This is a genomic window from Chlorobium phaeovibrioides (genome assembly GCF_003968655.1).
Classification (GTDB): domain Bacteria; phylum Bacteroidota; class Chlorobiia; order Chlorobiales; family Chlorobiaceae; genus Chlorobium; species Chlorobium phaeovibrioides.
This window is the reverse complement of sequence record NZ_RXYK01000004.1, coordinates 1-57,671: the sequence shown is the minus strand read 5'-3', so window position 1 is coordinate 57,671 and position 57,671 is coordinate 1. Positions and strand designations below refer to the sequence as shown.

General features: G+C 53.6%; 55 protein-coding genes. 39 read left to right on the top strand and 16 right to left on the bottom strand.

Annotated features, from left to right (window positions below; translation table 11 throughout):
- Positions 1-59: 59 nt before the first annotated feature.
- Both hisF and EKD02_RS03910 read left to right on the top strand, forming a co-directional pair.
- On the top strand, positions 60-815 hold the full coding sequence (gene hisF / locus EKD02_RS03915; protein WP_011890573.1) for an imidazole glycerol phosphate synthase subunit HisF: 756 nt from the start codon (positions 60-62) through the stop codon (positions 813-815).
- Positions 816-857: 42 nt separating this feature from the next.
- Positions 858-1,328: a YqhA family protein gene (locus tag EKD02_RS03910; RefSeq protein ID WP_011890574.1), complete on the top strand. Its 471-nt coding sequence runs from the start codon at positions 858-860 to the stop codon at positions 1,326-1,328.
- Between the two features lie 10 nt (positions 1,329-1,338).
- Here the strand turns inward: EKD02_RS03910 and corA are convergent, their stop codons facing one another.
- Positions 1,339-2,466: a magnesium/cobalt transporter CorA gene (gene corA / locus EKD02_RS03905; RefSeq protein ID WP_126342148.1), complete on the bottom strand. Its 1,128-nt coding sequence runs from the start codon at positions 2,464-2,466 to the stop codon at positions 1,339-1,341.
- A 246-nt stretch (positions 2,467-2,712) separates the two neighbouring features.
- Between corA and EKD02_RS03900 the strand changes: the two genes are divergently transcribed.
- The 14 genes from EKD02_RS03900 (at position 2,713) to moaA (ending at position 19,719) form a co-directional block, all read left to right on the top strand.
- Positions 2,713-3,867: a hydroxymethylglutaryl-CoA lyase-like TIM-barrel protein gene (locus tag EKD02_RS03900; protein WP_126342146.1), complete on the top strand. Its 1,155-nt coding sequence runs from the start codon at positions 2,713-2,715 to the stop codon at positions 3,865-3,867.
- Positions 3,868-3,891: 24 nt separating this feature from the next.
- A complete protein-coding gene (locus tag EKD02_RS03895) occupies positions 3,892-5,493 on the top strand; it encodes a sigma 54-interacting transcriptional regulator (RefSeq protein ID WP_126383876.1) in 1,602 nt (533 codons plus the stop codon).
- Positions 5,494-5,988: 495 nt separating this feature from the next.
- The gene (gene nifH / locus EKD02_RS03890; RefSeq protein ID WP_011890578.1) at positions 5,989-6,813 is read left to right on the top strand and encodes a nitrogenase iron protein; all 825 of its coding nucleotides are present in this window, start codon (positions 5,989-5,991) and stop codon (positions 6,811-6,813) included.
- 20 nt (positions 6,814-6,833) lie between these two features.
- Positions 6,834-7,190, top strand: coding sequence for a P-II family nitrogen regulator (locus EKD02_RS03885; protein WP_011890579.1), 357 nt, complete (start codon positions 6,834-6,836; stop codon positions 7,188-7,190).
- Positions 7,191-7,568, top strand: a complete 378-nt coding sequence (locus tag EKD02_RS03880) for a P-II family nitrogen regulator (protein ID WP_011890580.1) — start codon at positions 7,191-7,193, stop codon at positions 7,566-7,568. It abuts the gene before it with no gap.
- Between the two features lie 39 nt (positions 7,569-7,607).
- Positions 7,608-9,248 (top strand): nitrogenase molybdenum-iron protein alpha chain, encoded by a 1,641-nt coding sequence (nifD, locus tag EKD02_RS03875; RefSeq protein ID WP_011890581.1) that lies wholly within the window; start codon positions 7,608-7,610, stop codon positions 9,246-9,248.
- 26 nt (positions 9,249-9,274) lie between these two features.
- Positions 9,275-10,654 carry a nitrogenase molybdenum-iron protein subunit beta gene (nifK, locus tag EKD02_RS03870; RefSeq protein WP_011890582.1) on the top strand — a complete coding sequence of 460 codons (1,380 nt, stop codon included), beginning with the start codon at positions 9,275-9,277 and terminating at the stop codon, positions 10,652-10,654.
- Between the two features lie 98 nt (positions 10,655-10,752).
- Positions 10,753-12,114, top strand: coding sequence for a nitrogenase iron-molybdenum cofactor biosynthesis protein NifE (gene nifE / locus EKD02_RS03865; RefSeq protein WP_011890583.1), 1,362 nt, complete (start codon positions 10,753-10,755; stop codon positions 12,112-12,114).
- Complete coding sequence (locus tag EKD02_RS03860; protein ID WP_011890584.1) at positions 12,111-13,463, top strand: nitrogenase component 1; 1,353 nt, start codon at positions 12,111-12,113, stop codon at positions 13,461-13,463. Before nifE ends, EKD02_RS03860 begins: the two co-directional genes overlap by 4 nt.
- A 14-nt stretch (positions 13,464-13,477) precedes the next feature.
- The gene (gene nifB / locus EKD02_RS03855) at positions 13,478-14,740 is read left to right on the top strand and encodes a nitrogenase cofactor biosynthesis protein NifB (RefSeq protein WP_011890585.1); all 1,263 of its coding nucleotides are present in this window, start codon (positions 13,478-13,480) and stop codon (positions 14,738-14,740) included.
- Positions 14,741-14,805: 65 nt separating this feature from the next.
- Positions 14,806-15,114, top strand: coding sequence for a (2Fe-2S) ferredoxin domain-containing protein (locus EKD02_RS03850; protein WP_126342142.1), 309 nt, complete (start codon positions 14,806-14,808; stop codon positions 15,112-15,114).
- Positions 15,115-15,343: 229 nt separating this feature from the next.
- Positions 15,344-17,572 (top strand): TonB-dependent receptor, encoded by a 2,229-nt coding sequence (locus EKD02_RS03845; RefSeq protein ID WP_126383874.1) that lies wholly within the window; start codon positions 15,344-15,346, stop codon positions 17,570-17,572.
- A 188-nt stretch (positions 17,573-17,760) separates the two neighbouring features.
- Positions 17,761-18,573, top strand: coding sequence for a TOBE domain-containing protein (locus EKD02_RS03840; RefSeq protein WP_126383947.1), 813 nt, complete (start codon positions 17,761-17,763; stop codon positions 18,571-18,573).
- Positions 18,574-18,708: 135 nt separating this feature from the next.
- Positions 18,709-19,719 carry a GTP 3',8-cyclase MoaA gene (moaA, locus tag EKD02_RS03835; RefSeq protein ID WP_185805693.1) on the top strand — a complete coding sequence of 337 codons (1,011 nt, stop codon included), beginning with the start codon at positions 18,709-18,711 and terminating at the stop codon, positions 19,717-19,719.
- 2 nt (positions 19,720-19,721) lie between these two features.
- Here moaA and EKD02_RS03830 read toward each other — a convergent pair whose 3' ends face one another.
- Positions 19,722-20,159 (bottom strand): MOSC domain-containing protein, encoded by a 438-nt coding sequence (locus EKD02_RS03830; protein ID WP_011890591.1) that lies wholly within the window; start codon positions 20,157-20,159, stop codon positions 19,722-19,724.
- Positions 20,160-20,321: 162 nt separating this feature from the next.
- Between EKD02_RS03830 and EKD02_RS03825 the strand changes: the two genes are divergently transcribed.
- Genes EKD02_RS03825 through EKD02_RS03790 form a run of 8 tightly spaced genes read left to right on the top strand, consistent with a single transcriptional unit; the run spans position 20,322 to position 26,588 of the window.
- Positions 20,322-20,477 carry a PLP-dependent transferase gene (locus EKD02_RS03825; protein ID WP_126342134.1) on the top strand — a complete coding sequence of 52 codons (156 nt, stop codon included), beginning with the start codon at positions 20,322-20,324 and terminating at the stop codon, positions 20,475-20,477.
- Between the two features lie 56 nt (positions 20,478-20,533).
- Positions 20,534-21,679, top strand: a complete 1,146-nt coding sequence (locus tag EKD02_RS03820) for a trans-sulfuration enzyme family protein (protein WP_011890592.1) — start codon at positions 20,534-20,536, stop codon at positions 21,677-21,679.
- 38 nt (positions 21,680-21,717) lie between these two features.
- The gene (thiS, locus tag EKD02_RS03815) at positions 21,718-21,921 is read left to right on the top strand and encodes a sulfur carrier protein ThiS (protein WP_041470201.1); all 204 of its coding nucleotides are present in this window, start codon (positions 21,718-21,720) and stop codon (positions 21,919-21,921) included.
- Positions 21,922-21,948: 27 nt separating this feature from the next.
- Positions 21,949-22,728, top strand: coding sequence for a thiazole synthase (locus EKD02_RS03810; protein ID WP_011890594.1), 780 nt, complete (start codon positions 21,949-21,951; stop codon positions 22,726-22,728).
- Positions 22,725-23,795, top strand: a complete 1,071-nt coding sequence (gene thiH, locus EKD02_RS03805; RefSeq protein WP_011890595.1) for a 2-iminoacetate synthase ThiH — start codon at positions 22,725-22,727, stop codon at positions 23,793-23,795. The genes EKD02_RS03810 and thiH overlap by 4 nt, the downstream gene beginning before the upstream one ends.
- Complete coding sequence (locus tag EKD02_RS03800; RefSeq protein WP_126342126.1) at positions 23,786-24,562, top strand: HesA/MoeB/ThiF family protein; 777 nt, start codon at positions 23,786-23,788, stop codon at positions 24,560-24,562. Before thiH ends, EKD02_RS03800 begins: the two co-directional genes overlap by 10 nt.
- Positions 24,559-25,794, top strand: a complete 1,236-nt coding sequence (locus tag EKD02_RS03795) for a cytochrome c biogenesis ResB family protein (protein ID WP_126342124.1) — start codon at positions 24,559-24,561, stop codon at positions 25,792-25,794. The genes EKD02_RS03800 and EKD02_RS03795 overlap by 4 nt, the downstream gene beginning before the upstream one ends.
- On the top strand, positions 25,791-26,588 hold the full coding sequence (locus EKD02_RS03790; protein ID WP_126342122.1) for a cytochrome c biogenesis protein: 798 nt from the start codon (positions 25,791-25,793) through the stop codon (positions 26,586-26,588). The genes EKD02_RS03795 and EKD02_RS03790 overlap by 4 nt, the downstream gene beginning before the upstream one ends.
- Before the next feature lie 6 nt (positions 26,589-26,594).
- On the opposite strand, the gene ablB is transcribed toward EKD02_RS03790, so the two are convergent.
- The 6 genes from ablB to hemN all read right to left on the bottom strand — a co-directional run bounded on the left by ablB (position 26,595) and on the right by hemN (position 33,443).
- Positions 26,595-27,428 (bottom strand): putative beta-lysine N-acetyltransferase, encoded by an 834-nt coding sequence (gene ablB, locus EKD02_RS03785; protein WP_126383870.1) that lies wholly within the window; start codon positions 27,426-27,428, stop codon positions 26,595-26,597.
- Positions 27,425-28,864 (bottom strand): sodium:solute symporter family protein, encoded by a 1,440-nt coding sequence (locus tag EKD02_RS03780; protein WP_126342118.1) that lies wholly within the window; start codon positions 28,862-28,864, stop codon positions 27,425-27,427. Before EKD02_RS03780 ends, ablB begins: the two co-directional genes overlap by 4 nt.
- Positions 28,861-30,186: a lysine 2,3-aminomutase gene (gene kamA / locus EKD02_RS03775; protein ID WP_126383868.1), complete on the bottom strand. Its 1,326-nt coding sequence runs from the start codon at positions 30,184-30,186 to the stop codon at positions 28,861-28,863. The genes EKD02_RS03780 and kamA overlap by 4 nt, the downstream gene beginning before the upstream one ends.
- A gap of 9 nt (positions 30,187-30,195) precedes the next feature.
- Positions 30,196-30,678, bottom strand: coding sequence for a MarR family winged helix-turn-helix transcriptional regulator (locus EKD02_RS03770; RefSeq protein WP_011890602.1), 483 nt, complete (start codon positions 30,676-30,678; stop codon positions 30,196-30,198).
- Between the two features lie 149 nt (positions 30,679-30,827).
- Entirely contained in the window at positions 30,828-31,964 is a 1,137-nt protein-coding gene (locus EKD02_RS03765) for a Gfo/Idh/MocA family protein (RefSeq protein ID WP_011890603.1), read from the bottom strand.
- A 60-nt stretch (positions 31,965-32,024) separates the two neighbouring features.
- Positions 32,025-33,443 (bottom strand): oxygen-independent coproporphyrinogen III oxidase, encoded by a 1,419-nt coding sequence (gene hemN, locus EKD02_RS03760; RefSeq protein WP_011890604.1) that lies wholly within the window; start codon positions 33,441-33,443, stop codon positions 32,025-32,027.
- A gap of 131 nt (positions 33,444-33,574) precedes the next feature.
- Here hemN and purE point away from each other — a divergent pair, with 131 nt between their 5' ends.
- The 6 genes from purE to EKD02_RS03730 all read left to right on the top strand — a co-directional run bounded on the left by purE (position 33,575) and on the right by EKD02_RS03730 (position 37,649).
- Positions 33,575-34,102 carry a 5-(carboxyamino)imidazole ribonucleotide mutase gene (gene purE / locus EKD02_RS03755; RefSeq protein ID WP_011890605.1) on the top strand — a complete coding sequence of 176 codons (528 nt, stop codon included), beginning with the start codon at positions 33,575-33,577 and terminating at the stop codon, positions 34,100-34,102.
- Positions 34,089-34,592, top strand: coding sequence for a cupin domain-containing protein (locus EKD02_RS03750; RefSeq protein ID WP_011890606.1), 504 nt, complete (start codon positions 34,089-34,091; stop codon positions 34,590-34,592). The genes purE and EKD02_RS03750 overlap by 14 nt, the downstream gene beginning before the upstream one ends.
- An 80-nt stretch (positions 34,593-34,672) precedes the next feature.
- Positions 34,673-35,989 carry an NAD(P)/FAD-dependent oxidoreductase gene (locus EKD02_RS03745; RefSeq protein WP_011890607.1) on the top strand — a complete coding sequence of 439 codons (1,317 nt, stop codon included), beginning with the start codon at positions 34,673-34,675 and terminating at the stop codon, positions 35,987-35,989.
- Entirely contained in the window at positions 35,986-36,198 is a 213-nt protein-coding gene (locus tag EKD02_RS03740; RefSeq protein ID WP_126383866.1) for a hypothetical protein, read from the top strand. Before EKD02_RS03745 ends, EKD02_RS03740 begins: the two co-directional genes overlap by 4 nt.
- A 31-nt stretch (positions 36,199-36,229) precedes the next feature.
- Entirely contained in the window at positions 36,230-37,435 is a 1,206-nt protein-coding gene (locus tag EKD02_RS03735; RefSeq protein WP_126342110.1) for an aspartate aminotransferase family protein, read from the top strand.
- 22 nt (positions 37,436-37,457) lie between these two features.
- The gene (locus EKD02_RS03730) at positions 37,458-37,649 is read left to right on the top strand and encodes a hypothetical protein (protein WP_049752479.1); all 192 of its coding nucleotides are present in this window, start codon (positions 37,458-37,460) and stop codon (positions 37,647-37,649) included.
- On the opposite strand, the gene EKD02_RS03725 is transcribed toward EKD02_RS03730, so the two are convergent.
- From EKD02_RS03725 to EKD02_RS03710, 4 genes are read right to left on the bottom strand one after another with little or no spacing between them, the layout of a single operon-like run.
- Positions 37,636-38,424: an energy transducer TonB gene (locus EKD02_RS03725; protein WP_011890610.1), complete on the bottom strand. Its 789-nt coding sequence runs from the start codon at positions 38,422-38,424 to the stop codon at positions 37,636-37,638. The genes EKD02_RS03730 and EKD02_RS03725 overlap by 14 nt on opposite strands.
- Positions 38,425-38,451: 27 nt before the next feature.
- Positions 38,452-38,976 carry an ExbD/TolR family protein gene (locus EKD02_RS03720; protein WP_126342106.1) on the bottom strand — a complete coding sequence of 175 codons (525 nt, stop codon included), beginning with the start codon at positions 38,974-38,976 and terminating at the stop codon, positions 38,452-38,454.
- A 1-nt stretch (position 38,977) separates the two neighbouring features.
- A complete protein-coding gene (locus EKD02_RS03715) occupies positions 38,978-39,511 on the bottom strand; it encodes an ExbD/TolR family protein (RefSeq protein ID WP_011890612.1) in 534 nt (177 codons plus the stop codon).
- Positions 39,512-39,516: 5 nt separating this feature from the next.
- On the bottom strand, positions 39,517-40,263 hold the full coding sequence (locus tag EKD02_RS03710; RefSeq protein ID WP_011890613.1) for a MotA/TolQ/ExbB proton channel family protein: 747 nt from the start codon (positions 40,261-40,263) through the stop codon (positions 39,517-39,519).
- Positions 40,264-40,474: 211 nt separating this feature from the next.
- Between EKD02_RS03710 and dnaG the strand changes: the two genes are divergently transcribed.
- On the top strand, positions 40,475-42,376 hold the full coding sequence (gene dnaG, locus EKD02_RS03705) for a DNA primase (protein ID WP_011890614.1): 1,902 nt from the start codon (positions 40,475-40,477) through the stop codon (positions 42,374-42,376).
- A 117-nt stretch (positions 42,377-42,493) separates the two neighbouring features.
- Here dnaG and glyA read toward each other — a convergent pair whose 3' ends face one another.
- Both glyA and EKD02_RS03695 read right to left on the bottom strand, forming a co-directional pair.
- Positions 42,494-43,819, bottom strand: a complete 1,326-nt coding sequence (gene glyA, locus EKD02_RS03700) for a serine hydroxymethyltransferase (RefSeq protein WP_011890615.1) — start codon at positions 43,817-43,819, stop codon at positions 42,494-42,496.
- A 95-nt stretch (positions 43,820-43,914) separates the two neighbouring features.
- Complete coding sequence (locus EKD02_RS03695; RefSeq protein WP_011890616.1) at positions 43,915-45,147, bottom strand: bifunctional 3,4-dihydroxy-2-butanone-4-phosphate synthase/GTP cyclohydrolase II; 1,233 nt, start codon at positions 45,145-45,147, stop codon at positions 43,915-43,917.
- A gap of 225 nt (positions 45,148-45,372) precedes the next feature.
- Between EKD02_RS03695 and carB the strand changes: the two genes are divergently transcribed.
- On the top strand, positions 45,373-47,232 hold the full coding sequence (gene carB / locus EKD02_RS03690; protein WP_011890617.1) for a carbamoyl-phosphate synthase large subunit: 1,860 nt from the start codon (positions 45,373-45,375) through the stop codon (positions 47,230-47,232).
- Positions 47,233-47,247: 15 nt separating this feature from the next.
- Positions 47,248-47,715 carry a hypothetical protein gene (locus EKD02_RS03685; protein WP_011890618.1) on the top strand — a complete coding sequence of 156 codons (468 nt, stop codon included), beginning with the start codon at positions 47,248-47,250 and terminating at the stop codon, positions 47,713-47,715.
- Positions 47,716-47,722: 7 nt separating this feature from the next.
- Here EKD02_RS03685 and EKD02_RS03680 read toward each other — a convergent pair whose 3' ends face one another.
- Positions 47,723-48,589, bottom strand: coding sequence for a metallophosphoesterase family protein (locus EKD02_RS03680; protein ID WP_126383864.1), 867 nt, complete (start codon positions 48,587-48,589; stop codon positions 47,723-47,725).
- A gap of 179 nt (positions 48,590-48,768) precedes the next feature.
- On the opposite strand from EKD02_RS03680, the gene glgP reads away from it, so the two are divergent.
- The 3 genes from glgP to ispF all read left to right on the top strand — a co-directional run bounded on the left by glgP (position 48,769) and on the right by ispF (position 52,659).
- Positions 48,769-50,889, top strand: a complete 2,121-nt coding sequence (gene glgP, locus EKD02_RS03675; protein WP_126342098.1) for an alpha-glucan family phosphorylase — start codon at positions 48,769-48,771, stop codon at positions 50,887-50,889.
- Between the two features lie 98 nt (positions 50,890-50,987).
- Positions 50,988-51,920 (top strand): dihydroorotate dehydrogenase, encoded by a 933-nt coding sequence (locus EKD02_RS03670; RefSeq protein ID WP_011890621.1) that lies wholly within the window; start codon positions 50,988-50,990, stop codon positions 51,918-51,920.
- Between the two features lie 265 nt (positions 51,921-52,185).
- Positions 52,186-52,659, top strand: a complete 474-nt coding sequence (ispF, locus tag EKD02_RS03665; protein ID WP_011890622.1) for a 2-C-methyl-D-erythritol 2,4-cyclodiphosphate synthase — start codon at positions 52,186-52,188, stop codon at positions 52,657-52,659.
- Positions 52,660-52,666: 7 nt separating this feature from the next.
- On the opposite strand, the gene EKD02_RS03660 is transcribed toward ispF, so the two are convergent.
- Positions 52,667-53,935 carry an ABC transporter permease gene (locus tag EKD02_RS03660; protein WP_126383862.1) on the bottom strand — a complete coding sequence of 423 codons (1,269 nt, stop codon included), beginning with the start codon at positions 53,933-53,935 and terminating at the stop codon, positions 52,667-52,669.
- Positions 53,936-54,089: 154 nt separating this feature from the next.
- Here EKD02_RS03660 and EKD02_RS03655 point away from each other — a divergent pair, with 154 nt between their 5' ends.
- From EKD02_RS03655 to holB, 3 genes are all read left to right on the top strand, one after another.
- Positions 54,090-55,295 (top strand): 6-phosphofructokinase, encoded by a 1,206-nt coding sequence (locus tag EKD02_RS03655; RefSeq protein WP_126383860.1) that lies wholly within the window; start codon positions 54,090-54,092, stop codon positions 55,293-55,295.
- A gap of 148 nt (positions 55,296-55,443) precedes the next feature.
- On the top strand, positions 55,444-56,355 hold the full coding sequence (locus tag EKD02_RS03650; RefSeq protein ID WP_011890625.1) for a branched-chain amino acid transaminase: 912 nt from the start codon (positions 55,444-55,446) through the stop codon (positions 56,353-56,355).
- A 20-nt stretch (positions 56,356-56,375) separates the two neighbouring features.
- Entirely contained in the window at positions 56,376-57,539 is a 1,164-nt protein-coding gene (holB, locus tag EKD02_RS03645) for a DNA polymerase III subunit delta' (RefSeq protein ID WP_126342096.1), read from the top strand.
- Positions 57,540-57,671: the final 132 nt, after the last annotated feature.

The following is a 57,671-nucleotide window of genomic DNA, read 5'->3' as shown; positions in this document are numbered from 1 at the left end:
AACTCCGAGGTTTTCCTGTAGACAGCTTTCTTCCACTGAAGTGAATTGGAATTCGACGGATGCTGGCAAAACGAATCATCCCCTGTCTCGATGTTCGCGACGGCAGGGTCGTCAAGGGAATCAACTTTGAAGGACTTCGCGACGCAGGTTCCATTCTTGAACAGGCACGATTTTACAACAACGAGCTGGCCGATGAACTTGTTTTTCTTGATATTTCCGCCTCACTGGAATCCCGAAAAACAACCCTTGAAGAGGTCCTGAAAGTTTCAGGGGAGGTCTTCATCCCCCTTACAGTCGGCGGGGGAATCAACTCTGTTGAACGGGCAAAAGAGGTTTTCCTGCACGGAGCCGATAAGGTTTCCGTTAACACCGCTGCCGTGAACAATCCTGAACTCATTTCCCGTATTGCTGAAAAATACGGTTCACAGGCTGTTGTGGTGGCAGTTGACATCAAGAAAATCGGTGACCGCTACATCGTCCACACCCACTCGGGGAAACAGCCGACAGAGTACGAAGCGCTTGAATGGGCGCTGAAGGTACAGGAACTCGGAGCAGGAGAAATCCTCCTGACCAGCATGGACCGGGACGGAACGAAAGAAGGCTACGACAACGAAAGTCTCGCCCTGATTTCAACATCAGTCCACATTCCTGTGATAGCCTCCGGCGGAGCGGGTTCCCTTGAGCACCTGTATGACGGTTTCACGAAAGGCCGTGCCGATGCTGCCCTTGCCGCTTCGATATTCCATTTCCGTCAGCACTCAATACGCGAAGCCAAGCAGTATCTGCATGACAGAGGTATCACCGTAAGGCTCTGAAGGGCTTTTTTCTATACCATCAAGCAAAACCCCATCCTGACAATGCACCGACTCCTTGCCGCAAGCCGTTACCTTGTCCTTCTCGCCGTGCTGGCGCTGTTCGCAGCAACAATCACCCTCCTCCTTTACGGAACCATCTCGGTCGGGTGGCTCATCTTCGATGCGGCAACTTCGGGCGCCTTGTCCTCAAAAGGGGCAAAAAGTCTTGTGCTTGGTTTTATTGAAAATGCCGATCTCTTTCTGGTCGCAACCGCACTCCATATCATGGCGCTGGGACTCTACGAACTCTTTATAGACGACACCATCCCCATGCCCCCCTGGCTGCAGATACATACGCTCGACGATCTCAAAACCAAGCTGATCGGAGTCATCGTTGTGGTACTGGCGGTCGTCTTCCTCGGCCATGCCGTAACATGGCATGGCGACCACAGCATCATTTATTTTGGTGGCGCAATCGGTGCAGTGATCGCAAGTCTGGCCATATTCACCGGTCCAAAAAAGAAAAAGGATTGAGGGCTTCCCCCTAAAACCACTTCCTCGTTCTGAAAAAAAGAATCATCCCTACAAAAATCGAGCCCATTACACCGAGCACCGCATAGTAGCCAAAAGGAGATTCCAGCTCCGGCATATAATGGAAGTTCATCCCGTAGACACCGGCAATGAATGAGAGAGGCATGAAGACGGTGGCAATGATGGTCAGCACCTTCATGATATCATTCATCCGGTTGTTTGCCAGTGCAAGCCAGGTGTCGTACATCCCGATGACAATGTCGCGATAGGTTTCAACTGTCTCAATGACCAGCACAATGTTGTCGTAAATATCCCGGAAAAACGGCCTCGTCTCCTCATCATCAATCACCTGGTATCTCGAACGGCCAATGCTGTTGATGATCTCCCTGAGCGGCCATACCGACTTTCGCAACATGATCAACTCTTTCTTCAGCAGATACATTGCCGGAAGCGCATCCCGGGCCACCGAGTCGGTCAGCTCTTCGTCAAGAGCCTCGATGCGACTCTCGAACTGCTCCAGAATGGTGAAATAACTGTCAACCACCGAGTCGGTCAGCACATAGGAAAGATAATCTGCTCCTCTCTGGCGGACATTGGTGCCGGGGTTGTCAAGCCTCGCAATAACCGGATTGAAGAGGGGTCCGGGTTTTTCCCGGAAACTCAGCACAAAGCCTTTCCCGATCACAAGGCTGAGCTGCTCTTCACCCACCTCACCTGATTCGGGATCCAGCTCCAGCGTTTTTACCACCACAAAGAGATAGGAGCCGAAATCCTCGATTTTGGGCCGTAGTCCGGTATGGAGAATATCCTCCAGTGTCAGCGGGTGCAGATTGAACATGACACCAGCCGCTTCAATAAGCTTCAGCTTATGCAGGCCGTCTATATTAAGCCAGAGTACCCTCTCCCCGCCCATAAAAGGACGGCATTCTTCAAGAGTCTTGAGGGTACGGTGTTCTACAGAGGCCGCGTCATAGCTGAACAATGTGATGACCGGGCTCACGGTTTTCTGCCCGCCGGTGTGGAACAGTGTTCCCGGAGCCTTCCCGACGGTACCCGCCATATCCTTCATCGACTTTTTCATCGGCCGCTTCACGGCGCCGCCCGACCGGATTTCACGAATGCTCTTTTTGCTTTTTTTCATGAACAGACTGGTTGTCAGAGAAAAGAATGTCCCACTATCTCAACCTACGGAAAGATTTTCTTAAACCACATAACCGCGAAGCCACGCACAGGTTACAGCAGAGAAAATATTTCACTGCAGGGGGCCTCACCACAAAGAGAAACAAAAATACATTATTGTCTGAATATTTATCTTATATTCAACGGTAGTCCTTATTTATTAAGGCTATTCGTTTCAAACAAATAAATATCAGAACAAAACACCGCCATGCCTATCACGCCAGCGCATCACGCCGGAAACCCGTCAGGACGGCCCTGGATTATCGACACCACCCTCCGGGATGGCGAACAGGCGCCCGGAGTGGTGTTCAGTGCCGCTGAGAAAAAACATATTGCGATGCTGCTGGCAGAATGCGGCGTTGATGAACTTGAAATCGGATACCCCGCCATCAGCCCTGAAGAGGAAAGCGCCATCCGCAGCATTGCATCCCTCCATCTCCCTGTTGCCCTCACTGGCTGGGCTCGGGCGAAATGGGAGGACATTGAAGCGGTTCTGCGCAGCGGCACGGAAGGAGTCCACATCAGCTTCCCCCTCTCGCCCCTCTACCTGAAACTTATGGGCAAAGAGTACAGCTGGGTCCAGGACCAGATGATGGAGTTGGTGGGCAGAGCAAAGCGCTATTTCCGTTTAGTCAGCGTCGGAGCACAGGATGCTACCAGAACCGGCACAGACTCCCTGCGCCAGTTCATTGCTGACGCAGCCTCATGTGGAGCAGAGCGGATTCGCATCGCCGACACGGTTGGCATTGCCACACCACCGATGCTCACAGAACTCTTCAGGGAGCTGCTCCCGACAGGAGGGCCGTTTCTTGAGTTTCATGCCCATAACGACCTCGGCATGGCCACAGCGAATGCGTTCACCGCCATAGCTGCCGGATGCGACGCCGTCAGTGTCTCAGTCACCGGCCTCGGAGAACGGGCAGGCAATGCCGCTCTAGAGGAACTCGCCATCGCGCTCACGCTTTCAGGCGTCTATGAAACCCTCATCGACACCACTGCCCTCACCAACCTCTCCCTTGCGGTGAGCAAGGCTTCGGGCAGAAGCATACAGCCGCAGAAAGCTGTCGTCGGAGACGCGGCATTTCAGCATGAATCGGGCATTCACTGCGCAGCCCTTCTGAAGGATCCGCTCTCCTACCAGCCTTTTCTGCCTGCCCTTGCAGGAGGAGCCGACCACGCACTGATCATAGGGAAACACTCTGGCAGTGCATCCCTTCAGGACTACTTCTCAAGAAAAGGGATAGAATTGAGGCGCCCTGAAGCCATGAAGCTTCTTATGGAGGTACGGATAAAGGCAGGAGAAAAAAAACGGGCACTCACCCCCGGGGAACTTGAAACCCTCTATAGCCACCTTCAGTCTTAGAGCTGAGGGGGAAAAGGAACCGCTATGCTAATACCACAGGAACAAGCCAACAGGAGCATCAGCCTGCTTGCAGAAGTGAGCAGAACCGTCACCGCAGAAAACGACATCAGTAAAGTGCTGACCCTTGTGCTCTTCATCATGTCGGAGCATATGGACATGTTGCGCGGGATGATCACCATCCTGAACCGCGACACTGGTGAGATTGTCATAAAAGAGTCGTTCGGGCTGTCGGAAGAGGAAAAAGAGCGGGGAAGGTACCGGATCGGAGAGGGGGTCATCGGGCAGGTGGTCAAAACCGGTCGAAGCGTCATCGTCCCCAACATCAATGACGAACCGCTCTTTCTCAACCGGACCCGATCAAGAAAACATGAAACCAAAGAGGGGCTCTGCTTCATCTGCATCCCCATACGGGCAGGTTCCGAAATCATTGGCACCATCAGCGCCGACCGTCGTCTTTCCGACCCGGCCGGAGAAGAAGACAGGAAAGGACCGAACGAAAACGATGCCCTCCAGCACCATGTGGACCAGCTCTCCATCATTGCCGCAATGATCTCCCAGGCCGTCCGCCTCAGGCAACTTGCCCACGAGAGCGACCGACGCACCCAGATTCCGCAACCTCCAGCGGTAAAACACACAGAACAGGAGGATGAAGAAGGCATTCCCGAAGAAAGGCGGCCAAAAAACATCATCGGCAATACCAAACCGATGATCAACCTCTTCAAGCTGATCGAAAAAATAGCAGGCACGAGTGCCACTGCCCTGGTGCTTGGTGAAAGCGGCGTCGGTAAAGAACTGGTGGCAAGCGCAATCCACTTCAAAAGCCGGAGGTCCGGGAAACCCTTCATCAAATTCAACTGCGCAGCGCTGCCCGAAAGCATTGTTGAGAGTGAACTGTTCGGCCATGAAAAAGGATCCTTCACCGGTGCCGTTGCAACCCGTCAGGGACGGTTCGAGCTTGCAGCCGGCGGGACCATTTTTCTTGATGAAATCGGCGAGCTCAGCCTTCCCATTCAAGCAAAGCTGCTGAGAATCCTCCAGGAAAAAGAGTTTGAACGGGTAGGCGGATCCAAAACCATCAAGGTTGATGTCCGTATCATTGCCGCCACAAACCGCAGTCTTGAAAATCTTATTCTTGACGGCCAGTTCCGCGAAGACCTTTACTACCGGCTGAACATTTTCCCCATTACCGTTCCCCCGCTCCGCGAGCGCAAAACCGACATTCTGCTGCTTGCCGATTACTTTGTGGAAAAATTCAACCAGCAGAACCAGAAAGGAGTGAGGCGCATATCAACAACATCCATCGACATGCTGATGCGCTACCACTGGCCGGGCAATGTGCGGGAACTTGAAAACTGCATGGAGCGCGCCGTCATTCTCAGCGAAGACAATGTCATCCACGGATACCATCTCCCGCCCAGCCTGCAAACGGCTGAATCCAGCGGCACGCCCTATACAGGCTCGCTTCAGCAGAAACTTGAATCCATTGAAAAAGAGATGATCATTGAAGCTCTCAAACGCACACGAGGCAACATGTCGCGAGCAGCTGCAGAACTTGGTCTGTCGGAACGCATCATGGGGTTGCGCGTCAAGAAATTCGGCATCAACTACCGTAAATTCAGACCATAACCCCCGACCTCATCCTCTCACCGCCAAATATGCCGACACAACCGGGGAACTACAAAAATGTAGTTTTCCGCGCAGCACACGATAATCCGCCGCCCTGCCAACCGCGCCAGCCGTCTCCCCCCCCACTTTTCCTCCTCCAGACTTTAGCAGTAACAGCCGGAGGAACAACCTCACCCATATATAACCGCCAGAATGCCTACCGTTTCGTAGGGAAAAGCGCCTTCCTACGAAACGGTAGGAGAAAAAACCAGCAAACTGGAACGCGAAGAGCACGGAAATGAGCAGTCCCGAAAAAAACAATTTTCGTCAGATCACCAAGGGCCCTTCCAGATAGGCATCACCACTGTTTTTGCATCCGCTCAACCCTTTCAGACACGCAACCCACAAAGTCTGGCACGCATATTGCAGTTAAATGGCATAACTATTAAGGAAAACAGAAATAGCATCCTTAATAGTTAAGAGAAAAAGCAATATTAACCTCAAAGACAAGACAACATGAGAAAAGTAGCGATTTACGGAAAGGGTGGTATCGGCAAGTCAACCACTACTCAGAACACAGTTGCCGCTCTTGCTGAAATGGGAAAGAAAGTCATGGTTGTCGGCTGTGACCCGAAAGCTGACTCCACCCGTCTCCTCCTCGGCGGACTGCAGCAGAAAACCGTGCTTGACACGCTCCGTGAAGAGGGTGAAGAAGTTGAACTGGAAGATATCATCAAAGGGGGATACAAAAACACCCGCTGCACCGAGTCCGGTGGTCCTGAACCTGGTGTAGGATGCGCAGGCCGTGGCATCATCACCTCGGTAAACCTGCTTGAGCAGCTTGGCGCTTACGACGATGAATGGGAGCTCGACTATGTATTCTACGATGTGCTTGGTGATGTGGTATGCGGCGGGTTCGCCATGCCTATCCGTGATGGAAAGGCCGAGGAAATCTACATCGTCTGTTCTGGAGAAATGATGGCCATGTATGCAGCCAACAACATCTGCAAAGGTATCCTGAAATACGCAGATGCCGGCGGCGTCCGCCTTGGTGGCCTAATCTGCAACAGCCGCCAGGTAGAGAACGAGAAGGCAATGATTGAGGAGCTGGCAAGAAAAATCGGCACACAGATGATCCACTTTGTGCCTCGCGACAACTTTGTGCAGCGGGCTGAAATCAACCGTAAAACAGTCATCGATTACGATCCGACCCACAAACAGGCTGACGAGTACAGGGCCCTTGCACAGAAAATCAACGACAACAAAATGTTCGTCATCCCCAAGCCTCTTGAAATTGAAGAGCTTGAGTCGCTTCTCATTGAATTCGGTATCGCCAACTAATAACAAGGGAGTATACAGATATGTTAATGATCAGAACAATCGTCAGGCCCGAAAAAGTACATGAGGTCATGCAGGGGCTGCTCGATGCAGGTTACCCGGCAGTCACGAAAATCTCGGTTGTAGGACGGGGCAAACAGCGCGGACTGAGGGTAGGCGATGTCGTCTACGATGAACTCCCCAAAGAGATGCTCTTCACCGTTGTGCCCGACGCAGACAAGGACTTTGTAATCCAGTCAATTCTCGACAATGCAAAAAGCACAGGCGAGGGCAAGTTCGGTGACGGTAAGATCTTCGTTTCAGCTGTTGAAGAGGTCTACACCATCAGCACCGGCATGCAGGAAAGCGAACCGACGCTGGCAGCAGCAAAGGAGGCTTGAATGAAAGAAATCATTTCAGTCATACGGATCAACAAGGTGAACGAGACCAAAAAGGCGCTCGTCGATGCCGGCATACCGGGCTTCACAGCAACCGGACGGGTCATGGGCCGGGGCAAGGGGCAGGTACATTTCGACATTCTTCATGGAGCCGAAGAGGGACATCCCGAAGCCATCGCCCAGCTTGGCAATGCGCCAAGGCTTGTCGCAAAGCGGATACTGACCGTTGTCGTGCCCGATGAACAGTGCCAGACGGCAATTGACACCATCATAAAGACAAATCAGACAGGCAAGCCCGGAGACGGAAAAATCTTCGTCACCCCGATTACTGAAACCATCAGGGTACGAACCGGCGAAGCTGGAGACCTTGCACTGAACTGAAGAACTATCATCAACACAGGTGTAAACGGAGAAATTTACATGGAGTCGAAAACCCAATTCCCGGATCCTTCCCAGGTCAGGGAGGAACTGATTGAGAAATACCCGGCCAAGGTTGCAAAAAAGCGCAACAAGTCCATCATCATCAATGACCCGGAAACCGTCCCTGAGGTTCAGGCCAATGTGCGCACCGTACCGGGCATCATCACCCAGCGGGGATGCTCCTATGCAGGCTGCAAGGGTGTTGTGCTCGGACCGACCCGCGATGTTGTCAACATCACACACGGTCCCATCGGCTGCGGTTTCTACAGCTGGCTGACACGGAGGAACCAGACAAAGCCGGAAACCGATGCAGATGCAAACTTCATCACCTACTGCTTCTCGACCGACATGCAGGAGGAGAACATTGTGTTCGGTGGCGAAAAGAAGCTGAAGGTGGCAATTCAGGAGGCCTATGACCTCTTCCACCCCAAAGCCATAGCAATCTTCTCAACCTGCCCCGTGGGGCTGATTGGTGATGATGTGCACGCCGCCTCACGGGAAATGAAGGAGAAGTTCGGCGACTGCAATGTATTCGGATTCAGCTGCGAAGGCTACCGCGGGGTCAGCCAGTCAGCAGGCCATCACATAGCCAACAATGGCATCTTCAAGCACATGGTCGGCAGGAACAACGAGATAAAAGAGGGCAAGTTCAAGCTCAATCTGCTCGGTGAGTACAACATCGGCGGCGATGCATTTGAAATTGAGCGCATTTTCAACAAGTGCGGCCTCACAATCAACTCCTCGTTCAGCGGCAACTCAACAGTCGGTCAGCTTGAGAACGCCCATATGGCCGATTTGAATGCGATCATGTGCCATCGCTCCATCAACTACATGGGTGATATGCTCGAGACCAAATACGGCATACCCTGGATGAAAATCAACTTTATCGGGGCTGAGTCGAGCGCCAAGTCGCTGCGCAAAATTGCCGAATACTTCGGTGATGCTGAACTGAAAGCGAGAGTTGAAGAGGTCATCAAGGAGGAGATGCCGAAGGTCAAAGAGGTGATTGATGAAATCCTTCCAAGAACCAGCGGCAAAACTGCCATGCTGTTTGTTGGCGGATCGCGCGCTCACCACTATCAGGATCTCTTCAGTGAGCTCGGCATGACAACAGTTGCAGCAGGATATGAGTTTGCCCACCGAGACGATTACGAAGGCCGTGAAGTACTGCCCAACATCAAGGTTGACGCCGACAGCAAAAACATTGAGGAACTGAAGATTGAGGCAGATCCGGAACTCTACAAGCCACGCAAAACCGAAGCGGAACTTGAAGAGCTGAAGGCAAAAGGGCTTGAAATCAACAGCTACGAGGGGATGATGAAGCAGATGATGAAAAAGTCGCTGGTCGTTGACGATATCAGCCACTATGAATCAGAAAAGCTCATTGAGATCTACAAGCCCGACATCTTCTGCGCAGGCGTCAAAGAAAAATATGTTGTGCAGAAAATGGGTGTCCCTCTCAAGCAGCTTCACAGCTACGATTACGGCGGTCCCTACACAGGATTTGAAGGTGCGGTCAACTTCTATCGCGACATCGACCGCATGGTGAACAATCCTGTATGGAAACTCATCAAGGCCCCATGGCAGAAAACCGCAGACAGTGAAAAAGAGTCGCTCAGCGCCTCGTATGTCACCCAGTAACCCAGGAAAACGGAGACTATTCCATTATGCTATTACGACACACCACAAAAGAGGTTAAAGTGCGCGAGGGGCTGACGATCAACCCGGCAAAAACATGCCAGCCGGTCGGAGCCCTCTATGCAGCACTCGGCATTCATGGCTGCCTGCCTCACAGCCATGGCTCACAGGGCTGCTGCGCGTACCACCGCAGCATGCTCACCCGTCACTACAAAGAGCCGGTGATGGCAGCAACCAGCTCGTTTACCGAAGGAGCCTCGGTGTTCGGAGGACAGGCCAACCTGCTGGCCTCCATAGACACCATCTTTTCGGTGTACGACCCCGATATCATTGCAGTGCACTCCACCTGCCTGTCGGAAACCATCGGCGATGATCTTCAGCAGATCACAAAGAAGGCGAAAGACGATGGCAAAATACCCGAGGGCAAGCATGTCATCTATGCCAGCACCCCGAGCTTTGTCGGCTCGCATGTCACCGGCTACGCCAACATGGTTGTCGGCATGGCCGAGCAGTTCGCTGAATCGACAGGAGAGAAAAAAGAGCAGGTCAACCTGATTGCCGGATGGATGGAACCTTCCGACATGCGCGAAATCAAAAAGATATCTAAAGAGCTCGGAGCCAGGATCGTTCTCTTCCCCGACACTTCAGATGTACTCGATGCACCGCAGACAGGAAAACACGAGTTCTATCCGAAAGGCGGCGTCACCATTCCGGAGCTCAAAAGCACCGGCGACAGCCTCTCCTCAATTGCTCTTGGCTGCATCAGTGCTGAACCCGCAGCAGTTGCGCTCGACAAGAAATTCGGCGTGCCGTTTGAAACGGTCGACATGCCCATCGGCATCTCAGCAACTGACCGCTTCATCATGGCGCTGTCAAAAGCTGCCGGTGTTTCGGTGCCCGATGAAATCACCAGCGAGCGAGGCCGCCTGCTTGACGCCATGACTGATATGGACCAGTACTTTTATGGCAAAAAGGTTGCACTGTTCGGCGACCCCGACCAGCTCATACCGCTCACCGAGTTCCTGCTCGACCTCGGCATGCTGCCTATTCACATCGTCAGCGGTACCCCCGGCAAACGATTTGAAAAGCGGATGGCGGAAATCCTCGAGCGTTCACCCGGAGCAAACTTCAAGAACGGACCTGGTGCCGACACATTCCTGCTCCACCAGTGGATGAAGAATGAGCCGGTTGATCTGCTGATCGGAAACAGCTACGGCAAATACATTGCCCGCGATGAAAACATCCCCTTCATCCGCTTCGGGTTTCCGATTGTCGACCGAATCGGTCACAGCTACTTCCCCTCTGTGGGGTACAGTGGCGGCCTCAGGCTGGTTGAAAAAATCCTCAGCGTCTTCATGGACCGCCAGGACCGTGAAGCACCTGAAGAGAAGTTCGAACTGGTCATGTAACACCTTCGCCCGAAAAAGCGTGCCTCCGAAACCCGGAGGCACCTTGAAGGAAACGAAGGGAGTTGAACGGAAACATCTTTAAACAAAGAACGCCTGCCATGGAACAGATTCAGATTCTCAAAGATAGGGAGAAACAGATCTTTGAAAAAAAGGATGGCGGCGCGGCGTTTGACCTCTCCTGTGAAACCACCAGTCTTTCAGGATCCGTCAGCCAGAGAGCCTGTGTCTTCTGCGGTTCACGGGTCGTCCTCTATCCGGTGGCCGATGCCCTGCATCTGGTTCACGGCCCTATCGGCTGTGCAGCCTACACATGGGACATCCGCGGCTCGGTTTCATCGGGCCCCGAACTCCATCGCCTCAGCTTTTCCACTGACCTCCAGGAAACCGATGTCATTTTCGGAGGCGAAAAAAAACTCTACGCATCACTTATTGAACTTATAGAGCAGTACCAGCCAAAAGCGGCATTCATCTACTCAACCTGCATCATCGGCATCATCGGCGACGACATTGATGCTGTCTGCCGAAAAGTTGCAAAAGAGACCGGCATACCCGTTCTTCCCGTCCACTCAGAAGGGTTCAAGGGAACCAAGAAAGATGGTTACCGGGCAGCCTGCATTTCCCTGATGAAACTGGTCGGTACGGGTGAAACGGATGACATCAGCCCATACAGCCTCAACATTCTCGGTGAGTTCAACCTTGCCGGTGAAGCCTGGATCATCCGCGAATACTATGAAAGAATGGGGCTCCAGGTCGTCTCCACCATGACCGGTGACGGTCGGGTAGACGCTGTACGCAAAGCTCATGGCGCCGCGCTCAATGTCGTACAGTGCTCTGGCTCCATGACCTCTCTTGCTCAGGATATGGAGAAAAAATATGGCATACCCTTCATGCGGGTCTCCTACTTCGGCATTGAAGACATGGCAAGTGCCCTGTATGATGTAGCAAAACATTTTCCCGACAGGCCCGACATCATGGAAAAGGCAAGGGAGATTGTCAAAAGCGAAGTGGAAACACTCTATCCACAGCTGCAGAAATTCAAGGCTGCACTGTCCGGGAAAAAAGCGGCCATCTATGTAGGCGGTGCATTCAAAACCTTCTCACTCATCAAGGCGCTTCGTTCACTGGGCATGTCGGTGGTACTGGCCGGTTCACAGACAGGAAACAGTGAGGACTACCGCAACCTCAAAGAGATGAGCGACGAGGGAACCGTCATTGTTGACGATTCAAACCCGGTGGAACTGTCAAAATTCATTCTTGAAAAAGAGGCCGACCTTCTGATAGGCGGCGTCAAGGAGCGCCCCATTGCCTTCAAGCTCGGGGTAGCATTCTGCGACCACAACCACGAACGGAAAATTCCGCTTGCCGGCTTTATCGGCATGTACAACTTCGCCCTTGAAGTGTACCAGTCGGTCATGAGCCCGGTATGGCAGTTCGCTCCGAGAAAAGGAGGACAGAAATGAAACACGCAAAAACCGCAACCCAGAACGCCTGCAAACTCTGCAACCCCCTTGGCGCATGCCTGGCATTCAGGGGCATTGAAAACTGCGTCCCCTTCCTGCATGGTTCCCAGGGGTGTGCAACCTATATCCGCCGTTACCTGATCAGCCACTACAAAGAGCCTATCGACATAGCCTCGTCAAACTTCAATGAAGACACCGCAGTGTTCGGTGGAAGCCACAATCTGAAGCTCGGACTGCAGAATGTGACCCAGCAGTACCGGCCGGAAGTTATAGGGCTGGCAACAACCTGCCTGTCGGAAACCATCGGCGACGATGTCAAGGGCATCCTGCGGGAATACAAAAAAGAGCAGATGAACGCCGCCCCGATGCCGGTGATGATTCACGCCTCAACCCCGAGCTATCAGGGCACTCACATCGACGGCTTCCATGGAGCAGTACACGCCGCAGTTCAAACCCTCGCCGAGCAGGGAACCCCGCAGCAGCTGGTCAACCTCTTTCCCAACATGGTTTCGCCGGCCGACCTGCGCCACCTCAGGGAGATTTTCAGCGACTTCAGCCTTCCCTGCATGATGCTGCCCGACTACTCCAAAACCCTGGACGGCGGACCCTGGGCAGAGTACCACCGCATTCCACCCGGCGGCACCCCTGCAAGCGCCATCTCGCTATCCGGCAGCGCCATCGGCAGCATTGAATTCACATCAATACTCGCCGATGCAAAGTCACCCGCAGCATGGCTTGAGGAGAAGTTCGGTGTCACCCGCTACCAGCTGCCCATGCCCATCGGCATCCGCGAAACAGACCGTTTTTTCAGCCTGCTCGAAACCATCAGCCAGAAGGCGCAGCCTGAAAAATACGATGACGAACGCCGCCGTCTGGTAGACGCCTACGCTGATGGACATAAATATGTGTTCGACAAAAAGGTCATCGTCTACGGCGAGGAAGATCTGGTCATCTCCATGACTGCCTTCCTCCGTGAAATCGGCATGGTTCCCGTTCTGGTGGCCTCAGGAGGCAAAAGCGGGCTGCTGAAGAAAAAGCTGCAGGAGCTGGTACCAGATCTTGAGGAAACAGGCATCAAGGTACGAGACGGCGTTGACTTCGTCGACATTGAAGACGAAGCCAAACTCCTTGCCCCCGACTTCCTCATCGGCAACAGCAAAGGCTATACAATGTCACGAAAAAACGATATCCCGCTCCTGCGGATCGGATTCCCGATTCACGACCGGTTCGGCGGACAGCGGCTGCACCATCTTGGATACCGCGGCACGCTTGAACTCTTCGACCGCATCGTCAACATGGTTCTTCAGCAGCGACAGGATGATTCTGAAATCGGCTACACTTATCTGTAAACGGGAGCAAGACAATGGCACTTAAACTGGAAAATCACCCCTGCTTCAACGATGCATCGCGCCACACCTTCGGCCGCATCCACCTCCCTGTTGCCCCGAAGTGCAACATACAGTGCAACTACTGCAACAGGAAGTTCGACTGCATGAACGAAAACCGCCCCGGGGTATCAAGCAAACTGCTCTCCCCCGGCCAGGCGCTCCACTATCTGAAAGCAGCCGTGGAACTCTCGCCCAACATTTCCGTCGTAGGCATTGCCGGCCCCGGCGATCCCTTTGCCAACCCCGACGAGACCATGGAAACCCTGCGCCTTGTGCGCAAGGAGTACCCCGAAATGCTTCTCTGCGTAGCAACAAACGGACTGAACCTGCTGCCCTATATCGATGAACTCGCAGAGCTTGAGGTCAGCCATGTCACCATTACCATCAACGCCATCGACCCCGCAGTTGGAGCCGAAATCTACGCCTGGGTCCGCCATGAGAAAAAGATGCACCGCGACATTGAAGCTGCCGAACTGCTCATCGGCAAACAGCTTGAAGGGCTCAAAGAGCTCAAGGCTCGTGGTATTACAGCAAAGGTCAACACCATCATCATTCCCGGCGTCAACGACCACCATGTTGAAACCGTTGCCCGCACCGTAGCCTCCCTCGGTGCCGACATTCTCAACTGTCTCCCCTACTACAACACAAAGGAGACCGTGTTTGAAAACATTGACGAGCCAACCCCCGCAATGGTGACTGAAATCCAGAAAACCACCTCGGAGTACCTGCCACAGATGAAGCACTGCGCCCGCTGCCGTGCCGATGCGGTCGGCATCATTGGAGAAATGAACAGCGACGACATGATGGAGAAGCTCAGCGAAGCCTCCAGGTTGCCGAAAAACCCCGATGACAACCGTCCCTATCTCGCCGTTGCAAGTATGGAGGGGGTTCTCGTCAACCAGCACCTCGGCGAAGCAGACCGTTTTCTCATCTACGGTTTTGATTCCAAAAGCAACACCTGCCGGTTCATTGAAACGCGTCCTGCCCCGCCTACGGGTGGAGGCAATGAGCGCTGGGAGGCACTTGCCGAGCTCTTCAGTGACTGCAGAGGAGTTCTCTCCAGCGGAGCCGGAGGCTCACCCACAAAAGTACTCAACGCCTCAGGAATTGAAGTCATGGTACTCGAAGGGGTCATTGAAGACGCCATCGGAGGGATCTTCCGGGGAGAAGACATACGCCACATGACCAAAAACACCAGCCGCCACGCATGCAGCGGAACAGGCGGAGGATGCGGATAGAGGCTCTCCCCTCATGAAACAGAAATGACATCGTCTTGAACAACCATTAAACAACCAAAGCCGCCATGGATAAGCCAAAACACCACATTTTCGTCTGCGCCAGTTTCCGCGCACAGGGAGCCCCTCAGGGAATCTGCCACAAAAAAGAGTCGCTCAGCCTGATTCCCTACTTTGAAAGCGAACTTGCCGACCGCGGCATGAGCGATGTCGCCGTTTCGGCCACCGCCTGCCTCAACCTCTGCGAAAAAGGACCGATTGTTGTCATCTACCCTGAAAACTTCTGGTACGGAGAGGTCGACAGCGAAGAGAAAGTTGATGAAATCCTTGATGCACTTGAAGAAGGTGAAGCCTGCGAAGCGCACATCATCCACTGAATGTTTTATCTGTGCTGTCTTTTCATATCGGAAAGGCAGCACTCTTTTTTCCTGAATATATTTCTACAGAAAAGGAACGACATCAACAGGTTCTTTTTTTTACACTTATCGTTATGTCGTAGATTATATAACGACTGACACCGGGGCACTGGAGCTCTGAGCAACTCACACCAGTCGCTATAACCACAGATACATAACGATTTCGACACACAAACCATACCACACAACCATGAAAAAAACAGCAGCCCCCGCCCTCCTTGGACTCATGGCACTCCTGCTCTCAACAGCGGCCCGGGGAACCGAAATAATGCCTGACAGCACTCTCCATTACTACACTTCTGAGGAAATCACCGTTTCAGGCCAGAAGGGAGACATCCTGCAGCAGGTCACCGGCAGCGAATCGGCCGTACTGAACCCCTCGCAGATGTCGGTCTATAAGGTCATCAACATGATGCCCTCACTCAGCCAGCAGAGCGTCGACCCATACGGGCTTGCCGACATATCCAACTACCATGAATCATTCAAGTTCCGTGGAGTTGAGGCAACGGCAGGCGGCGTTCCATCCACAACCGCCAATGTGGAAGGGCTTCCCCTCACCGGCAGGCCTGGAGGCGGAGCAACCATCTACGATCTTGAGAACATGCAGAACATCACCATCTACAGCGGAGTCATGCCGGCCAGCAAGGGGCTTGGCCTTGCCAATGTAGGAGGCAAAATCGACATGGAAATCAAGCGTCCGGCTGACGAGTTCGGCGTTGATGTAAAGCAGAGCGTGGGCAGCAACAATTTCGGGCGCACCTATCTGAGAATCGATACGGGTGAGCTCGGCGGCGGATTCAAGGCTTTTGGATCAGCTTCAACGAGTTACGCTGAAAAATGGAAAGGGGATGGGGCAAGCAACCGCAACAACATGATGCTGGGCTTCAGCGAAACCTTCAGCGACCGGGTGAAGCTTGAAGCGTTCCTTACCTACAGCAAAGGGTTGATCCATCCCTACCGCTCACTCAGCTATGCCGAAATCTCGGACCTCGACACGGCCTACAGCAAAGACTTCAGCACCAATCCTGCAGACCCTTTTTATTACGACTACAACAAGAACGAGTTTGAGGACTGGATGGTGATGGCCAACCTGGAAATCAAAACCGGGGACAGCTCGAAGCTGAACATCAAACCCTACTACTGGAGCGACAAAGGGTATTACATGGAAACCATAACCCCAACACCGGGAACGAACCTCGTCCGGGAGTGGGACATCGAGCATGACCTTAAAGGGGTACTGGCTGAATACTCAACAAAACTCGGGGATATCGATCTTGATTTTGGATACCTTTACCACACCCAGGAACGGCCGGGACCTCCCTCCTCATGGAAGAACTACACCGTATCCACTGCAGGGGACCTTGTATTCAAAAACTGGTCCATCCTCTCGAACACCTCCAGCCACGAACTGCACGAACCCTTCATTGAAGCAAAGTACAGCACGGGGAACTATCGTATTGAGGGCGGCCTGAAGTATGTCAACTACACCCTCCCCTCAATCATCACCTACACAACAACCGGCATCGGAGATGTCAGCTACGACGAGGCTCTCGCCTCGAACCCGTTAATAGACGCGTCAAGAAGCGCAACAGCAGCAAAAACCTTCAGCCGCGTCTTTCCAAACCTGACGCTGACGAGGTTCATCAATGATGATACATCGATTCACCTCGCCTACGGAGAAAACTATGTCACCCATGTCGACATCTATCCCTACTTCATCTCCAACGCCACAAGTTTCATAAACAACGGCATCACCTTCCAGGAGCTCTGGGATGCCCGCGAAATGGAGACAGCACAGAACTTCGAGCTTGGCATGAAGATGAAGGGCACCAACTGGAGCCTCGCCCCGACCATCTATTATGCCATCCACAACCACAAGCAGGCGGTGCTCTACGACCCGGCGCTTAATGCAACATACCCGATGAATAACGCCGACGCCAAGGGATACGGCATTGAACTTGAAGCGGACTACAAGCCCTCCCGCGACCTGAAATGTTACGGTTCATTCTCATGGAACCGGTTCTACTTCGACCAGGAGATCTACTCCGATGTAGACAAAACTCCAATTGATGTCAAGGGTGACCAGGTACCCGATGCGCCGGAGTTCATGGCGAAGGGAATGCTCAGCTACAGGATTGGAGACTTCACCATTTCTCCAATCGTCCGATACAGCTCAACCCGTTACGGGGATGTGCTGCACAACGAAAAAATTGATGGCGCTACGGTCTGCGACCTGGACCTCACCTGGTCGCGACCGATGCTCGGGTTCAACAATGTTGACTGTTCACTTTCACTCATCAATGTGTTCGACAAGAACTATGTCAGCATGATCAGCACCTCCGACTATAAAACCCTGAAAACATCGTACCAGCCCGGAGTCCCGTTCACCCTTGTCGCCACGCTGGCATTCCATTACTGAAATTTTCCGTATCCCGGCGCATCTGCGTGCGCCGGTTTTTTTTTCATAACCCCGTCCATCTGCTGCCTCATACCTTAAAAAAAACAGGAGGAACGGCGTAACGCTAGTGAATGATGCTCTGATTGACATATATTGCATTGAAGTATAAAGGAGCAAAAAAACCTGGCGACGCAGAACTCTGCAACCCTATGGCACAATGCATGAATGAAGACATCGGGCTTGAAGGAACCATCTGGTTCCAGAAAGACCAGAACCGGTTTCTCGGCGGCGACAGGATTGTGCTGCTTGAGCAGATTGAGGCGCTTGGATCCATCAACAGCGCAGCCAAAGCGGTCGGCATCAGCTACAAAACCGCATGGCACCTCGTCAACATGATGAACAACCTTTCCGACAAACCACTCGTTGAGCGCACGGCCGGAGGCAAAGGGGGAGGAGGAACCATACTCACCCGTGAAGGGAAAAAAGTGCTTGAACAGTTCCGGGTGGTTCAGGAAGAACACCGGAAATATCTCCACAATCTTGAAGAACGGCTTGGCAACACCAGGAAACTCCACCAATTCCTTAAAATGATTTCCATGAAAATCAGTGCACGCAATGTCTTTTCCGGTACCGTTGAACAGATTACGCCTGGCGCTGTCAATGCTGAAGTTCTCCTGCTGCTTTCCGGGGGAGCCCGCATCACCTCCATCATCACAAACGGAGCGGTTAAAAACCTCGGACTGAAAGAGGGCATGAGCGCCTACGCAATCATCAAGTCAAGCTCCATCATCATCGGCAAGGATCTGCACGATGCACACCTGAGCACCCGCAACCTCATGTGCGGCACCATATCAAAACTGATTGAGGGGCCTGTCAGCACCGAAGTCGATGTGGAAATAGGTGGCGGCAATGTCATCTCGGCCATCATCACCCGCGGAAGTTCAGAAAAGCTTGGCCTCAAAGAGGGCGGACACGCCTGTACGGCCTTCAAGGCATCAAGCGTCATCCTTGGCGTCAACTGAACCACCCTGCCGCCGGCGAAGCCTCACCACAAGCCCCCATCTCAGGGGGCCTGGCAGTTCCTGTTGGCAACCACCCAAAGAAGGGATATCTTGCATGGTTCCGTTTTGAAGACAAGAACCCTGAAACACCGGCCCTTGAGCAGCAGTACCCCGAACACCTCACCCCCTCTGTCCGACACCTTTCACCGGCAGGTGAGCTATGCGCGCATTGCCGTCACAGGCGCATGCAACCTTCGCTGCGCCTATTGCATGCGCGAAGAGCATGAGAGCGATAGTTCCGGTCGAACAAAAATGAGCTTCACCGAACTCACCACCCTCATAAGCGTCCTCGCAGAAGCAGGCATCACCAAAATTCGCCTCACCGGAGGAGAGCCCCTGCTGCGTGGCGACATTGCCGATCTGGTTGCCACCGCTAAAAACACCCCCGGGATAAAAACCGTCAGCATCACCACCAACGGCCTTTTGCTCGACCGCCATCTGGACGCGCTCCTTTCTGCCGGCATTGACGCAGTCAACATGAGCATAGACAGCCTTCGCGCTGACCGGTTCCTCGCCATTACCCGGCGCAATGAATTTGAACGCGCCAAAGCCAACCTTGACAGGCTTCTTTCACTCGAAAGCGTTCCGCTGAAAATCAATGTGGTGATGCTCCGGGGAATCAATGACGATGAAATCAAGGACTTCACCAACCTAACGAGAGAACACCCAATCAGCGTCCGTTTCATGGAGCTTCAGCCGTTTGACGACCACCAGATATGGAGAACGGGCAAATTTCTCGGAATGGACAAGATTCGCGGACTGCTTCAGTCCGCTCATCCCGGAATGGAGGAGCTGCAGGGGTCGGGCACCGAATATTTCAGCTTCACCCTTCCCGGCTACCGAGGCTCATGGGCAATCATACCCGCCTACACGAGAAATTTCTGCAGCCGATGCAACCGGCTCCGCATAAGGGCAGACGGTCATCTCGTCAGCTGTCTGTATGAAAAGGAGGGGATTGACATGCTCTCCGCCATCCGCAATGGCGAAAGCCGGGAAAACCTGCTTGAGCTTGTCAGGCAGTCAGTACGCCTGAAACCAGAAGACGGCAAAACAACGGACCGGGGCGAAAGCTCAATGGGCAGAAGCATGTCTGAGATCGGCGGTTAACCTCACGCCATAAGCCCTACAGCCATCCCCGGACGAACTGTTCCGCCCCGTTTTACTATGCAGAAAAGCCCCTCGGTAGGCATGATGCACTCCCCCGTCGCTACCTGGATGGGGCAAGCTCCATTATGGCACTCCTTGCCGATCTGCGTTATTTCCAGCACCGCATTGCCCGCAATCTCCAGCCGGTCACCAACCTTGAGAGCAGAAAGGTCGATCCCCCGGGTCACCATGTTTTCTGCGAACATGCCATGGGCAAGCTCGGGCATTTTCAAGCGCATTCTGTCCACGCTCTCGCCCGCAAGCAATGACACCTGACGGTGCCAGTCGCCCGCATGAGCATCGCCCTCAATCCCCCAATCAGCTTTCAGTGCAATTTCCTGCACCGCCATTTTCAATTCACCCTTCTCCCTGCTGATGCAGACCGCCTCGATATATCCCATAATCCAACCTCTCCTGCTAAAAAGATGTTTCCATTCAGCCACCAAAAGAACAATAAACAGAATGTTTATTTGGAAAACACACGGAATTATAGGAACAATCGTTACTACCACAAACCACAAGCAGCATCTATACCCGCTTGATAAACCCGACCGCCGAAGCTCTTGAAGGGAGCATCACGCAACCGCTACGGCGCCAAGACAACAGAGGAACAACTGCGGGCAAGCGGCCTTTCAGAGGACCTCATCCGCCTCTCTATAGGTATTGAACATCCACTTGACCTTATCGATGCCCTTGACCGGGCATTGGAAAACAGCTGAAGGCGGGGCGGTTTTTCCGGGGGATCTTTCTACCTTGTAGAAAACAAAGACCGCCCATGCATTTTGAAACCCTCGCCATTCACGACGGACAGGCGCCCGACCCACAAACAGGGTCGGTAACGGTACCCATCTACCAGACCTCAACCTTTGCACGCGAACAGCTGGAGTACAAAGGGGGTTTTGTCTATTCCAGAATAGGCAACCCCACCCGCCAGGCGCTTGAAGAGGCGCTCGCCCTTCTTGAAAACGGCCGCTACGGTCTGGCCTTCGCTTCCGGAGCGGCGGCAACCATGGCCGCACTGCATCTTCTCCGACCCGGCGACCATATTGTCTCCGGCATTGACATCTATGGTGGTACCTACAGAATCTTTGAAGAGCTTCTCCGTCCTATGGGCATCACCACATCATACGCGGAAGGCTCCACAACACAAAGCTATCTGGATGCCTGCACGCCTGAAACCAGAGTGATATGGGTGGAAAGCCCGAGCAACCCGCTGATGCGCCTTGCAGACATCAGGGCACTGGCACAGGCGGCCCATGAAAGGGGAATGCTTCTGGCTGTCGACAACACCTTTCTCTCCCCCTATTTCCAGCGCCCTCTTGAGTGCGGCGCCGACATTGTCATACACAGCACCACCAAATACCTCGCCGGCCACAGCGATGTGCTGGGTGGAGCGGTCATTACGAATGAGGAAAAGCTGCACGCAACAGTCAAAACATACCAGGCTGCAGCCGGAGCAGTTCCTGCCCCTTGGGACTGCTGGCTTGTCATGCGGGGGCTGAAAACCCTCAAGGTCCGCATGAAAGAGCATGAAGCCAACGCCATGCAGCTCGCCCGTTTTCTTGAAAGTCATCCGGCAGTCAAACGGGTGCTCTACCCCGGGCTCTCCTCACATCCGCAGCACATTCTGGCAAAAAGCCAGATGAGCGGCTTCGGTGGCATGCTCACAATTGAAATGAAAGGAGGAATGGAGGCCGTCAGGAAACTTATTTCAGGGGTAAAGCTGTTTCTCCTTGCTGACAGCCTCGGAGGCGTGGAATCGCTTATCGCCTCACCGGCAAGAATGACACTCTGGGCACTCTCGCCAGAGGAGCGAATGAAAAGGGGGTGCAGTGAGGGCCTCGTCAGAATCTCCGTCGGTCTTGAACACCCCGACGACCTTCAGGCCGACCTGGAACAGGCTATTGAAGGGTGCGGGTGAAAAAGAGACCCAAAGAAATCGTGCAGAAACCACTCAAAATGATTACAATTCAACTCAATGGAGAATCCGAATCCCTTCCGGAAGACTCAACCATTATTGATCTTCTGACTCGTATCGGCTCCGATGGAAAAACCGTAGCAACCCTTGTCAACGATCAGGTTGTCCGCCCCCCGGAACGCACGGCACATGCTCTCTGTGAAGGTGACCGGGTTGAAATCCTTGTGTTTGCCGGCGGGGGATGAGCAACAAAAGAGAATGATACCCTACTTATGGACCACTTGCAGTTAGCAGCACATACCTTTTCTTCCCGCCTGATTCTCGGAACCGGAAAATTCAGCAGCGCAGCCGTCATGCTGGAAGCCGTGAAAGCCTCTGGCGCGCAGCTTGTCACCGTAGCACTGCGGCGCTTCAACCGTGAACAGCTGGAGGACGACCTTTTCGGTCCCCTTTCCGAGCTGCCGGGCATTACCCTCATGCCAAACACTTCCGGTGCTTCAACAGCTGCGGAAGCCATCAAGGCTGCCAATATCAGCCGTGAACTCTCCGGAAGTCCCTTCATCAAAGTGGAAATCCACCCGAACCCGCAGCACCTGATGCCCGATCCGATTGAAACAATGGAAGCCGCACGGGTCCTTGCATCGGAAGGGTTTCTGGTCATGCCATACATCTCCCCCGATCCCGTCCTTGCCAAACGGCTTGAAGAGGTAGGATGCGCTTCAGTCATGCCTCTCGGTTCAGCCATCGGCAGCGGTCAGGGGCTGGCATCGGCTGCAATGCTCAGCATCATCATCCGTGAAAGCTCCATTCCAGTCATTGTGGATGCCGGCCTGCGCGCCCCATCTGAAGCTGCACGGGCAATGGAAATGGGATGCAGCGCCGTGCTCGTCAACAGCGCAATAGCCGCCTCCGATAACCCCGCAGAAATGGCCGCCGCTTTCAGGGATTCAACAGATGCGGGCCGTCGGGCGTTCAAAGCAGGACTGATGAGAGAAAGCCGGGAAGCGGTAGCGACCAGCCCTCTCACCTCCTTTCTTGGAGAGCAGTCATGACCATCCTGCCCGACTGGCTGACGGACAACAATGACTGCCGGGAGCTCGAAGCCATGCTTCGCAACCGGTCGCCCGAAAGCCTTGAAACCATGGCGGCCCGTTCCCGCGCAATGACTCTCAGGCGGTTCGGCCGCACCATGCCCCTTTACGCGCCGCTCTATCTCTCGAACTACTGCTCCAGCGGCTGCGCATACTGCGGCTTCGCTTCAGACAGAACCACCCCCCGCCGCAAGCTTGATGAGGAGGAAATCCGTCGTGAAATTGCCGCCATGAAGCAGCTCGGCATACAGGATATCCTGCTCCTCACCGGAGAGAGAACCGCGGCCGTCGGCTTTGAATACCTGAAGCGCGCAGTGGACATTGCCGCTGAATCAATGCAGCGGGTCACTGTCGAGGCCTTCCCGATGAGTGTTGAAGAGTACCGTGAGCTTGCCGGCAGCGGATGCACCGGCATTACCATCTATCAGGAAACCTACGACCTCCTGCAATACGAAGCTCTCCACCGCTGGGGTCCAAAAAAGGATTACCTCTACCGGCTTGCAACACCCGAACGGGCTCTTGAAGGGGGAATAAAAACCATCGGCCTCGGCGTCCTGTTCGGCCTCTCCGATCCGGTAACGGACGCTCTCATGCTCTACCGCCACGCCCGCCATCTTGAAAAAACATACTGGCGCGGAGGCATATCCATCTCATTTCCGCGCCTGCGCCCGCAAACGGGAGGATATGAGCCAACCCACCCCGTTGACGACCACCTTCTGGCACGCATCATCCTGGCTTTCCGCATAGCCATGCCGGATGTTGAACTGGTGCTCTCCACCCGCGAAAAACCTTCGTTCAGAGACGGCATGGCCGGGCTTGCCATCACGCGCATGAGCATTGCAAGCCGTACCACAGTTGGCGGATACCTTGAAGGAGAAAACTCCGGGGAGGGGCAGTTTGAAATTTCAGACAGCCGCACGGCTGAAGAGTTCTGCCAGGCGCTCAGAAGCCGCCGGATTGAACCGGTCTTCAAAAACTGGGAACCGGCCTATAACGGACCCTCACGCAATACACTCCCTTGCAGCTGACGGCAGAAGAGAGAGCGCGTTACAGCCGCCATCTTGCTCTTTCGGAAATCGGCGAATCAGGACAGGAAAAACTTCTTTCCTCCAAAGTTCTCATTGTCGGTGCAGGTGGCCTCGGCTCCCCGGCAGCGTTCTACCTTGCTGCAGCCGGAGTCGGCACCATCGGCATCATGGACGACGACCAGGTAGAATGCAGCAACCTGCAACGGCAGATTCTGCATACCACCGCCGCCATAGGCACAAAAAAGGTTGACTCAGCACAAGAACGATTACAGGCACTTCGCCCCTCACTCATCATTCATTCCTACCCGTTCCGGCTCACCACCGGGAATTCTTTGGAAATTATTGCTTCGTACGACTTCGTGGTAGACGCAACGGATTCATTCAGTTCAAAATTCCTCATTTCAAGAGCCTGCCATGCGGCAGGAAAACCATATTCCCACGGTGGCATTCAGCAGTTCTCCGGTCAGGCAATGACCGTCATTCCCGGCAGAACCGCCTGCTGCCACTGTCTTTTCCATGAAGACGACGAACCCCCCACTGCTTCCGGCGAAGGCCCAATCGGAGCCATTGCAGGAGTAATCGGATCCATACAAGCCGCTGAAGCGCTCAAGGTACTGCTCGCTCTTGGCGACCCTCTCTACGACACGCTCCTCACCTGCAACACACTCACAATGGAATTCAGAAAAGTGCCTGTCCGGTGCGATCCACGCTGCCCAGTCTGCGGCTCTCCAAACATTCAGCCATTCACATCCAATCATGAAGCATGAAAGCTGACAGACGAAAACTCTTTCAGAGCCCCTGGGAATTCAGGGAAGCCGCACTGATCGTCATCCTGCTGAACGCCGCAGGCTTTGCCATACAATTTGCTCTGGGCGGTTCAGGCATCACCATGCCCGTGTGGCCGATGAATGCCATAACGCTCACCATTCTTGGAGGGCTCATACTGACAACAGGCCTCAGCTACCGCAACAACCGCCTGGTTGCCTGGCTGGGAGGCATCCCCCTCGGCCTGTCGCTGATTCTCACGCTTGCCGCTCTCTCCTTCATTGGCGGCATGGTACCCCAGGAGAGCGGCAGCAACCCCACAGCAATCCGACTCGGGCTGCACAGCATTTTTTCCAGCTGGCCGTTCGCTCTCGTCGTCGCCCTGTTTCTCATCAATCTCGGCCTCTCCCTTTCATGGAAACTGGTTCCTTTCCGCCTTAAAAACCTGCAGTTCATCCTCTTCCATGCCGGTTTCTGGATAGCCCTTTCATGCGGAATTTTCGGCAGCTCCGATCTCCAGCGCCTTGTTGTTCCCGTTGAGGAGGGCCAGGCCAACAGCCGGGGATACATCATGAAAAGCAGAACTGCACAGGAGCTCCCGTTTTCCGTCTATCTGCACGATTTCTCCATTGAGGAGTACCCTCCCCAGCTCATGCTGTACGACCCGAAGAACGACCGGCTCGTCATGAACAGCTCGCAGGCAATTCCGGAAGTCCGCACAGGCGCAACTGCCGAATGGAAAGGCATCGGCGTCAAGGTCATTGAATTCATCCCCTCCGGACTGCCCGGCAAAGATGGCATTCCCGTACCGGTAGAACCGGCGACAGGGATTCCTTTTGCCAAAGTCAGCATAAGCGGTGCTGCCGGTGAGGGCGAAACATGGCTCAGCACCGGTGGTCCAATGCTCAAACCGGGAGCTGTAGATCTTGACGGGCTCTTTCTCTTCATGGTGCCGGGATCACCCAAATCATTCCGTTCGGCAGTCACCCTCTCTGACGAAAACGGGAATGAAACCATTGCCGATCTTGAGGTCAACAAGCCGGTCAATTTCAAAGGATGGAAAATCTATCAAATGGGCTATGACGAGCAGTCTGGAAAGTTTTCGACACTGAGCCTGCTTGAAGTCATCCGCGACCCATGGCTTCCGGCGGTCTATCTTGGATTTTTCATGATGCTTGCGGCAAACACGCTGTTTTTCTGGAATGGCATCAAAAAATCGGGAGCTTCATCATGATCATTGATTTTACTACAGCGGCATATCTCTCGATAGCCTTCTGGCTATCGGGCTCCATGCTCGGCATTGCCGCAAAAAGCAGCCCTGCCATCAGAAAAACCGCAACCGCATTGAACCTTGGCGGTTCTTTGATCATGATAGCCTTCATTGCCATCTATTGGCAAGCCCTTGAGCGCCCGCCACTCAGAACACTGGGAGAAACAAGAATCTGGTACGCCGCGCTTATCCCGCTCGTAGGACTGCTGGTTGAATACCGGTGGAAAATCTCATGGCTGAAGTACTACTGCATGGGGCTGGCCGCTTTTTTCCTCACCATCAACCTGCTCCACCCCGAGGTGTTTGACAAAGCCCTGATGCCTGCACTCCAGAGCCCCTGGTTCATCCCTCATGTTGTCGTCTATCTGGTTGGCTATGTGCTGCTTGCAGCCTCATCGGTGGCCGCATGGCACAACATTTTCCTCTCATGGCGACTCAAGGAGGAGAAAAGCTATGACGCGCTTTCGCACTATCTGGCACTTCTGGGATTCGTCTTTCTGACCTTCGGGCTGATATTCGGTGCCCTGTGGGCAAAGGACGCATGGGGAAACTACTGGTCATGGGATCCGAAAGAGACCTGGGCGTTCATTGCCTGGCTCATCTATCTCGGATATCTGCATGCCATCAGCCATACAGTCAATCGACTGAAGCTGCAGTGGTATCTCGCCCTGGCTTTTTTTGTGTTGCTGGTCAGCTGGTTCGGCGTCAACTACCTGCCAACAGCGGCAAACAGTGTCCACACCTATCAGCAGAGCTGATAACTCTTAGAGCGGCTTGAACCACACATTCATGCTTTCAATCCCGCCGGAAATATTGGTATTGTTGACCAAGGTGCCACTGAACTGATACCCTCTGCGTGCAAAAGTGATATTCATACCTCCCGACAGCGCACGGGCAATGGTGTAGGCAGTCTTCATTCCCTTACGACGCATTCCCTCCTCCATCTCCTGAAGCAGATGAAGGGCAAGAGCATTGCCCCGCCAGTCGGGAAGTGTTGCAAAATCAGTCATTTCCACACTTCCTCCCTCCAGATCCATTTCAGAAGAGGCAAGGGCCACAAGCCGACCCTTGTAGCTTACACCGTAATAATCAACATGGGTACGCATGGTCTCAAGCAGCCAGGCCGGATCCTCAATAGGAAAGGGATAGGTAGGAAACACCTCCCGATAGATGCTGCTCATGGCGGGAATGTCATCGGGGGTGCAGATGCGGAGCATACAGCCATCGGGAAGCGGACCGGGAGAGCGGACCTCCGCATTCACAGCGAGGGTGACAATGCGTTCAATCTCTCCTTCGTCAACGCTCCGGGCTCGCCGGGTATCAATAAAGAGGGCAAGGAAAAGGGCGGTCTCTTCACCGGCAAAAAATCCGGGGATGCGAGCCTCTTCGTGGAATCCCGCCCGAAGGAATGCAGCGGAAGCGGGTTCAGGAACCTTCGCAAATATTTTTCCGTATCCGCGCTCAGCTCCGAGCAGAAGAAGCTCCTGGACAAGGGTTTCGGGATTGGCACCGGCACACTCCATCACATAAATTCTCGCACTTTTCGGCCCGTGCTGGATGAGGGCACCGTGTCGGCGCTCTATGATATCATTCTTCATTGGTTTGCCTCTTTATCGGGAAGGGTAAGCGAAACGGGAACAAAAAGCAGCGCTGAAAAGAGGATGCCATAAAGCGCAGGGTCCAGCCCGAGAACCTGTAAGCCATCGGGAAGATGAAGCACTCCCGCAATCAAAAGCAGCGTCAGGGATCCTCCGCCGACCATTCCGGCAAGCGCACCCGCAGATGACCCCCTTTTCCAGAAATAGGCCCCGAGAGTCGGAATGAAAAGTCCGGAAACCATGAACGCATATGCCTGCAGAATGGCACCCAGAACAGTCGTAAACCGGACAGCAAGCAGAAAGGCGAGCAGGCCCACCACGAGGGTGACAACCATGGAAATCCTCACAAGACGACGGTCGCTGGTGGCTGAAGAGGGAATGAAGCGGCTGATGATATCATTGGTGAAATTCCCCGATGAGGCCATCATGCAGCTGTCGGCCGTTGACATGATTGCCGAAAAATAGGAAGCAATCACGATACCTGTCACCCCTACGGGAAGAATATCGCGGATAAGCATGGGCATGGCCATTTCGGCTTCCGCCTCAGGGAAAACAACTCGTGCGCACATACCGAGAAACACGCCGGTAAAAGCCATCACCGGATACTCGAAAAAACCGGCAATGTACCATGCCTTGCGGGCATCGGCTTCATCACGGCAGGCATACATCCGCTGATAGAGCGTCATCCCCACGAACCATATAGGAATGATGGTGACCATCCAGTTGATGAAAAGAACGGGAGATATGGCCGTCAGGGAGAAAAAATGCTCAGGCAGCGCAGCTCTGAGTGCGCCGAATCCACCGATACGGGCAAGAGTGAAGGGAACAGTGACCAGCAGGAGTCCGCTGAGCAGAATGATCCACTGCACCGTATCGGTATAGATGACCGCTTTCAGCCCGCCGATGACAGTATAGAGCACGGTTGCGCATGCTATCACCACCAGCGCAAAAAACAGCGGTTCCATGCCGAAGGGATTGTGCGTCATGATTGTGGCTGAAGCCAGCTTGGCGCCGGCAAGGAGCTGTGCCGCTGTAAAGCCCAGATAGCCCAGCCCCGAAATAATGGCAGCAAAAAGGGCAACCCGGCCGTCATAGCGGTCCCTGAGAAAATCCGGGTAGGTCATGAACCCTTTTCGTGCATCAATGCGCTTGATTTTCGGTATCACAAAAACCGCCGTCAGCCATGCTCCAGCAAGACCGGTAAAAAGCAGCCAGCTGCCCGAGAGCCCCATCATGAAGCCAACGCCACCGAGACCTATGGAAAAGCCACCCCCAACATCGGTTGCCACAATCGACAGTCCGACATGGCCGGGGCTGATGCTCCGCCCTCCCACATAGTAATCCTCAGCGTCGCCATTGCGCCGGAAATGGTAGACGCCGATGCCCAGCACCGCCGCCATATATGCCCCGAATATCAGATAATCAATCCAGCTCATTCGCCCGGCTGCTCTTCATCCTTGCGTCGGGAAAAGCGCTCATTGGAGGCAGGCACAAGCGAAATGGTTTCATCATAGTCAGACAGCAGCTGCTGAATGCCGATCGACTCACCCTCGTCCGCATCGCTCAGGTTAAGCTGAAGATCGCAGCGGTCGCAGTTCCGGTCGCAGAATGTTGGCTCATACGAATCCGGCTCTTTGTAGGTGGTAATGACCCCCTCGTAATTTCTCAGCACCACCTTATTGGTCGACCATGAAATCAGATAGTTCGGCATTACCGGAATCTTTCCTCCTCCACCGGGAGCGTCAATCACATAGGTTGGCACCGAGAACCCGCTGGTATGGCCAATCAGGCTTTCAAGAATTTCAATTCCCTTGCCCACCGGAGTCCTGAAGTGAGAGAGCCCCTCAGACAGATCGCACTGGTAGAGGTAATAAGGGCGTACACGATTGCGAACCAGCTTGTGCACCAGCGCCTTCATGATTCGGGGGCAGTCGTTGATGCCCGAAAGCAGCACCGTCTGGTTGCCCAGCGGAAGACCGCCGTCAGCCAGCATTGCAAGAGCGTTTTTCGAGGACTGTGTCAGCTCCCGCGGGTGGTTGAAATGGGTGTTCACCCAAACCGGCTGATGCTTTTTCAGCATTGCAACCAGTTCCGGCGTAATGCGCTGTGGAAGCACAACCGGGGTTCGGGTCCCGATTCTGATGATCTCCACATGTGGAATGGCGCGAAGCTCGGCGAGAATCCAGTCAAGATACTCATCCGAAAGAAGAAACGGATCACCTCCGCTCAGCAGAACATCGCGCACACGGGGCGTCTGGCGGATATACTCAATCCCCGCTGAAATAGCCTCACGGGATGGAATGGTGTCCTGATCGCCAACCTTCCGTTTCCGGGTACAGTGCCGGCAGTACATAGGGCAGGTGTTGCTGACAAGCAGGAGCACCCGATCCGGATAGCGGTGGGTCACACAGGGTGCAGGGCTGTCGCGGTCCTCGTGAAGCGGATCGGCCATGTCTCCCGGCAGAATGTGAAGTTCGTGCGGCGAAGGCACACTCTGCAGAAACACCGGATCATTCTCCATGTCGGCGGTATTGATAAGCGAGAGATAATACGGGGTGATCGACATCGGAAATTTCGCCGCAGTCTGGGTGAACGCCTCTCGCTGCTCATGGGAAAGCTCAATTCCAAGAAGGGACTCATAGGTTTTAAGGTCACGGATGCTGTTGCGCATCTGCCATTTCCAGTCGGTCCACTGCGCTACTCCTGCATGGGGATCAATGGTAGTAAGAATCTTTTTCTGTACTTGTGATAAAGTCATAAACAGGGGTTATATGATTTCCGGAGAACCGCCAGTACTTCTCTGCACGGGGTCAAAGCGGTCTGCCAGCTTGACCAGCAGCCCGGTAAGAAGCTCCTGCTCGCCCACTGAAAGAGAGCCGAATGCGCGGGAATAAGAGTCACGCATCAGCTCGGGAACAGAAGAGAGCAGCAGCGTCCCTTCAGCGGTAATGGTGAGATGCACCTTCCGGTGATCCTTCTCTGAGCGCGACCGGAGCACCAGCCCACGGGCTTCAAGACGATCAACAATGCCATTCATCGTGCTGACGCTCAAATTGAGCTCCACCGCCATTCTGGACAGCGTCTGGTCTCTCTGTTTCTCCAGACTGTGCAGACAGAGCAGCTGAGGGGAAGTAATGTTGCACTCCCGATAGAGTTTTCGGGAATGGACATCAAGGGCGCGCACTATCCGGCGCAAGGCCTGAAACCCGCGCACCCCCACACCAACATCTGAAAACCCTTCCTGCTCCATACTTCAATGGAAATCCGATTGAAAAAAAATATTCTTTCGTACACAAATATTCGTACACGAAACAATTCTGCATTAACATACAAAACCCTGACCCAATCACCAAATCAGGCAGTTTTACCTCTTTGAGGTTTTGAGCGGAAGCTACTGTTTCAGAATGGTTTAATCCAGCTTCCGGTATCGCTGGAGTCACGGGCAGCGCGGATGATTTTCTGGATGACGAGGCCATCAGCAAATCCCGCGGCGTCGGGTATCCGGGTCTCACCATTACGGATGGCTTTGACCATGCGGTGGGCGAGAAAAGCAAATCCGACGGCAAAAATGCCATGGACCGCGAGTGAGGAGTGACGGATTTTTTCCTGCAGGACAAGTTCGTCCCATGGCAGGATGGGCTCGATCTGCTTCCAACGGGGGGTGTCAATCAGACTTCGTCCCCCTTTGGCTTTATCGGGGGTGATTTCCCAGAGCCGGCCGGCACCGTCAAGCCGGATGGTTTTCAGACTGCCCGAAACCTCAAAGGAAAACCATGTGTATGCGCCGACAGTTGTCACATGCATCAGAGAGGGAGCGGCAAGAGCCATGCTTGAGGGGCCGAAACGCATCATCATGGCAAAGCTGTCGTCGGAGGTTACCGGGCGCTGCCTCCCCTCGCCGTCGGGCCGCCTGGGAATGCTGGTAGTCAGGCTGCAGGAAACCTCCTTTATCTCCCCAACGAGAAAACGATTGAGGTCTATCAGATGTGAACCGATTGCGCCAAGGGCTCCTCCGCCCCGCGCGCTGTCGCTCCACCACGACCATGGCTGATCCGGACGGTTACGACTGGAAAGGTTGACAATGCTGCGTACATCATGAAGCCGGCCGATCTCCCCGCTCTCGATCATCTGCTTCATGGTCCGCACGGCAGGGTGGAAGCGGAGCTGATGGTCGAGCACTGCAAGACCGGGAGAAGAAAGTGATGCATTGAACATCGCTTCCGCTTCTCCAACATTGAGGGCAAAGGGCTTTTCGCAGATGACGCTTTTGCCGCTCCCGAGAAGTGCCGTCACCATGTCGCGATGCAGAAATGGCGGAGTTGTCACGCAGACAAGATCAAGGTCCTCTGCAAGAAGTGCCTGCCAGTCAGCATAGCCTTTCGGGATGCCGAACCGATCCATGAATTTCGTGCGGTGCATGTCGGTGGGGCTTGCCACGGCGGCAAGGCTCACATCGTCCATCAAGGAAAATGCCGGAGCCTGTGCAATACGGGCCCATCCACTTCCGAGAAATCCGATTCTTACATTTTTTTTCATTGGCTGGGCATAAAAAAAGGGTGACCGGCGTCACCCTTTTTCAGTTGCAGAACACCACATTCAACCGGCCTGCTGTTCTTTTGCGAGACGGGCCTTTTCAATATAACCCTTCTGGATGTCACGCGAGACATTGTAGGCCCTGGAAAGGCTGTCGGAACGCCAGAGCAGGGCGTCAAAGGCCATGCAGATGTTGCGGAGATAGGGAATCCCCTCATCGGTAACCCTGACGCATTTATCGCCAAGAACCACCAGCCCGTCATTCTCCATGTCCTCAAGACGGTAACGCGCCACATCGAGTTCTTCAGTGTAAAGCTTCGGATCAGCCCATGAGGTCTCCTGACGGCACATGAGGTTAAGAATGTGACGACGCAGCACAAGATCCTCGTCTGTCAGCAGATGACCGCGGTGAAGCGGGAAACGCCCTTCGTTGACAGCCTTGATGTATGCGCCGTCAGTCCGCTCGTTCTGGGCGAATGCATACCAGGTATCGCTGATGGAAGAAGAACCAAGTGCCAGCATCATCTGGGTGGTGTTCTCCGTATAGCCCATAAAGTTGCGGTGCAGGGAGCTGTTTTTGGCTGCAGTGTAGAGCGAGTCGCCCTCGATTGCAAAATGGTCCATACCGATTTCATGGTAGCCGATGGACTCAAGCATGGCACTGCCCTTATCGTAGAGCTCCTGCTTGGCGTCACCGACCGGAAGATCCTCCTCCTTGAACCTGCGCTGCCCTTCGTACATATGGGGGTTATGGCCATAGGCATAAAAGGCCAGGCGGTCGGGGCGCAGCTGCATCACCTTATCTATGGTATCGGTAATGGTTGCAAGCGTCTGTTTCGGAAGGCCATAGACAAGATCAAAATTGACTGAGGTGAACCCGATTTCACGGGCAAGATCAACTTTTTCCTTCACCAGCTCAAATGACTGGATACGGTTGATCTCTTTCTGCACAATGGGGTCGAAATCCTGGATTCCGAAGCTCAGCCGGCGGAACCCCGCGTTGTAGAGCGCAACAAGATGCTCTTTCGTTGTGGAACGGGGATTGGTCTCGAAACTGAATACATAGCCCTCCATCCGGTTGACATGGCTGTACAGGCCTTCAATGAGAAGAGTAAGGTTTTCAGGACTGAAAAAGGTCGGTGTGCCTCCGCCGATATGCATCTCCTTGACATTGAGCGTTCCGGGGAACACATCAAGGTACATCTGCCACTCCTTGAGCAGAGCTTCAAGATAGGGCTTCTCGAAAGAGTGGTCCTGGGTGCGGTGTGCGTTGCATCCACAGAAATAGCAGTGGTTCTCACAGTAGGGAATATGTATGTACATACTGATGCCGCTGGTTTCATTGCTATCATTGAAACCCTTGATCATGGCCTCTTTCCACTGTTCCACTGAAACGCCATCAGTACTCCATGAGGGAATGGTGGGGTAACTGGTGTAACGGGGTCCGGGATTGCTGTACTTTTCGGCGAGATTTGTTGCCATTGTGCTCTTCCTCTACAGGTAATTATTTTATAAATTCACACTGGGGAAAATACATAAAATCAGGGCCATTTCATAAACCGGGAGCCCCCTGAACCTTCTGCCTGCCCGGATGCAGAACTACTTTTTTTTCTATGAATACATCAGCAACTTCACTACCAATACCGGCAATAGGAATCATCATGGGCTCGGATTCCGACTTTGAAATCATGAAGGAGGCGTTAACGGTGCTTGACGAATTCTCGATAGCGTCGGAAATTTCCGTCATTTCAGCACACCGGACACCGCGAGATCTGGAGGCATATGCATCCTCAGCCAGAGAGAGGGGACTTAAGGCCATCATCGCTGGAGCGGGTGGGGCGGCACACCTTCCGGGAGTCACGGCTGCCATGACCGAACTGCCGGTCATCGGCGTACCGATTTTCAACAAAAAACTCAGCGGACAGGATGCACTCTACGCCATTGTGCAGATGCCGGCCGGCATTCCGGTAGCAACCGTGGGCATAGACAATGCCCGCAACGCAGCCCTCCTCGCCGTTCAGATCATGGCTCTTTCAGACGAAAAACTGATGGATGCGCTGGTTGCCTTCCGCGGAAAACTGGCCGATGCGTCCCGCCAGAAAACAGCAAAAATCCGCCAGCGGCTGCATGCAGAAAGCTGAATTCTGGCAAGAACGCCTGGAGCTTCTTCGCCACCCCGAAGGGGGATGGTTCCGAGAAACATGGAGGACGGCAGAATCCTTACCGTTCAGTGATGGAGCCCCCTGTACGAGCCCCCGATCATGTGCCACTGCCATTTATTACCTGCTTGAGGCCGGTGACCGTTCTACGCTGCACCGGATTCGTTCAGATGAGCTATGGCTCTGGCACGCGGGAGACCCTTTGAGGATATCGGTATTCCCGGGCGGCGAGGGAACGCCATCCTCATTCACTCTTGGTCCCGACCCTCTCAGTGGCAACGAACTGCAGGGGGTTGTTGCGGCAGGCGACTGGTTCGGAGCTGCGCCCCCTTCTCCGGGCCTATCAGGCTACACCCTTGTCAGCTGTGTGGTGGCACCGGGGTTTGAGTTCAGGGACTTTGCATTTGCAAAAAGAGAAGAACTCATAGCCCGGTTTCCGCTCCATCGCGGGATCATTGAAAATCTCACTTGAACGAAACATTCGCATAGAGTGATATTCTTATATATTATTATCAACAAGAAAACCTCAAACAAAAACGCACCCCGAACGACATGTCTGATCAATACAGGGAAGGAACTGCAAAAAAACGCGTCGTCATTGTCGGCGGCGGATTCACCGGCCTGAGGGCAGCAAGGATACTGGGGAACAGGGATGACCTCGATATCGTCCTCATCGACCGCCGGAACTACCACCTTTTTCAGCCACTCCTCTATCAGGTTGCCATGTCGGCGCTTGATGAGGGAGATATTGCCGCGCCACTCAGAAACATGCTCGCCAACTACAACAACATCACCGTCTACAAGGGCATTGTGGAGAGGGTCAATGCTGAATCAAAAACCGTCACTACCGATTTTGGTGAGGTCGCCTATGACTATCTGATTCTTGCCTGTGGCGTCCGTCACCACTATTTCGGCAACAACGGGTGGGAGCAATATGCACCTGGACTGAAAACCATATCACAGGCCAAGGAAATCCGCCGGCGGGTGCTGGAGGCATACGAAGCAGCTGAACGGACCAACGACCCTGTAGAGCGCAAGAAGCTGCTCACTTTTGTCATTGTTGGCGGGGGGCCAACCGGCGTTGAACTTGCAGGCTCAATCGGCGAAATGAGCCGCTACACCCTCTCAAAACTCTACCGCCAGATCGACCCGAAACTGACCCGGATTTTCATTGTCGAAGCCGCCCCGAGAATTCTCGGGACTTTTGACCGGAACCTCGCAAGTAAAGCAACCCGTTCGCTTGAACAGCTCGGCGTTCAGATATGGACGAACAGCATGGTAAGCGATGTTGATGAAAACGGTGTGCAGATTGGCAACGAACGCATAGAGGCGGCAACAGTCCTCTGGGCTGCCGGCGTGACGGCCATAGCAATCCCCAACGACATGGGAGCCGAAACCGACCGCATCGGCAGATTTGTTGTGGAGGGCGATCTCAGTATCCCCGGCCACCCGGAAATCTTTGTGGGAGGAGATCAGGCCTGCCTCCTCAATGAAGCAGGCAAGCCGCTCCCCGGCATGGCTCCTGTAGCAATTCAGGAGGGGCACTTCATCGGAAAAACCATCCTCCGTGACCTGAAAGGAAAGGAAAGAAAGCCATTCAAATACACCGACAAGGGGCAGATGGCCACCATCGGCAAAAACCGCGCCATTGTTGAAATCGGCAACATTCAATTTGACGGCGCACCGGCCTGGTTCACCTGGCTGCTGGTCCATATCTATTACCTCACCAGCTTCAAGCACCGGGTCTTCGTCTTGATGCAGTGGGGCTGGTCATACTTCACCTTCGGTTTCGGCGCCCGGCTCATCGTCAATCGGGAATGGCGTTTCTATCCGGACAGCAATACCTGCCCGAAAGATCCTCCATTGTGAGGGCTTCCTCCACGCTGCCAGCAGCTGTTGGAGTCCTCGTTGGGACTTCATTCATCGCCATTTCCCTCTGGCTTTTTTTTACCGTTGGCAGTGGCACCACTTCCACGGCGGGAGACATCAGAATCTTCAGCGCGCTGACGGGTGCATACGGCCTCTGGAGGATAATCAAGTCGGTGATGCTCCTGAAAAAAGGTGAAGAAAATTCTTGAATCAACAATACAATTGAACGAAGTAAAAAGCATGAAACAGCTGTCTGTCAACCCTGAGAGTGAACAAAATCTTTTCTTCCACAATTATTCCCGTCTCCCCATTGCCCCGACCCATGGCAAAGGCGTCTGGATTGTCGGTGATGACGGCACCCGGTATCTCGATATGATTGCCGGCATCGGCGTCAATGCCCTCGGCTATGGCGACAGCAGACTGGAGGAGGCTATTGCTGAACAGGCAAAAAAGCTCATCCACACATCAAACCTTTTCATGCTCCGTCCCCAGTTTGAACTGGCGGCAAAACTGATTGAACTCTCCGGACTCTCCAAGGTCTTTTTTGCCAACAGTGGCACAGAAGCAATTGAAGCCGCCATCAAAATGGCCAGAAAATGGGCCGCAGGAAACGACAGTGCGGCGAAAAACGAAGTCCTCTCGCTCAGCAACTGCTTCCATGGAAGAACATACGGTGCAATGTCACTGACCGCAAAGCCCCAGTATGTAGGCGGATTTGAGCCACTGCTCCCCTCCACCGGCATGATAGCCTTCAACGACATTGAGGATCTGGAGAAAAGAGTTTCCAAAAGAACTGCCGCTGTCTTTATCGAAGCGGTTCAGGGCGAAGGAGGTATCCACAGGGTATCGTCGGGATTCATCAGCCGTCTGATGGAGTTACGGGAGGAGTATGGCTTCCTTATTGTGGCCGATGAAATCCAGGCTGGCTGCGGACGGACAGGAAAGTTTTTCAGCTATGACCACACCCCGCTTCAGCCTGACATGGTCTGCCTTGCAAAACCGCTCGGAGGCGGTCTCCCTCTTGCAGCCGTCATCGGAAGCGAGAAAGTTGCCGATGTGCTCACCTACGGCAGCCATGGGACCACATTTGGAGGCAACCCGGTTGCCTGTGCTGCAGGTTTGGCCATGATAGAGGCCATCATGGATGACCGGCTGATGGAGAACGCCCTCAATACGGGAGACCACATGCGCCGGCAGTTTGAACTGCTCGCTGAAAAACACCCGCAGATCCGCGAAATCCGGCAGTACGGCTTGATGATAGGGGTAACGGTGGAAAGGGAGGCGAAATATTATGTAGAGTCTGCTCTCAAGCGCCATATTCTCATCAATGCGACAAGCCAGAATGTCATAAGGCTTTTGCCCCCGCTCATCTTAACGCCCGAAGAGGCGCAACAATGCATCAACGCACTCGATGAAATCTTCACGGAAGAAACCGCCGGCACATAAAGCTGAAGATAAAGCACACGGCATGCCTCTCGGCAAGACGAACTATCTCATTATCGGGACAGGAGCGCTGGTGATTGCAGGCAGTTTCTGGGGAATGTCCATCGAGAGGCAGGTCGATGGATTCTTTGCGCTCAATGTGGCTCCGTTCCTCATCATCGGCGCATTCGTGGCCATAGGGTTTGGGATACTCCTTCGCCCCATCAGTCGATTCTAAATCGGATCGGAACGGTAAACCATACCCTGATAGGCCGGCTTGCCTGCACAGCGGGATAATAACGCGACTCCATGACTGAACGGATGGCAACCTCATCAAAAACCGTGCAGTCGGCCGGGATTCGTTTCATCACCTTTGCTTTCAGCGGGCGGCCATCCTCGCATACAAGAACGCTGACAAACACCTTCCCTTCAATACCGGCTATTCTCGCCATTTCAGGATAACGAGGCTTTTTCTGATCAAGAAAGCCCGGCATTTTATCGCACGCCACGAACGACGGCACATCATCACCCGCGCCGTCCCCCGCCTGAAAAGCCTGGCGGAGCTCTTTTTGAGTGGCCATGGTCTGATCGGCAGGCACCTCGCTCTCTTTAACTTTTTTGATCTTTCCGACATTGGGAACTGCCGGAGAGGGCGCCACCACTTTCGATGGTGCAGGAGGGGGCATATGCAGAGGCGGAGGAGGTGGCAGCTGGGTCACACAACTGACTACCTCGTACAACTCAAGAGCCTGCCCTGAATCAGGGGAACCTCCGCCAAAAAGCATTGAAATGCGTTGCCAGTTGGCAGCTCCTGCCCAGAACAGCAAAAGAATCAAGACAGCGGCAATAACTCCATGGCTCAAAAAAATATGGGCCTGACGCCGAAGAGCAAGATTGCCGTAACTGAAACCACGAAGACGATCGGTATCGAGAAACTCCTCCCCCATAGACCAGCGACCAGCCCTGTCAGCGGCATTGATGCCGGCATGTATTTTATCAAGCTTTGACTGCATATCTCTGTTGTTCTGAAACCCTCCGGCCTAAGCAGCTTTCTTTATGAACAAGTCGTCCTCAAGTGTGTAATCATCAAGACTGAAGCGGTCTATCTTCATCAGGTTGAGCTCGTCTATGATGTCGACAAGGTTCCGGTATCGTGCCCTGTTGCTGATTTTCACCACAATCACCAGCTTGCTGTTGACAGCGGTTTCACGACGCAAGAGGCTACGGAGGTCAGCGGAAAGAGAGAGCCTTCGCAGCTCACCCCCGTCATAGAGCGGAATACGGAGCGGTCGCTCATCACCCAGTGAGCAGTATGCAACACCCTCTTCGGTAATGCGGAGCGTCATCACATTGGAACCCGCCACCTTGACCTCTCCGGTTGCGGGAGGAATGTTTATCTCCATTGTATTGGCTTTTGAAAAGGTCGTCGTCAGCATGAAAAAAGTGAGGAGCAGAAACGCAACATCAACCATCGGCGTCATGTCGAGACTGAAGCCGATACGGCGGTGGCGTCTCTGTTTTTTTTTCGTACCGCGGCGTTCACCGGGCCCTTCTACCATACCCATATCAGCGAATCCCCTTTTCCATAACAGTCACAAGATTGAATGTCAGAAGATTGGCATCCTTGTAAACGGAAATAACATGGTTGACCGCCTCAAACCCGGCATTGGCGTCAGCCCGTATAACGGGGCGCAACCCATGATCGGCATAGCGGGCCATCGTCACAAAACGGCTGAGCTCATTGCGCTGAACGGGAAATGTTTCAGCAAGTCTGAAGTGGGCCAGCGAATCAGTCACAGCCTTCCCGGAATAACCGGCAACCTCCAGTTTTGGACGGATTGCTGCATTGAAGAGTACCTCGCGTGACGACTGGGAGGAAATTCCCATAAACAGGTCGTCAGTGCTGCTCACCATGACTGTCAGCACCGCCGATTCAGGGAGCTTCTGCTCTGAATGGGATGAGGGCAGATCAATCGCCACCGGTTCGGGCGGACGGAACTTTGTAGTGAGCATAAAAAAGGTGAGCAGCAGAAATGCCACATCAACCATCGGCGTCATATCCAGCCGGAATCCGACCCGTTTTGACTTGATCCTTGCCATCGGGCTTAACGGGTCCTGCCCGTTCCAAGAGTCTGGATGATGTAAAACGCCGCCTCATCAATCAGGTAGCTGAACCGGTCTACCCTGCTGGTAAAGATATTGTAGGTCACAATACCAAGAATGCCGCCCACAATGCCAAGTGCGGTATTGAAAAGCGCCTCTGAAATACCAAGGGAAAGTTGCACCGCATCGGGCGCCCCGCTGGTAGCCATGGCTTGAAATGCACGGATCATGCCAAGGGTGGTGCCGAGAAGACCGACCATGGTGGAAATGGAAGCAATGGTGGAAATGGCGACAAGGTTTTTTTCAAGAAGCGGCATCTCCATGGTCGTTGCCTCTTCAACAGCCTTCTCCATCTCACTGATCATCTTGTCACGGTCGGTCACCTGAAGGGCCGCCATGCTGTTGTATCGATCGAGAACGGAACGGATCACCGCACCCAGTGAACTCTGGTGCTCGTCGCAGCGGGCTATGGCACGATTCACATCTCCTCCGTCAATATCCTGCTTGATCGCCTGGACGAACTCGGGAATGTTTCCCTGACCGGCAGCCTTGTTGAGCGCAATGACCCGCTCAACAGCGTAAGCGATGACCATCAGAATCAGCGCCATCAGAACTGAGACAACAGGGCCGCCCTGAGATACCGCATGAAACATTGAGTCCGGAGGGGTGGTTCCCATCCAGAGATAAAAGACAAGTGAGACCAGATAGGCCGCAAGAATGAGCAGACCGGTAAAGAGACCCTGTTTCATGGTTTGTTAATCTTTGTTGGATCGACCTGATCGCATTTGTGTGGTTATGAACAACCGGGTAATTTACTATACTTGAATCAAGCTGACTGCCCACATACAACATCATTCGTCTTTCGGGCCGCACGGCAAAACATTTTATCAAGGTAATAAATATGACCGTGATTTTTCAATACTCCACTTTTTCTGAATGTAAACTGCCATACGCGGCCTGATGATTCCTGACGCCACCATAGATGAAGTCCGCCAGTCGGCCGACATTGTCGACATCATATCCGATTACCTCACCCTCCAGCCTTCAGGCAGGAACTTCAAGGCACTCTCTCCATTTACCCGGGAGAAAACGCCCTCGTTCATTGTTTCCACAGACAAACAGATCTACAAATGCTTCTCAACGGGAAAAGGAGGAAATGTTTTCTCTTTTGTTATGGAGATGGAAAAGATCCCGTTCCCCGAAGCGGTTGAACTGGTAGCAAAACGCGCAGGTCTGGACATGAAACGCCTCTTTGGCGACAGCAGGAAAAAAAACGAAGAAGAGGACTCCAAAACAAGAACACTTCGCTGGGCCGCACGCCTTTTCCACAGCTCGCTCAATGCCGACAAAGGAAACGAAGGATACGCCTATCTCGCAGCCAGGCGTGGCCTGACGGCAGCCACCATCAACAGCTTCGGACTCGGCTACGCCCCCCCGGGCTGGGACACGCTTCTTAAAGCAGCAAAAAAAGAGGGCATTGCGCACAACCATCTTCAATTTCTCGGCCTCATCACGGAAAACCGCCAGAAAAATTCATGGTATGACACCTTCCGCAACAGAGTGATGTTCCCGATTTTCTCCATCGGAGGTCAGGTTGTAGGGTTTGGTGGCCGAACGCTGGAAACACGCGACGACACCCCGAAATATCTGAACTCTCCGGAAAGCCCGCTCTTTGAAAAGTCAAAGCTGCTTTACGGCCTGCATGCAGCGAAGCAGGAAATAAGGCAGAGTGAAACCGCCATTCTGGTGGAAGGTTATATGGATGTGATTGCCCTTCATCAGGCAGGCCTCCAGAACGCCGTTGCATCGTGCGGCACCTCGCTGACCCGCCATCAGGCAAAAATACTGAAGCGATACACGAAACGGGTGCTCTTCGTCTATGATGCCGACCCGGCCGGCCGAAAGTCCATGATGAGCGGTGTTGAGATTCTTCTTGCTGAAAACATCGCTCCTGTGATTCTTCTTCTCCCCCCGGGAGACGACCCCGACAGTTTTGTACAGCGGGAAGGGCGTGAAAAATTTCTTGAACTGGCAGACACCGCAGGCCTCGGTGTTGTTGATTTCCAGATTCTTTTCCACACTGAAGCAGGCAATTTCGGAAACCACGAACAGAAAGCAGACGCAATCCGCTCCATTGTCCACACCATTCTCCTCGTCCCTGATCCCGTCCGGAGGGAACTCTATCTTGGTGAGCTGAGTGAAAAAACCGGTATCAGCCTGCAGGCTCTGCACGAACTCCGCAACATCGAACAGAAAACCACACAGCGCGATTCCCGGCCGGAAAGGGAAGAAAAGCCTGATCCGGCAGCAGTCATTCCTCCTGCCGAGGTGTCGATCCTTGAAAAAACTTTTCTTAAAGCCCTGCTTGACAGCGCCGCTTATGGCAATACAGTTCTTGAATTCGCCGCCTCACACGAAACAATGCTGGTGCTCCAAAGTCCTGCCGCACGGGAAATTTTTGCACACCTCGTCGCCCGATACCATACGCTATCGGAAGACCCTGATGCCCGCATTGATGTTGCCTCGGCAATCAGCCTCCTGGAAAGCACCGATGCACGGAACCTTGCCATCGGACTCCTCATTGAACAGCCAGTCAGCAACCGGTGGCTGGAAAAAGGCGACCAGCATGAGGAAAACGCCAGACGATGTCTTGCAATGTTTCTTGATGCCTTCAGAAACCTGATTCTCGCCCCCCTCCTCCTCGAAAAGGAGCAGGTAACCGAAAGCATCCGGACCGAAACGGAAACTGAACGCGAAATCGAGCTGTCGAAAGCGAAAATTGCACTGGACAGGAAAATCCGTAAAACGGCAACCGAGCTTAATACTATGATTGCCTCCATCCTCGACCGACGCCAGCCATAAAAAAGCGTCCCATCCAACTGTTCAGCATTTCCCCCCCTGACAAGACACAGCCGCCCCATTCGAAATGACATGGGGCGGCTGAAGTGGCTTTTGGGTACAAAGAGGAAAGTGTGCCGTTCAGGAGGGCGTCACACCATATCCCTCAAGCGGATTTCTGAGACAGAGCGAACGAATCTCCTCCTTGACGCTGCGGCATACAGAGGAGGACTCCGGTGAAGCCGCTGACAGAATGACCCTGTCAATCAGCTCGGCAATCAGCCGGCTGTCGTCTTCATTCATTCCGCGGGTTGTCATGGCTGCAGTACCGATACGGATGCCACTGGTCACGAATGGCGACTTGTCATCAAAAGGAACCATGTTCTTGTTGACGGTTATGCCGGCTTCGTGCAATGTGTTCTCTACAACCTTGCCGGTAATATCCTTGTTCCGGAGATCAAGCAGCATCAGATGGTTCTTCGTTCCGCCGCTCACAATGTTGTAACCGAGGCTCAGGAACCGCTCCGACATAGCTGCAGCATTACTGCGCACCTGCATTGCATACTGACGGAACTCCGGACGAAGAGCCTCGCCGAAAGCAACAGCCTTGCCGGCAATAATGTGCATGAGAGGACCGCCCTGAATGCCGGGCATCACCTCTGCGTCCATCACTTCCGACATCATCTTCACCCGTTGCCCGTTTTTGGTTTTGATGGTAATCCCCATCGGGTTTTCAAAGTCTTTGCCCATCATGATCATGCCACCGCGAGGACCACGAAGGGTCTTGTGTGTGGTGGTGGTCACAAAATGGCAATGCGGCATCGGATCGCTGAGCAGGCCACTGACAATAAGTCCTGCAGGATGGGCGATATCGGCCATCAGGAATGCCCCGACTTTGTCGGCAATTTCACGGAAGGCCTTGAAGTCAAACCCCTGGGAATAAGCACTTGCGCCACAGATAATAAGGCGGGGACGAACCTCAAGGGCCATTTTCTCCACCTGGTTCATATCAATTATACCGGTTTCGCCATCAACTCCGTAAGCATGGGCCTTGTACATCTGCCCGGAAAAATTGACCGAACTGCCGTGCGTGAGGTGGCCGCCATGGGAAAGGTCGAGACCCATGATGCAGTCACCGGGTTTGAGCACAGAAAAAAGCACCGCCATGTTTGCGCTTGAACCTGAGTGCGGCTGAACATTGACATACTCGCAGCCGAAAAGTTTTTTTGCACGGTCGCGCGCAAGATTCTCGGCTATATCAACAAACTCACAGCCACCATAGTAGCGCTTGCCGGGATAACCCTCGGCATATTTATTGGTCATCACCGAACCGCAGGCCTGCATGACTGCGCGACTGGTGAAATTCTCCGAGGCAATGAGCTCAAGGGTTTCCATCTGACGGCCAGTCTCAAGGGCTATCGCCTCAAAAACCTCTCTGTCCTGCATCTTCAGAATATCGGTGTCCATCGTCTCTCGTTCCTTTTCCCTCTGTAGGGAAGTTTAAGGGTTTATGCTTTCGCTTTTTGTCAATAAGGAAATTCAATCCCGTGCCGGGCAAGCCTTCAATGATTCCCGCTGCCGCACGAGCAACTGATCATGTGGCCCATCTTGTCCCGTTTGGTTTCAAGGTATGTTTTATTGACGGCATTAGGCTCAATTTCAAGGGGCACCCGCTCCACGATTTCAAGCCCGTAGCCCTCAAGGCCGACAACCTTTTTCGGGTTGTTTGTCATCAGGCGCATCTTTCTGACACCGAGGTCCTGAAGAATCTGTGCGCCGATGCCATAGTCGCGCAGATCAGCCTTGAATCCCAGTTCTTCATTGGCCTCAACGGTATCAAACCCATCGTCCTGAAGATTGTAAGCCTTGAGTTTATTGATAAGGCCAATCCCCCGCCCCTCCTGCATCAGGTAGACAAGAACGCCACGCCCCTCTTTCTCTATCATTCTGAGCGCAGAGGCGAGCTGGTTGCCGCAGTCGCAGCGGAGCGAAGCAAAGGTGTCGCCTGTGGCACACTGCGAATGCACCCGAACGAGCACCGGTTCATCGGTTGAAACATCCCCCTTCACAAAGGCCATATGGTTTTGCTGGTCGGTAAACGACTCATACGCCATCAGGCGGAACTCTCCGTATGCAGTTGGAATATTTGACTCAACAGCCCTCTGCACCAGCTTGCTGCGGCGCATCTGAAAAGCAACAAGATCCTTGATGGTGATGAGCTTCAGACCAAACTTCTCCTTTATGGTCATGAGGTCCGCCAGGCGGGCCATGCTTCCGTCCTCATGGAGAATTTCACAGAGCAGCCCCACCGGACTGCACCCGGCAAGCCGTGCCAGGTCAACAGCCGCCTCAGTATGGCCGACCCGGCGAAGCACACCGCCGTCCATCGCCCGCAGGGGGAAAATATGTCCCGGGCGTGAAAAACTGTCGGCATGGGAAGTTTCGTCGCCAAGCATTTTTATGGTCATTGCCCGATCATATACGGAAATGCCGGTTGTCACGCCCTCGGCAATTGCATCAACAGATACGGTAAAATTGGTTTCGTGCTGCGAGGTGTTGCGCTGCACCATCGGTTCAAGCTGCAGTTCTTTGGCCCGATCCATTGTTACGGCAACGCAGAGAAGGCCACGCGCCTCTTTGGTGATAAAATTGATCATCTCGGTCGTCACCTTGTCGGCAGCGGCAATAAAATCACCCTCGTTCTCCCTCTCTTCATCATCAATGACGATGACCAGCTTCCCCTGCCCGATATCCTCAAGAGCAGATTCTATAGTATCAATACGCTTGTTTTCCATAGTCGGTAGTACCTTTATTGCAGAACTTCGTAACCGCGAATTCAAATGTAATCAAAAAAAAATCTCCACCCATTTTCCAGAAAGCTTTTCATCCCCTGCTGCAGCGATCCCTCTTTGTATAGAGATGGACATTTTCGTATACTCTTCGGGCTTATGATATCATGAGGTGAATCATTACCTTTATGGAGCCACGACACTCAATTGATTTAAACCCGTCAAGACTGCATGAGCACACAAGTTTCCGAACCGGCCGAAGAGGTTTTGGCCCTTTCCCGCCGCCTCCCCGCAGACCGTCTCATCACAGCCAAGGAGCACGGTTTTTCCGATCTCCAGATTGCTCATATTTTCAGCACAACCGAGAGCACCGTCCAGGGCCTCAGGAAGCATTACGGCATCAACTCGGTCTTCAAGACCGTTGACACCTGCGCTGCTGAATTTGATGCAAAAACCCCCTACCACTACTCCACCTACGACGAGGAAAACGAATCGGTATCGTCCGACAGGAAAAAGGTCATCATCCTCGGCGGAGGGCCCAACCGCATCGGACAGGGAATAGAGTTTGACTACTGCTGCGTCCAGGCCGTTTTCGCTCTCCGTGAAGCGGGCTATGAAACCATCATGGTCAACTGCAACCCGGAAACAGTCTCAACCGACTACGACATTGCCGACAAACTCTATTTCGAGCCACTGACCTTTGAAGACACCATTCGAATCATAGAGCACGAAAAGCCTCTCGGCGTGATTGTCAGCTTCGGCGGCCAGACCCCGCTGAAACTCTCCGGCAGACTTCACGAAGCCGGAGTCACCATACTCGGAACCTCATCAGAAGGAATTGATCTTGCTGAAGACCGGAAAAAATTCGGAGCGCTGCTCGACCGTCTCAACATCCCCCACCCCGATTACGGAACGGCGGTCAGCCTGGAAGAGGCCCGTGACATCACCACAAGAATCGGCTATCCGGTGCTGGTACGACCCAGCTATGTCCTTGGTGGACGGGCAATGAAAATTATTTACAGTGATGATTCCCTGAAAGAGTATGTCGACCAGGCGCTCTTCATCACTGAAAAGTACCCGCTTCTCATCGACCGCTTTCTGGAAACCGCCGTCGAGTTCGACATCGACGCACTGGCAGACACCACAGACTGTGTCATCAGCGGCATCATGCAGCATGTGGAGGCAGCAGGCATTCACAGCGGCGATTCAACATCGATTCTCCCCTACCACAACATCAGCCCTGAAGTCATTGCCACAATGAAGGAGTACACCCGCATCATGGCGGAGAACCTCAAGGTGGTCGGCCTGATGAATGTGCAGTATGCCGTTCAGAACAACAGCGTCTATGTGATTGAGGTAAACCCGAGAGCCAGCCGCACCGTCCCGTTCGTCGGCAAGGCAACGGCAATTCCCGTCGTCAAGATAGCCACACGCATCATGCTCGGAGAAAAACTCAGCGACCTGCGACGCGAATTCGACCTGAAAGACTGCGATGAGCTTGGCCTGAAACACATGGCCATAAAAGAACCGGTCTTCCCCTTCTCAAAATTCGTCAAATCAGGCGTCTACCTGGGCCCGGAAATGCGCTCAACCGGAGAGGCAATGAGCCTTGCCGAAAAGTTCCCTGAAGCTTTCGCAAAAGCCTATCAGGCCGCCAACATGCATCTCCCCCTGTCAGGATCGGTGTTCATCAGCGTCAACAACCAGGACAAGAACAACAGGATTCTTGATATTGCCCGTTCGCTCTACCGCATGGACTTTGATCTTGTGGCAACCGAAGGAACACACCGGTTCCTCTGTGAAAACGGGATTGAGTGCAAAAAAGTATTCAAGGTTGGCGAAGAGGGGAGGCCGAACATTTTCGACATCATCAAACACGGAAAAATCGACTTCGTCATCAACACCCCCCGGGGGGAGCAGGCACTGCATGACGAAGAGGCAATCGGTGCGGCCTCTGTCCTTTCGAATGTCCCTTTTGTAACCACAATAGAGGCCGCAGAAGCATCAGTTCAGGCAATCGACTGCATCCGCCACGAGGAGTTCGGTGTCAAAAGCCTTCAGGAATATGCCGCCTACAGGAACAAACCATAACCGGAACGCAGCACAATGACGGCATCACTTGACCAGCTCCTTGACGCATCGATACAGCTCGAATTGAATCTGGCTAAACTCTACACCCTCTTCAACGACCTGTTTGAAGAGGACGAGGAATTCTGGTGGCAGCTGTCTATGGAAGAACGGGGGCATGCCGCTCTTCTGCAGCAGGAAAAAAAGGATCCTTCGGTCGTTTTCCCCGAAAACCTTCTCGCCAAAGACCTGCTGGCCCTCAATGAGTCGAATGGACGAATCACCGCTCTTGTCACTCAGTTCAGGCAAAACCCTCCCACTCGCAGAGAGGCTTTTGATATAGCTCTCGAGCTTGAACTCTCAGCAGGAGAATCTCACTACCAGGAATTTCTGGACAGCCCTTCGGAATCAGCAACCGCAAACATTTTCAAGCAGCTGAACCAGGAAGACAGGGACCATGCTGAAAGAATCCGCAGCTATATGACGGAATCAGGCATCAGGAACTGAGCCCCCCTCACAATGGGATATCGGAAAACTCCTGAGTGAATGAACCATCTTCAGCTATCCAGAGAGCACTGAAGCGCTTTGACGCATACCGGAAACTGCCCCCGTTGATAAACTCTATGCCTCCGCTTGTATAGGTCTGGAAGCGATGGAAATGACCATGCAGCACAACTCTGGCATCTATTTCCCGCATCACTTGAAGAAAATCATCCCTGTTTTTCAGCTCCATTGTCCAGTCGAACGCCTGGTCAAGCAGACGGTCGGTTCCATACACCTTCAATGCATGATGGCACAGCCCTATGACAAACGACCCTGAAAGAGCCTTCCTCACCGCCGGGGAAGCGATGGCGCGAAGCTCTGAAGGGTCAATGACCCCGCGTGCCCCCAGCGGGTTATCGGTCGGTGACCAGGCATGAACGGAGTTGCACGCTACAATGGAAAGGGTGGCAGCCGGAAAACGCATCACCTTGATGAAGGGAAAAGCCGGTTCAGTATCATCCCCGCCAGTAACCAGCTCACGGAAAAACCTGCAGAATGATTCCGCCCGCTGGCGGCACGCCCTCTCCCGAAGACCCTGCAGAGGGTTCATGGCATTGTAGAAACGCATCTCCTCCTCCAGCCTTATCAGGTCATGATTTCCAGCAACAACAGTTGTCCGCTCCCAATGATACCAGCCATGACGGACAAGTTTATCCTTCACAATCGCCCAATCCTCCGTGCGTCCACGATCCGAAAGATCCCCGGAAATAACCAGATGATCATAGCCCGAAACATTCAGATACTCAAGCATCCGGTCAAGATCCTGAAGCTGCCGTCCCTCACCTGAACCTGCAATATGCAGATCGGAAATATGGGCAATGTGTACATCGTGTTTCATCTTGGAGAGAATTTTGCGGTTTTGAGCTCTAAAAGAGTAAATTGTGCAAACGCAATTCACCGGCGATAAAAAAGCCGTAATAAATCAGGGGCACAGGAAGACTTCAGCAAGATACCTTCTTTCTCCCATTTATTTCAATCCGCTGCCCTATGGGCATGCCCAAGAGACCTCTTCTTATCATGCAGAAAACAATAAGCGCCCTTAAAGATCTTTCCAACAACCTCTGGTGGTCATGGGACACCGAAGCCAAGCAGATATTCGAAGATCTTTCTCCCCTCCTCTGGGAACGAAACAACCATAATCCGGTAGAACTGCTCCGCCACATATCCAATGAAGAACTTGCGGCCCGTTGCCAGTGCGAACTGGGTGAGAGAATCCTCAATGTCCACAGCCGTTTTCAGGACTACCTGAACAGCAAAGAAACCTGGGCACTGAAGGATGCGCCGGAGCTCACCAAAAATCCTGTTGCATACTTCAGCGCCGAGTTCGGCATTCATGAAAGTGTAAGAATCTATTCAGGAGGCCTCGGCGTCCTTGCCGGTGACCACATCAAATCGGCCAGTGACCTCGGCATCAACTTCATCGGCATCACGCTGTTCTACAAAGAGGGCTACTTCCGCCAGTACCTCAACGAGGATGGATGGCAGATGGAGGACTATCCTCTGCAGTATGCAGAAAGCCTTCCCATTGAAAAAGTGACCGGCCCCGACGGCAAGGACCTTGTCATTTCCGTCAATATTGCCCAGAGCGAAGTGTTCGCACAGGCATGGAAGCTCAAAGTCGGCCGTGCAACCCTCTATCTGCTCGACACAAACATTCCTGCAAACGAGTCGCACTACCGCGACATCTGCTGCAGGGTCTACGGCGGCGACCAGAACATGCGCATCAACCAGGAGATCGTGCTCGGTATAGGAGGCGCGAAGCTGCTCGACAGCCTTGGTGTGAAACCGGCCGTCTACCATATGAATGAAGGCCACTCGGCATTCCTCACCCTTGAGCTCCTCGCCGGCGAACTCGCAGCAGGAAAAAAGAAGGAAGAGGCCATGGAAGCGGTGAAAAAGCGCTGCGTCTTTACCACACACACCCCGGTGCCGGCAGGACACGACCGCTTCTCGCGCGACATGATGCATTACACCTTCGACAAATACCTCTCCAAAACGGGGATGGATTTTGAGGATCTGATGCTGCTTGGCTCCGAAGACCCGAAAAACACCCAGGGGCTCTTCACCATGACCGTGCTCTCTCTCAACCTCTCACGCGCGGCCAACGGTGTTTCAAAACTGCACGGCGAAGTGTCACGGGAAATGTGGCAGCACCTCTTCCCCGGCAAAAAAATTGAAGAGGTACCCATCGGCCACATCACCAACGGCGTCCACGCACCCAGCTGGGGCTGCGGCTACACAGACTCGTTCTGGAAGAAATTCACCGAAGATCTTGAAGCAATGACCCTCTCGCGCGAAGCTGCGGAGGAGGCGCTTGCAAAAGTTTCTGACGAAGAGCTCTGGTCACTGCGTTACACACTCAAACGCAACCTGATGGACTTCATCCATCGCTATATCGACAACCAGCTCTTCCATCAGCACAGCCCATCGCGTTCAAACGAATATGACGCCATGCGCTCGGAAAAAAACACCCTTTCACCTGACATCCTGACCATAGGCTTTGCCCGCCGCTTTGCAACCTACAAGCGGGCACCGATGATTTTCAGCGACCTTGAGCGGCTCAACCGGATCATCAATAATCCGAAAATGCCGATGCAGATCATTTTTGCCGGCAAAGCCCATCCGCATGATGATGCAGGCAAGGACTTCATCCGCCAGATTGTACAGCACTCCCGCCGTCCCGAGTTCACCGGACGGGTCATTTTCCTGGAGAACTACAACCTCGGTGTTGCAAAACGCATGGTATCGGGCGTTGACATCTGGCTCAACAACCCTGTCCGTCCCATGGAGGCCAGCGGAACTTCCGGAGAAAAAACTGTCCTGCACGGTGGCCTGAACTTCAGCGTTCTTGACGGATGGTGGCCTGAAGCCTACAATGGCGAAAACGGCTGGTCCATCGGCAACGGAGAAATCTTCGACAACCACGAAGAGCAGGACCGCTTTGACGCTGAACAGATCTACTCCGTACTGGAAAACCAGATTCTGCCCACATTCTACGAACGCAACGAACACAACATCCCCACACGGTGGATCAAAAAAATCCGGAATGCAATTGCAACCATTGCACCCGAATACAACACCCACAGGATGGTTCGCGACTACGCAACCAAATACTACCTCACCGGCGGAGGGAAGTAAGCGAACGCTGAACAGGCAGTGAACAAAAAAGAGCACAAGGGGCTGCCGGCAGAAATTCCGGCAGCCCCTTTCTGCATTGAAACCGCAAATCGACCAGCATGAAGAACAGCAGCACACAAGCCCCGGCAATCAATCTCGGAAGGGGTCTCACACTGAAGTCACCAGTTCTTCTGGCCTCAGGCACCGTATCCTACGGAGAAGAACTCAGCCGCCTTACCGACCTTTCAGCCATCGGTGGCCTGGTCACCAAGGCAATTTCGCTTGAACCCCGAACCGGCAACCCGCCCCGGCGAATTGCCGAAACCCCTTGCGGAATGGTCAATGCAATCGGCCTCGCCAATGTGGGAATTGAGAGGTTCATTGCTGACAAAGTCCCCTTCCTCCGTACTCTCGACACATCAATCATCGTCAATATTGCCGGACGCTCGATTGACGACTACCTGGAAGTGGTCTCACGCCTTGACGCAGTTCCCGGTCTTGATGCCTATGAAATCAACCTCTCCTGCCCCAATGTGAAAGGCGAGTGCATGATTATGGGGGTGAGCCCCGATGCAACCCGTGAGATCGTGACGGAACTGAGGGCCATTACCTCCCGCCACCTGATGATCAAGCTTACACCCAATGTGACCTCCATCAGCTCAATAGCCCTTGCCGCCGAAGCAGCAGGAGCTGACTCCCTGTCGCTCATCAACACAGTAGTCGGAATGGCTGTTGACTGGAAAAAACGCCGTCCACTCCTGACCAATGTAACAGGAGGCCTTTCAGGGCCGGCAATCAAGCCGATAGCCCTGGCAAAAGTGTGGGAAGTATATAACGCCGTCTCCATACCGGTTGTAGGCATGGGCGGCATCGCCTCATTTGACGACGCCATGGAGTTTCTTGTGACAGGCGCAAGCGCCATTCAGATCGGTACCATGAACTTCGTGCAGCCGGATATCGGCGAAAAAGTAGCGGCGGCAATCGAGAAATTCTTCTCAACGCCCGGTGCCCCGACTCCTCAAGAGTTCAAGGGAAGCCTCGTCACCGGATGACACCCCCCTCTTTCATCCAGACGCGCCGACTCGAAAGCAAGCGGTTCCGAAGCAGGCTCTTCGAACCAAACACCTCGAGCGTCATCGCTTTAAGGGGGCCGGTCCACATCCTTCAAAAGGGTGTCATACTGCTCCATAAACGCTGCAGTCGCAGCGGATTCATACGGCCTTTTGCGTAACCAATCATCATGGGCAAATTCATATATTCACCCTTTTATCCTATCTTGGATACCTGCTGAACAACAACATAAAACCCGTTCCTGCCATGCGTATCGGTATAGGTATTGATGTCCACTCCTTCAAAGAGGGGAGAAAACTTATCGTCGGCGGTGTCGACATTCCCTCACCCAAAGGGCTTGACGGCCACAGCGACGCCGATGTGCTTCTGCACGCCGTCAGCGACGCCCTGCTTGGCGCTGCCGCCCTTGGCGACATCGGCCTCCACTTCCCCGACACCAGTCCGGAATTCAAAGACATTGACAGCATGATTCTCTTGAAGCATGTGGGAAAACTGCTGGAGAAAAATGGCTGGCGTACCGTCAATGTTGACGCAATGCTGCTGCTTGAAGCACCCAAAATCGCCCCCTTCGTCGTTGACATGCGGAAAAACATCGCCCGCTGTCTCCAGATAGAAACCGACCTTGTATCGGTCAAAGCCACAACCAACGAAAAGCTCGGCTATATCGGCCGTGAAGAAGGCGCTGCAGCCCACGCAGTCTGCATCATAGAAAAAGCCTGAGAGTAATCTACACTTCGCCGCGAAGAATGCTGACCGGCATATAGGAGGTCGCTTTGCGTGCCGGACTGATGGAGGAGATCACAGCGATGACAATGCCGAACAGGGCGACAATCAGGTGCGCATCGGGCGACTCAAGAATGTTGATCCGATCAGCCTTCAGCACACCGGCAGTCGTCGCTTCAAATCGTATGGTGGAAATGGCGTGACAGATGACATGACCTATCGGACTGCCGAACAGGACGCCGAGAATGCCTATCATCAAACCCTCCAGCATGAATATCCGGGTAATGCTCGAAGCCCGGACTCCCATGGAGCGGAGGATTGCAATATCTTTCACCTTCTGCAGCACCACCGTCGTCATGACTGATGAAACCCCCAGACCGGCAACCACAAACACAAACCCCACCAACACCAGCGTTATGGCCGCATTGCGGTTGTAGAAATCAATCACATTGCGATTGGTCTCGTCCCAGCTCTCGCTTTTGTAACCGGTGGCAGACTGCACCAGAGCCGCCGTAGCGGCAGCCCGCTCCACCCGGCTGGTACTCAGTCCGATACCGCTCACAGAACTTGATGCAATCCCCTCCATCCGCTGGGCAAGGGCAAGGTTCACAATTGCCTCCCGTTCATCCTTGACATTGAATCCGCTGCCAAAACGGCCGACAAGAGTTGCGCTGAACTCCTCCCCGTTTTTAGTCACCAGAACCACACGGTCCCTATAGCGGAGATGAAGCTTCTCGGCCAGAAGATACCCGGCAATCATCCCGTTGGGAGTAGCGCCGAGCTCCTCAATGGCATTCGGGTCCAGCAGATTTTTGCGCAGTCCTGCAATATCAGCCTCAAGTTCCGGCACAACCCCCTTGAGAACACAGGGGGTAAAACGGGTTTTATTACGGGCAATCACCCGGCTCTCCACAAAAGGCGAAATACGGCTCACCCCGCTGACACCGGCAATGGCCTCAACCACCCCCGTATAGCTTTTGATCACCACTTCATCATCAGGCGTAACATTCTTCACCACCATCGAGACCTGCCCGCCCGCTTGCGGGACGATGTTATCGGGCACAAGCGGCGTCACCCGATCCGCCTTCACCAGCACATGGGGGCTGGTATCAATAACCTTCGAAATCACATTGGCCGATGAACCCCGTGCCACCGAAATGGTGGTTATCAGCATCGCCGACCCCACTGCTACGCCGAGTGCGGTCAGCAGCGTCTGGCGGCGGCGCTCCCTGAGATGCACAAAAGCAAATCGCAGATGATCCATCCAGTCCATGACAATCGGGTTAAATTCCGGGGAACCCTTCGTTGAATAATCATACAAAAAATCTATCTTGACAGCAGAACATCAGGAAAGCGATTTCCTGACAAATAAATAAATTCGGGGCTCATAATCCAACCCGTTTAAAAAGAGAAGGAGAAGGGACACAGTGAAAAAAATCGGCATCCTCACCAGCGGTGGCGACTGCGGCGGTCTCAATGCAGTCCTCAAAGGCGCCGCGCTCATGGCGCAGGCAAAAGAACTTGAGCTCTTCATCATACCCAACGGCTACGCAGGACTCTACAACCTCATCGACCAGGACCACATTGTTCGTCTCGACCAGCAGAGGCTCGACCGGTTTGACGCAACATTCGCCGGCTCGGAAGCAGGCCACTCCCGCGTAAAAGTCAAAGCAATCAGCAACCCGGAAAAATACAACCGTATCAAAGCGGGGATGAAAAAGTTTGAGCTTGACGGCCTTGTCATCAGCGGCGGCGACGACTCAGGCAGCGTCATGGTTGACCTCAACCAGAACGGAATCCAGTGCATCCACGCACCAAAAACAATGGACCTCGACCTGCAGACCTACTCGGTCGGGGGCGACTCGACAATCAACCGCATCGCAGAATTCGTCCACGACCTGAAAACAACCGGCAAAACCCACAACCGGGTTCTTGTCACAGAAGTCTTCGGCCGTTATGCCGGCCATACATCCTTCCGCAGCGGCGTTGCCGCCGAGGCAGACTGCATTCTCATTCCTGAAATCCCGACTGATTGGGATGTGGTATACGATCACCTTGCGGAACGCTTCACACGCCGAATCCGCCAGAACGATGTCCACAGCGGGACATACACCATCGTTGTAGCCGAAGGGCTCAAAAATGCCGATGGAAGCGACATTGTCGACGAAGGCGCCGGCATTGACGCATTCGGACACAAGAAACTTGCGGGTGCAGGAAAATTCACCTGTCAGGAAATCCAGAAGAGGATGAAGGCCGACCCTGCCATGCCGCTCTTCATGAAAGAGACCGGAATGTTTGTTGAAGGGATCTATGAAATCCCGGAGGTTCGTGAAATCCATCCCGGCCACCTTGTGCGCTGCGGCAGTTCATCGGCCTACGACACCAACTTCGGCTTTGAGGCCGGTGCGGCAGCCGTCCTGCTTCTCCTTGATGGGAAAACAGGTGTTACTGTATCGAAAGTCAAAGGGCGCAAGGTTGAATACATTGCATCGGAAAAAGCCATTGTGCAGCGACATGTTGATCTTGAACAGGTCTCCATGTACGAATCGCTCGGCATCTGCTTTGGCCGCAAACCGGTTCCCTACGAGCCGATTCTTCGTGAAGTCGACGGCGTCTACGAAAGGATCTACTGAGCTCCGCAACAGGATAAACCATACCAGCAAAAAGCCCCGCACACTCCTGCGGGGCTTTTTGTCGTCGGCGATTTTTCAAATCACCAAAAACAACACTATCTTTATCAGACTGTAGCCCAAAAGCCATAACACACCAATGTCTCTCACTATGAACAAGTCTCTCAAAATCTGGATGAACGGCGAACTCATCGACTGGAACGACGCCAAAATCCATATTCTTTCGCATGTCGTCCACTACGGTTCATCCATTTTTGAAGGAATCCGCTGCTATGAAACCGCCAAAGGCTCAGCCATCCTTTTTCTCGATGAACATATCCGCCGCCTCAGGGACTCGGCAAAAATCTATCGCATTGAAATTCCATACTCAGAAAAAGAACTGAAGGAAGCCGTCATCAGCACCATACAGGCAAACAGCCATAAATCCTGCTATGTACGCCCGCTGGTCTACCGCGGACAGGGTGCGCTTGGAGTCAACCCCCACCGCGCATCGATAGAGGTTGCCATCGCCACCTGGGAATGGGGAACCTACCTCGGCGAAGATGTCCTTGAAACCGGAGTCGATGTCAGGGTATCATCATGGAACCGCCTTGCACCAAACACCCTTCCCTCCTGGGCCAAAGCCGGAGGGAACTACCTGAACTCGCAGCTTATCAAAATGGAAGCCCTGACGGACGACTACGCCGAAGGGATTGCACTCGATGTCAACGGCTATGTGTCAGAAGGCAGCGGCGAGAACATTTTCATTATCCGCGACAATGTCATCCACACGCCCATGTCGGCCCAGTCTATACTTCCCGGATTCACCCGCGGAGCCGTCATGCACATTGCCCGGGAACTTGGCTATGAGGTAAAGGAGACCATGATTCCCCGCGAAGCACTCTATGTTGCCGACGAGGTCTTCCTGACAGGAACGGCAGCAGAAATAACGCCTGTCAGAAGCATCGACAAATACCCCATCGGCAACGAAAAACGGGGCCCCGTCACCGAAGCACTCCAGCACCAGTATCTGAACATTCTGCAGACAGGCGAAGACCCATACAGCTGGCTCACATTCATCTGAATGAAGAGGATTTCAGAAGTATGAGCTGGAACACCGTCATAGGACAACAGCAGCAGGTCCGTGTTCTCAGAAGCGCCCTCCTTGGAGGGCGGCTGGCTCATGCCTACCTGTTCACCGGCCCCGACGGTGCCGGCAAAGAGATGGTTGCATTTGAACTCGCAAAAGCTCTCTCCTGCACTAGTTCGGGCACTTCGCCTGAAGGCGCCTGCGGGCTTTGCGCCGACTGCAGGGAAATGGAAGCACTGCTCCATCCGAATGTCGAATATCTCTTCCCCGTAGAGTCCGCGCTGCTTGAAGGGAGCGACTCGCCGAAAAAGGACAACAGGAAATTCACAGAGGCGAAAGAGCGGTACGACACACTTCTGGAACAGAAAAAAGCAAACCCCTACTTCACCCCATGCATGGACCGTTCCATGGGAATTCTCACCGAACAGGTCATTCAGCTTCAGCAGAAAGCCTCATTCATGCCCCGTGAAGGGAGCCGGAAAGTGTTCATCATTTCGCAGGCCGACCGCCTGCACCCCTCTGCAGCCAACAAGCTTCTCAAGCTGCTAGAAGAGCCTCCGCCGCATATCCTCTTCATCCTTGTCTCCTCCAGACCCGAATCGCTCCTCCCGACAATCCGCTCCCGATGTCAGGAAATCATATTCCAGCGCATACCCGAAAGAGAGCTCCGTTCATGGATGGAAGAGCAGAGAACCGACATTGCACCAGACGAGAGGGAAAGCATTGTCAAAGCATCACGGGGAAGTCTTCGCCGGGCATGGGAACTGATGCTGAACCGCATGGAACCGGGTTTTGAACCCGCAGAAAAGGCCATCCGGACAAAAGCCCTCGACTACCTGCGCAGTATCCTGATGGCCGGCCACTTCCACAAAGCCATTCTCAGCGCTGAAGAGCAGACAAAAAACCTTTCCCGGCAGGAGCTGATACTCTTCATATCATCAATACTCCTCTTTCTTCAGGATGCCATGCATCGAAGCATCAATCCCGCCTTTGCAAACCTCAACAACCCCGACATCGCCGATGCTGTCGACAGGTTTGCCCGCAACTTCCCCAACCCCGACCTGATGGCCATCTCCACCCTTGCCGAAGAATCCATCCGCTCGCTCGAACGAAACGCCGGCAGCCTGCTCGTCATGGCAGCATTCACCAGCCAACTCCGCCCGCTCATCAAAAACTAGGGGACATCCTATATTGAAACCATCAAACACAAAGTTTTCCCGTTTGCATAATAATCCCACCAGTGCTTTGTAAAGCACGAAAAAAGAGGCGGGTTGCTCACTTCTGTAGAATCTCGTACCTTATCGTTATCG

Excerpts from the sequence above, each read along its gene's own strand:
- EKD02_RS03725 (WP_011890610.1), bottom strand. The coding sequence starts at position 38,424 with ATGCAGTCAAAGCTTGATAAAATACATGCCGGCATCAATGCCGCTGAC.
- EKD02_RS03860 (WP_011890584.1), top strand. The coding sequence starts at position 12,111 with ATGAAACACGCAAAAACCGCAACCCAGAACGCCTGCAAACTCTGCAAC.
- EKD02_RS03730 (WP_049752479.1), top strand. The coding sequence starts at position 37,458 with ATGCCTCTCGGCAAGACGAACTATCTCATTATCGGGACAGGAGCGCTG.
- EKD02_RS03660 (WP_126383862.1), bottom strand. The coding sequence starts at position 53,935 with ATGGACTGGATGGATCATCTGCGATTTGCTTTTGTGCATCTCAGGGAG.
- EKD02_RS03650 (WP_011890625.1), top strand. The coding sequence starts at position 55,444 with ATGAACAAGTCTCTCAAAATCTGGATGAACGGCGAACTCATCGACTGG.
- EKD02_RS03770 (WP_011890602.1), bottom strand. The coding sequence starts at position 30,678 with ATGGAGCAGGAAGGGTTTTCAGATGTTGGTGTGGGGGTGCGCGGGTTT.
- EKD02_RS03780 (WP_126342118.1), bottom strand. The coding sequence starts at position 28,864 with ATGAGCTGGATTGATTATCTGATATTCGGGGCATATATGGCGGCGGTG.
- EKD02_RS03715 (WP_011890612.1), bottom strand. The coding sequence starts at position 39,511 with ATGGCAAGGATCAAGTCAAAACGGGTCGGATTCCGGCTGGATATGACG.
- hemN (WP_011890604.1), bottom strand. The coding sequence starts at position 33,443 with ATGGCAACAAATCTCGCCGAAAAGTACAGCAATCCCGGACCCCGTTAC.
- kamA (WP_126383868.1), bottom strand. The coding sequence starts at position 30,186 with ATGACTTTATCACAAGTACAGAAAAAGATTCTTACTACCATTGATCCC.
- EKD02_RS03795 (WP_126342124.1), top strand. The coding sequence starts at position 24,559 with ATGAAAGCTGACAGACGAAAACTCTTTCAGAGCCCCTGGGAATTCAGG.
- glyA (WP_011890615.1), bottom strand. The coding sequence starts at position 43,819 with ATGGACACCGATATTCTGAAGATGCAGGACAGAGAGGTTTTTGAGGCG.
- EKD02_RS03670 (WP_011890621.1), top strand. The coding sequence starts at position 50,988 with ATGAAGAACAGCAGCACACAAGCCCCGGCAATCAATCTCGGAAGGGGT.
- holB (WP_126342096.1), top strand. The coding sequence starts at position 56,376 with ATGAGCTGGAACACCGTCATAGGACAACAGCAGCAGGTCCGTGTTCTC.
- thiS (WP_041470201.1), top strand. The coding sequence starts at position 21,718 with ATGATTACAATTCAACTCAATGGAGAATCCGAATCCCTTCCGGAAGAC.
- EKD02_RS03710 (WP_011890613.1), bottom strand. The coding sequence starts at position 40,263 with ATGAAACAGGGTCTCTTTACCGGTCTGCTCATTCTTGCGGCCTATCTG.
- EKD02_RS03750 (WP_011890606.1), top strand. The coding sequence starts at position 34,089 with ATGCAGAAAGCTGAATTCTGGCAAGAACGCCTGGAGCTTCTTCGCCAC.
- EKD02_RS03840 (WP_126383947.1), top strand. The coding sequence starts at position 17,761 with ATGGCACAATGCATGAATGAAGACATCGGGCTTGAAGGAACCATCTGG.
- nifB (WP_011890585.1), top strand. The coding sequence starts at position 13,478 with ATGGCACTTAAACTGGAAAATCACCCCTGCTTCAACGATGCATCGCGC.
- EKD02_RS03695 (WP_011890616.1), bottom strand. The coding sequence starts at position 45,147 with ATGGAAAACAAGCGTATTGATACTATAGAATCTGCTCTTGAGGATATC.
- nifE (WP_011890583.1), top strand. The coding sequence starts at position 10,753 with ATGGAACAGATTCAGATTCTCAAAGATAGGGAGAAACAGATCTTTGAA.
- EKD02_RS03820 (WP_011890592.1), top strand. The coding sequence starts at position 20,534 with ATGCATTTTGAAACCCTCGCCATTCACGACGGACAGGCGCCCGACCCA.
- EKD02_RS03720 (WP_126342106.1), bottom strand. The coding sequence starts at position 38,976 with ATGGGTATGGTAGAAGGGCCCGGTGAACGCCGCGGTACGAAAAAAAAA.
- EKD02_RS03810 (WP_011890594.1), top strand. The coding sequence starts at position 21,949 with ATGGACCACTTGCAGTTAGCAGCACATACCTTTTCTTCCCGCCTGATT.
- thiH (WP_011890595.1), top strand. The coding sequence starts at position 22,725 with ATGACCATCCTGCCCGACTGGCTGACGGACAACAATGACTGCCGGGAG.
- purE (WP_011890605.1), top strand. The coding sequence starts at position 33,575 with ATGAATACATCAGCAACTTCACTACCAATACCGGCAATAGGAATCATC.
- EKD02_RS03745 (WP_011890607.1), top strand. The coding sequence starts at position 34,673 with ATGTCTGATCAATACAGGGAAGGAACTGCAAAAAAACGCGTCGTCATT.
- dnaG (WP_011890614.1), top strand. The coding sequence starts at position 40,475 with ATGATTCCTGACGCCACCATAGATGAAGTCCGCCAGTCGGCCGACATT.
- corA (WP_126342148.1), bottom strand. The coding sequence starts at position 2,466 with ATGAAAAAAAGCAAAAAGAGCATTCGTGAAATCCGGTCGGGCGGCGCC.
- EKD02_RS03680 (WP_126383864.1), bottom strand. The coding sequence starts at position 48,589 with ATGAAACACGATGTACACATTGCCCATATTTCCGATCTGCATATTGCA.
- EKD02_RS03900 (WP_126342146.1), top strand. The coding sequence starts at position 2,713 with ATGCCTATCACGCCAGCGCATCACGCCGGAAACCCGTCAGGACGGCCC.
- EKD02_RS03790 (WP_126342122.1), top strand. The coding sequence starts at position 25,791 with ATGATCATTGATTTTACTACAGCGGCATATCTCTCGATAGCCTTCTGG.
- nifH (WP_011890578.1), top strand. The coding sequence starts at position 5,989 with ATGAGAAAAGTAGCGATTTACGGAAAGGGTGGTATCGGCAAGTCAACC.
- nifK (WP_011890582.1), top strand. The coding sequence starts at position 9,275 with ATGCTATTACGACACACCACAAAAGAGGTTAAAGTGCGCGAGGGGCTG.
- EKD02_RS03885 (WP_011890579.1), top strand. The coding sequence starts at position 6,834 with ATGTTAATGATCAGAACAATCGTCAGGCCCGAAAAAGTACATGAGGTC.
- ispF (WP_011890622.1), top strand. The coding sequence starts at position 52,186 with ATGCGTATCGGTATAGGTATTGATGTCCACTCCTTCAAAGAGGGGAGA.
- carB (WP_011890617.1), top strand. The coding sequence starts at position 45,373 with ATGAGCACACAAGTTTCCGAACCGGCCGAAGAGGTTTTGGCCCTTTCC.
- EKD02_RS03830 (WP_011890591.1), bottom strand. The coding sequence starts at position 20,159 with ATGGGATATATCGAGGCGGTCTGCATCAGCAGGGAGAAGGGTGAATTG.
- EKD02_RS03880 (WP_011890580.1), top strand. The coding sequence starts at position 7,191 with ATGAAAGAAATCATTTCAGTCATACGGATCAACAAGGTGAACGAGACC.
- EKD02_RS03685 (WP_011890618.1), top strand. The coding sequence starts at position 47,248 with ATGACGGCATCACTTGACCAGCTCCTTGACGCATCGATACAGCTCGAA.
- EKD02_RS03895 (WP_126383876.1), top strand. The coding sequence starts at position 3,892 with ATGCTAATACCACAGGAACAAGCCAACAGGAGCATCAGCCTGCTTGCA.
- nifD (WP_011890581.1), top strand. The coding sequence starts at position 7,608 with ATGGAGTCGAAAACCCAATTCCCGGATCCTTCCCAGGTCAGGGAGGAA.
- EKD02_RS03845 (WP_126383874.1), top strand. The coding sequence starts at position 15,344 with ATGAAAAAAACAGCAGCCCCCGCCCTCCTTGGACTCATGGCACTCCTG.
- ablB (WP_126383870.1), bottom strand. The coding sequence starts at position 27,428 with ATGAAGAATGATATCATAGAGCGCCGACACGGTGCCCTCATCCAGCAC.
- EKD02_RS03735 (WP_126342110.1), top strand. The coding sequence starts at position 36,230 with ATGAAACAGCTGTCTGTCAACCCTGAGAGTGAACAAAATCTTTTCTTC.
- glgP (WP_126342098.1), top strand. The coding sequence starts at position 48,769 with ATGCAGAAAACAATAAGCGCCCTTAAAGATCTTTCCAACAACCTCTGG.
- EKD02_RS03765 (WP_011890603.1), bottom strand. The coding sequence starts at position 31,964 with ATGAAAAAAAATGTAAGAATCGGATTTCTCGGAAGTGGATGGGCCCGT.
- EKD02_RS03850 (WP_126342142.1), top strand. The coding sequence starts at position 14,806 with ATGGATAAGCCAAAACACCACATTTTCGTCTGCGCCAGTTTCCGCGCA.
- EKD02_RS03910 (WP_011890574.1), top strand. The coding sequence starts at position 858 with ATGCACCGACTCCTTGCCGCAAGCCGTTACCTTGTCCTTCTCGCCGTG.
- hisF (WP_011890573.1), top strand. The coding sequence starts at position 60 with ATGCTGGCAAAACGAATCATCCCCTGTCTCGATGTTCGCGACGGCAGG.